The organism is Streptomyces sp. NPDC028991, assembly GCF_055564775.1.
This window is the reverse complement of sequence record NZ_JBVHVP010000012.1, coordinates 86387-144057: the sequence shown is the minus strand read 5'-3', so window position 1 is coordinate 144057 and position 57671 is coordinate 86387. Positions and strand designations below refer to the sequence as shown.

The following is a 57671-nucleotide window of genomic DNA, read 5'->3' as shown; positions in this document are numbered from 1 at the left end:
CCGACGTCCTGCCCCTCCCGCGCACCCGGCTGCGCTGGGCCGGTGAACGGCTCGGCGGGCGGCGTACCGTGCGCGTCCACCCGGTGGGCGGCGGCGGGCCCCTGGTCCTGCTGCTCGACGGCGACGACTGGCTGTACCTGCACCCCGCGACGACCGCCTTCGACTCGGCCGTCGCGGGCGGCGAGCTGCCGCCGGTCACGCTCGTCTTCCTTCCCGTCCGGGACAGGGAGGCGGAATTCGGGTGCCGGCCCGAGCTGTGGGAGGCGGTCCGGGACGAACTGCTGCCGCTGGTCGCGGAGTCCGGCGTGCCCGCCGACCGTGACCGGCTGGTGGTCGCCGGGCAGAGCCTCGGCGGGCTGAGCGCGCTCTACGCGGCACTGGAGTTCCCCGACCTGGTGTCCCGCGTCGCCTGCCAGTCCCCGTCGTTCTGGTGGACGCCCGACGCCCGGCACCTGGCGGACCCGTTGGGCGGCCCGGTCGGTGGTGCCGTCGCCGGGCTCCTGCGGCGGCGGCCCGACCTGTCCGGTCTGCGGGTCGCGTTCGACGTGGGTGAACACGAGACGCGGATGCTCCCCCACTGCGCCCTGGTGGAGACGCTGACCCAACAGGCCGGTGCGACCGTGCGGGTCTCACGGTCGCCGTCGGACCACGACCGGGCCGGTTGGCGGCACGCCCTGCTCAGGGATGTCGCCTGGGCTCTCGCCTGAGGCCTGTCCGGCGATTCCCGCCTGCCTCGCGACGCCATGCACACACTCTCGCCGCACCGGGCGCAGAACCGGGTACATCCAGTACGAGGCTCTGCGCCCGGCCCGCCGAGAGCAGGCACCTGACACCGCGAGGCGGCCCTCCGGGCGACGGCGGGGACTGTCGGACAGACCTGGGAGACCTCCGGATCACCGGGCCACGGCCCTGCAGTAGTCGGCGTCGGTGGCGAGCAGGTTGCGATGCGTGTCCTGCGCGGTGATCGCGCCGTCGTCCAGGACGAGGACCCGGTCGGCGGCGTCCAGGAGGGCGGGACTGCTGGTGATCACCACCGTGGTGCGGCCCCGGCGCAGTTTCGCGACGTTGCGCGCGATGAGTTGCTCCGTGACCGCGTCGACGGCGGTCGTCGGATCGCGCAGGACCAGGACGTCGGTGTCGGCGGCGAGCGCGCGGGCCAGGGACAGCCGTTGGCGCTGGCCGCCGGACAGGTTGGCGCCGCGGTCGCGGACGGGGTGGTCGAGCCCTTCGCGGTGCAGGGCGACGACGTCGGTCAGCATGGACGCCTCGACGGCCTCGGGGACCGTCCGGCTGGTGCCCGACGGGTCGATGTTCGTGCGGAGGGTGCCCGCGAAGATCTCCCCGTCGTACGGGTTCACCAGCATGAGTTCGCGGACCGCCTCGGTCGACAGCTCCACGAGGTCCCGGCCGCCGACCCGCACCGCGCCCTCGTACGCGTCGGGCGGGACGTTCAGGGCCAGGATCGAAGCGAGATCGGCCGCCGCGCGCGGCTGGTAGGCGGCGATGGCCACGAACTCGCCGGCGGCCACCCGGAACCCCACCTTGCGCAGGGCCCCGTGGCGCACGCGGTCGACCTCGAGGTCCCGGCCCGCGGCCGGGCGCTCCGCCCCGGGAGTCGTCACCGGGGGCGCGGTCAGGACCAGCGCCATGCGCTCGGCCGAAGCGCGCGCGATCATCACGTACTTGGGCATCTCGGAGAAGAGTTTGAGCGGTTCCATGATGAACTGCGCGAGTCCCACGGCCATCACGAGTTCGCCGATGTTGATCCGGCCGTCGAACGCCAGCCAGCCGGCCGTCAGCGTGACGGCGGCGGCGAGGACCGCGTTGAGAGCCAGCGCGGTGCCCGCGTACGCACCGTTCGCCCGGGCGACGGTGATCGACTGCTGCTTCGCCTCCGTGCTGACCCTCCGGTAGGACCGGAAGGCGGCGTGGTTGCCTCCGAAGCCGTGCAGCGGGCGCAGTCCGATGATCAGGTCGGCGACCTTCGCGCCCGCCCGTGCCACCCGGGCCTGCTGTTCACGGGTGCCGGAGCCGATCCGTCTGGACATCACGCTCAGGATCGTCAGGATCGCGACGGTTCCCACGATCACCAGCAGCCCGAGCCGGAGGTCGGCCAGGCCCAGTGCGACCGCCGCGATCACCACCGCGACCAGTGAGCTGATCAGCAGCGGCACCACCTCGATGATGTCGGCGGTCTGGTCGGCGTCCTCCGTGGCGATGGTCAGCACCTCACCCGACTTGAGGTCGACGTCCCTGGCCACCGGCTGGAGTCCGCAGGCCGCGACCCGTACCCGCCAGCGGTGCGCCTCGGTCGTGTTGGCCTTCTGCAGGACGCGCATCCCGAACCGCCACGACAGCGACACGGTGGTGATGATCACGGCCAGCGCGGCGATCGAGACGCCGAGCGAGCCGAGGCTCCGGTCCCGCATCGTGTGTTCGACGATCAGGCCGAGGGCGATCGGGAAGGCGGTCTCACCGGCCTGGTACAGACCCATGAGGACGGTGCCCCAGGCCATGGCGCCGATGTTGCGGCGCAGTGCGGTGCGGAGGATGTCGGACCCCGGGCGGGGCCGCTGCGTGTCAGGAGTCGTCATCGAGGTGGCGGGCAATCGCTTCCGGGGTGCGCAGGGTGAACAGGTCGCGGATGGTGATCACTGGACCGTACTCCCGGCGGAGCAGCCCGGTCAGCCGCACCGCCAGCATGGAGTGCCCCCCGAGGGACACGAAGTCGCTCACCGCGCTCACCTCGTCGTCGTCCAGGTCCAGTGCCTCGGCGAAGAACTCGCACACCACGGTCTCGGTCTCCGTCTCCGGGCCGCGCTCCCCCGCCGTGGTCAGCGCGCCCAGCGGCTTGGCCTCCGGCAACGCCCTGGTGTCGGCCTTCCCGTTCACGGTCAGCGGGATCGCGTCGACCTCGGCGTAGTGCGTCGGGCGCAGGAAGTCCGGCAGCGCGGCACCCACCTGGGCGGCGACCTCCGACAGGCCGGAGCCGTCCAGCACCAGGTAGGCGGCCAGCCGGTACGCCCCGTCGACCTGCGGGTCGGGCTGGGCGACCGCGGCGACGAACCGCACCGCCGGGTGCGCCGCGAAGGCGGCCTCGACCTCGCCCGGTTCGACCCGGTGCCCCCGGATCTTGACCTGCTGGTCGGTGCGGCCCAGGTACATGAGGTTCCCGTCCGGCCGCCGGACCACCAGGTCGCCGGTGCGGTACATGCGCTCGCCGGGTCCGGCGAACGGGCAGGCGACGAAGCGGTGCGCGGTCTGGGCGGGCTGCCCGAGGTAGCCCCGCGCGATGCCGACGCCCGACACGTACAGCTCTCCGGGCACGCCGTCCGGCAGCGGCCGCAGCCACGGATCCAGGACGTACACGTCCGTGTTGTCGATCGCGACCCCCACCACCGGGTCCTGGCACTCGAAGGTGCCGACGCCGAGGGTGTTGATGGTGTACTCGGTGGGTCCGTACAGGTTGTAGCCCACGGTTCCCTCGGTCTCGGCGAGCCGCCGCCACAGCGCCGGGGTGACGGCCTCGCCGCCCAGCAGCACCAGCGCGGGCCGGCGTGCCGGGTTGTCGAGCAGTCCCTCGGCCACCAGTTGCTGCGCGTAGGTCGGGGTCACGTTGATCACGTCGATCCCGTGCTCGAGGCAGTACTCGACCAGCCTGGGCGCGTCACGGCGCAGTTCCTCGTCGCAGATGTGCACCTCATGGCCGTCGGCGAGCCACAGCAGCTCCTCCCACGACATGTCGAACGCGAACGACACGGTGTGCGCGATCCGGAAGACCCGGTGGCCGTGCTCGGCCAGCACCGGTTCGAAGATCCGGCGCTGGTGGTTGATCAGCATGTTGGTGAGTCCGGCGTACTCGGTCACCACGCCCTTGGGCTTCCCGGTCGATCCGGAGGTGTAGATCGTGTAGGCGGGGTGCCGCAGCCGGTTCGGGTCGTGTGGCGCGAACGTCACGAACGGCTCGGCCGCGGGCAGCGGACGGTCCAGTTCGATCAGGTCGCCGGTCAGCCGGGGTGACACGGCGCTCACCGTGACGATCACGTCCGGTCCGGCGTCCGCGACGATCGCGGCGATCCGCTCGTCCGGGTGGTCCAGTTCCAGCGGCACGTACGCGGCGCCGACGCGCAGTACGGCGAACAGCGCCACGATCGAGTCGAGGGAGCGCGGGATGGCGAGGCCCACGGTCGCCTCGGGACCGATGCCGCGCCCGGCCAGCACACCCGCCACCGCGCGACTGCGGTCCCGGAGTTCGGCGAAGGTCATGGCCGTACCGTGGGCGACGAGCGCCACCCGCCCGGGCGCCCGGTCCGCCGCCAGGTCGAACCGGTCGACGACGGTGTCCGTGCCGACGTCGGTGCGTGGGGCGGACTCGGGTTCCGGCCCCGGGCCCCGGAGCGCGCCGACCGGGCCGGTGGACCGGGCCAGTTCGTCGAGTACGCGCAGATAGTCGTCGAGGAGACGACGGGCGCGGTCCGGGTCGTCGTCGCGGTGCTCCAGTTTGACGGTGAGCCGGTCGCCGGGCGTGACGACCCAGGTGAACGGATAGTGGGTGGAGTCGTCGGCCCGCACCGAGGTGATGCCGTGCCGGGCGTTCATCTCGGCGAAGGCGTCCAGGTCCAGGAAGTTCTGGAGCACGAACAGGTTGTCGAAGAGGGTGTCGTGTCCGCCGGCCCGCTGGATCTCGCCGAGGCCGAGGTGCTCGTGTTCCATGGCCTCGACCCTGGCGGCCTGAACGGCCCTCAGGTACTCGCGGACCGTCTCGTCCGGCCGTGCCCGCGTCCACATGGGCACCGTGTTGAGCAGTACGCCGACGATGTCGGAGAGCCCTTCGCCCTCCCGGCCGGAGACGGTCACGCCGAACACTGCGTCGGCGCGACCGGTGTGCGCGCCGAGGAGGAGGCCGAACGCGCCGGTCAGCAGCGAGTTCAGGGTGACGCCGTGCGCCTTGGCGGCTTCCCTGAGCAGGTCCGACCGCTCGGTGGAGAGCGTGTGTACGAGGGCGCGCGGCAGGTCGTCGGTCAGGGACGGTGCCGGTCCGGCGAGCAGCGTCGGTCCGGGGAGGCCTGCCAGGTGCTTTGCCCAGAAGCGCTCCGATGCGGCCGGGTCCCTGGCGGCGAGCGCTCGGGCGTGGTCCTGGAAGCTCGGTGCGGCCGGGACCGCTGCCGGCGGCTCACCCGCCAGGACGGCCTGATACGCGTCGAAGAGGTCCCGCAGCACGATCTCGCGGGACCAGCCGTCCCACAGCAGCAGGTGGTAGCTGAGGAGCAGTGCGTCGCGGTCGCCGGGCAGACGCACCACGGTCAACCGGACCAGGGGCGGCTCACCCGGGTCGAATCCCGTGTCCCGGTCCCGGGCCCGCAGCGCTTCGGCCTCCGCGTCCGTCGCCGGTTCCACGGTGCGGACGTCGACTCGGCGGCCCGCCGCGAGGACCTGGACGGGGTTCCCGTCGTCGTCGGTGGTGAAGCCGGCACCCACGACCGGGTGGCGCGCGATCACGTGTGCCATCGCCTCGGCCAGCGCCTCGGTGTCCAGGCGCCGGTCGAAGGTGAAGTAGCTCTGCGCGACGTAGTGTCCGGCCGGGCCCGTCATCTGGGCCTGGAAGTACAGGCCTCGCTGGAGCGGGGTGACCGGTGCGGTGCGCTCGGCCGTCGCGGCGGCGTCCGCGATGTGTTCCAGTGCGCGGTGCCAGTGCCCGGTGATCTCGTCGGGGATGCCCTCGGCGAGGGTGAAGGCCGCGTGCAGGCTGCCGGTGGCCGCGTCGGTCCACGCGTTGACCTCGACGGCGTACGGACTGCTCTGGTCACCGCCGGTGAGGTGCGGCGCCTGGGACTCGCCGCCCCGGCCGAGGTAGTTGAACAGTACCTGCGGGCGGGCGGTCAGCAGCGGCGCCGTCTGTGGGTTGAGGTACCTGAGTTGTCCGTAGGCGACGTGCGCGCGCTCGTCCGGCTGGCGTTCCGCGACCTCGCGCGCGGCCGCGAGCGGGTCGGTGTGCGCCGTGAGCCGTACCGGCGCGATGGAGGTGAACCAGCCGACCGTGCGGCTGTAGTCGTGGTGTTCGAGGGCCGGCACCCGGCCGTGCCGCTCCATCTCGATCGCGAGGTCGGTGGGCGACGGCTGGATGTGTGTCAGCGCGGACCGAAGCGCGCCGCACAGCAACTCGGTGAGACCGACGCCGAGTGCGGCGGGCGCGGTGCGGGTCACGCGATCGCTCAGGCCGGGCGCGAGCACGACCGTCGTCTCCCGCAAGCTTTCGGCCGCGGGCAGCGGCGCGGGCGCCTGGAGCGTGGCGATCCAGTGGCCCAGGTCGCCGACCGCGTGGGCGGACCCGGACGCCAGTGCTTCGGCGTACTCGGCATAGGACGTGGTCGGGGACGCCGGCGACGCTCCGCCCAGCGCGGTGGCCAGGTCGTCCAGCAGGATCAGCCAGGAGACCGAGTCGACGGCGAGGTGGTGCACGGTGACCACCAGTGTCCGGATCCGCTCCAGCCAGGTGAACGCGATGACGTCCCCGGACTCGGGATCGAGCCGTCCGGCGGCTTCGTCGGCCGCGGCCGTCGCGTCGGTGGCCTGCGTCCGGGCGACGGTGATCCGGCGCGCGGGTTCGGTGCGCAGCGACCACACGCCGTGCTCGACCCGCAGGCGCAGGCGGAGGGCCGGGTGCGTGGCCACGACGGTGTGCGCGGCGCGCTCGACGTCGGCGAAGCCGGTGCCCTCGGGGACCACCAGTGTCCTGGCCTGGGCGAACCGGGCGAGGGAACCGCCCAGGTCCCGCTGCCGCAGGACGATCGGCGTCGGCGGCAGCGGGCCGTCCGCGCGGCGGACGGGCGCGGGCACCGGGGGCAGTGGGCTGCTCGTCCCCAGGTGCTCGGCGAGGGCGCGGGGAGTCCTGAGCAGGAACACGTCCCGTGGCGCGATCGGCAGGCCGAGCGCCCTGGCCCGGTTGATCACGGTGATGGCGACGATGCTGTCGCCTCCGGCGGCGAAGAAGTCGGTGTCGGCGTCCACGCCGGTGCCGGGGAGCGAGTCCGCGAAGATGCCGGTCAGGGCGGCGAGCCCGGAATCGTCGCCGGCGTTGTCGTCCGCAGGTCCGCCGCGGCCGGTCGCACCCCGCGGCGCGGCCGCGGATCGATACGGCTCCGCCTCCCGCCGGGACTCGGCCGCTCGCTCCGTCAGCGTCCTGCGGTCCAGCTTGCCGTTGACCGTCAGCGGCAGGGCCTCGACCGGGAGGACCTCGCTCGGGACCATGTACGCGGGCAGCTTCCCGGACAGTCGCTCGGTGAAGTCGGCGGGCACCCGGCCCACGACGTGCGCCACCAGGTGCTCGCCGCCCTCCCTGACGGTGACGGCCGCGTCGACCACGCCGTCGAGTTCCCCGATCGCGGACTCCACCTCGCCGAGCTCGATGCGGAAGCCCTTGAGCTGCACCTGGTCGTCGGCACGGCCGGTGAACCGGAGCTCGCCGTCGAGCGTGCGGCGGGCCAGGTCCCCCGTGTGGTACATGCGGGAGCCGTCGCCGGCGAACGGGTTCGCCACGAAGCGGCCGGCGGTCAGCCCGGGCCGGCCCAGGTAGCCGAGCGACACCTGGTCGCCGGCGACGTAGATGGCGCCCACCCTGCCCGGCGGCACCGGCCTGAGCCGGTCGTCGAGCAGGTAGGTGACCAGACCGGGAAGCGGGCCGCCGATCGGGCCGGAGCCGCCGCCGGGGCCGAAGTCCTCGTCGGTCAGCACCCGGTGGGTGACGTGCACGGTGGTCTCGGTGATGCCGTACATGTTGACCAGCTCGGGCGACCGGGTGCCGTGCCGCTCGACCCAGCCGCGCAGCCGCCCGAGGTCCAGGGCCTCGCCGCCGAAGATGATCCGGCGCAGCGCGGGCAGCGGCTCGCCGGCCTGCCGGTCGGCCTCGGTGAACCGGTAGAACGCCGACGGGGTCTGGTTGAGCACGGTCACCCCGCGCTCGCGGACCAGCCGGTGGAAGTCGACCGGGGAGCGGGTCAGCCCGTAGTCCGGGACCAGCAGCTCGCCGCCGTGCGCCAGCGCCCCCCACAGTTCCCATACCGCGAAGTCGAAGGAGAAGGAGTGGAACTGGACCCACACGTCGTGCGGGCCGAAGGCCATGTCCGACCGCGTGTTCGCGAGCAGTGTCACCACGCTGGAGTGCGGGACGACGACACCCTTGGGCCTGCCGGTCGATCCTGATGTGTAGATCACGTAGGCGGGGTCGGTCCAACCGGCTCCGGGCCCCGGCTCGGTGGCCGCCGCGGGCGGCACCTCCCCCTGCACGAGCACGCGGGCGGGCACGCCTGCCCGGGCCAGCAGCCGGGTGAAGCGCTCGCGCTGCTCCGGGTGCACGAACACGACCTGCGGGGCGGCGTCGGCGAGTACGTACTCCAGTCGCTCGTCCGGGTACGCCAGGTCCAGCGGCACGTACGCGCCCCCCGCGCTGACGATCGCGACCAGGGCGACGACCTGCTCGACGGAGCGCGGGAGGGCCACGGCGACCCGCTTGCCGGGTCCGACACCGCACGCGCGCAGCGCCGCGGCCAGGGCGCTCTTCGCGTCCGCCAGTTCGCCGTAGGTCAGGGACCGGGTTCCGCCGTCGAGACCGCACTGGGTGACGGCGGTGGCGGCCGGGTCCCGGCGCGCGGCGGCGTCGAACAGGCCGTCCAGGGTCGTCGGGGGGACGGGTTCGGTACGCCGGGAGGCCCCCTCGGATGCCAGGGCGTCGACCAGGGCGTCCGGCCGGGTGAGCAGGCCGGTGAGGGTCCGGGTGAAGGTGTGCAGGATCGTGCGGGCACCCGCCTCCCGCAGGAGCTCGCCGTCGTGGATCAGGCTGAAGCGCGGACGGCCGCCGAGCGTACGCTCCACCACCAGTGTCAAGGGGTAGTGCGGGGCGCCCTCGTTCACGACGCCGGTGACGACCAGCGTGTCGCCGGGCCGCCGCAGGCCGCTCACGTCGGTCGCCACGTCGAACACCACCAGGGTGTCGAACAAGGTGACCGTGCCGGTCTGGCGGGCGATCCTCGCCAGCGAGACGTGCTGGTGCGGCAGGACCGCGCTCTGGTGTGCCCTGACCGAGGCGAGCAGGTCGCGCGCGGTGGTCGTGTCCGCCCACCGGGCACGCACGGGGATCGTGTTGATCAGCAGACCGACCATGTCCTCGATGCCGGGGACGTCCGCGTCGCGCCCGGACACCGTGGAGCCGAACACCACGTCCCTGCCGTGCAGGATGCCGCCCAGTGTCACCGCCCAGGCGCTGTGCACGGCCACGCTCAGCGGTACGCCGGCCGACCGGGCGGCGGCGTCGACGTCGGCCTCCACGGCGGTGTCGGCGAACCGGTCCGAAGGGGTGTGCCCCTCGGCTACCAGCGAGGGGCCGGGCAGTCCGGCGAGCTGCTCGCGCCAGACCCGGTCGCTCGTGTCGTCGTCGCGTCCGGCGAGCCGGCGTACGTGGTCGGGGAAACCGCCGAGCGCGTACACGGTCCCCGGCGCGTGGTACTCGGCCAGCATCGTGCGCAGCATGGGCGGCACCGACCAGCCGTCGGCGATGATGTGGTGCACGGTCTGCACCAGGACGTCGCGGCCCGGGCCCCCGCGGATGAGCGTGTACCGCATCAGCGGGCCGGTGGCCAGGTCGAACCCGGCGCGGCGGTCCCGCTCCGCGTGGTCGCGGATCTCGTCGTCGGTGATGCCGGGGCGGTCCAGCGTGGTGAAGGGCGCCTCGACCCCGCTCTCCAGCACGGAGACCACGCGGCCGTCGGCGAGGGCCACGAACCGCGCCGCCAGGTTCGGGTAGAGCGTGAGCAGCCGGGTGGCCGCCGCCGCGAGCCGAGCGGCGTCCACCTCGCCGTCCAGTGTCAGCAGTTGCTGTTCGACGTAGCTGCCCGCCGAGTCGTCGTCGTAGACGGAGTGGAAGTAGAGGCCTTCCTGCAGCGGAGTAAGCGGCAGGATGTCCCGCAGTGCGGGACCGTCCAGCGCGTCGACGTCGGCCTGGGTGAGCGGCACCGGCGCGAAGTCGCTGGGCGAGTGGCCGCCCCGCTCCAGCGCGGCCAGCCCGGCCAGGGCCTCCCCGTAGTAATCGCCGAGTGTCGCGATGTCCTCGTCGGTGAACATCCCTTCGGGCCAGGAGATGGCGGTGACCAGCTCGTACTCGCCGGTCGACGCGGGTTCGGCGATGGCGTTGAACTCCAGGGCGCGGGGCAGACGCATCCGCGGGTCGCGCTTCTCCCCCAGTTGCCCGGTGGCCCGCGCGAGTTGCCAGTCGCCCGACGCCCCGGCGTCGAAACGGCCCAGGTAGTTGAACAGCACCTGGGGTGCGGGCGCGTCGAACTCGGTGTGCGCCAGGTACCGCAGGGCGCCGTAGGAGATGCCGTTGTCCGGTACCCGGGAGAGGTCTTCCTTGACCGCCTTGAGCGCGGCGGTCAGGTATCCGGGTGCGGTGGGGTCGGGGGCCGCGCCGGGGTCCACGGTCACCGGGAACAGGGTGGTGAACCAGCCGACCGTTCGCGACAGTTCCGGCTCGAAGCCGGCGGAGGGGGCCACGAACCGTCCCTCTCGGCCGTGGCCCTCGAGTTCGACGTACGCGAACGTCTGGTCCTGGCCCAGGTCGCGGCGCCGGCGCGCGAGGGCGACGGCGAGCGCGGTCAGCAGCACGTCGTTGACGCCCGCGTGGAACTTCGCGGGTATCTCGCTCAGCAGCGCGGCCGTGATCCCCGCGCCGACGGAGACGGTCCGCACCCGCTCCCGCGCGACGGTGTCGGCCTCGGTCGGCGCGCGTCTGCCCACCGGTTCGTCCGCACCCGGCAGGGCGCGCCGGAAGTAGGCACTGTCCGCGTCGAACGCCGCGCGCTCCAGCAACTGCGTCCAGCGCCGGAACGACGTGCCCACCGGCGGCAGTTCGACCGGGTCGCCCGAGGCGGACTGCCGCCACGCGGTGGCCAGGTCGTCCATCAGGATCCGCCAGGACACGCCGTCGATCACGACGTGGTGGGCCACCAGCACCAACTGCCGCGCCTCGCGGCGCCAGACGGCGCGCAGCATCACGCCGTGCTCCGGGTCCAGCCCCTCGGTGGCCGCCGCGACGCACTCGTCGAGCGGCCGGTCGCTCTGCTGCCACCGCGCGCTCGTCCGGTGCGACCGGTTCGCATGGTTCGTTTCGTCCGCCTCCGGGATGTCGAAGCCCCAGCGGTCGCCGCGCACCAGTCTGGCCCGCAGCATGGCGTGCCGCCCGACCAAGGCGGCGAGGATCTCGTCGAGGGCGTCGGCGGTCAGGGCCGACGGGGTGTTGAGCACCACCGACTGCACGAAGCCGTCGATCGCGTCCGTGGTCTCTCCGAGCCACTGCACGACGGGGGATCCCACGACGGGGCCGGTCGGTACGTCACGGTGGTCCACGGTGGCGGCGTCCTCACGGCTCGCCACCGCCGCCAGCGCCCCCACGGTGCCGTGGGTGAAGATCTGCCGGGCCGTGACGTGGAGCCCCGCGTCGCGCAGCGCGCTCAGCAGCGAGATCGCCAGAATGCTGTCCCCGCCGAGCTGGAAGAAGTCCTGGTCGACACCGACTTCGTCCAGTTGCAGCAGCGCCGCGACCGCCGCGCACACCGCGCGCTCGTTCTCGGTGGCGGGCGGGACGACCGCGGCCGTCCCGCCCGTGGGCTCGGGCAGCGCGTGCCGGTCCAGCTTGCCGTTCGCGGTGAGCGGGAACTCCTTCATCACGACGATGCGGGCGGGCACCATGTACTCCACCATGTGCTCGCCGGCCCACGCCTTCACGTCGGCCGCCCGCAGGCCGTCGTTCCCCGCGGCCGGGATCACGTACCCCACCAGATAGGTGCCGCCGGCCGCGTTCTTCTTCGCGACGACGCAGGTGTGCCGGACCGCGGGGTGTTCGGCGAGGCCGGCCTCGACGTCCTCGATCTCCAGCCGCATGCCGCGGATCTTGATCTGGTTGTCGGCCCGGCCGAGGAAGTCCAGCGAGCCGTCGGGGGCGAAGCGCGCGAGGTCACCGGTCCGGTACAGCCGGGATCCGTCGTTCGCGAAGGGGTTCGCGACGAAACGGGACGCCGTCAGACCGGGCGCTCCCACGTATCCGCGCCCCAGGAGGAACCCTCCCACGTACAACTCGCCGCCGACGCCCACCGGTACCGGCCGCAGCTCGTCGTCGAGCACGTACAACCGGGTATTGGGGTTGGCCTTGCCGATCGAGGTCGACAGGCGTTCGGCCGCGCCCCGGTAGACGACGTGGGAGACGCCGATCGTCGTCTCGGCGGGTCCGTAGCCGTGGTACAGGGGGATGTCGAGCCGGGTGCGGAACCGCTCGTACAGTTCGGGAGTGAGCACTTCGCCGCCGCACCAGACGTGCCGCAGGCTGTCGAGCCGCCCGGAGTCGCCCGTCATCTCCAGCAGCACGTCCAGCATGGAGGACACCAGGTAGGTGAAGGTGACGCGCTGCTCGGCGATCACGCTCAGCAGGTGGTGCGGATCGCGTTCGCCGCCGGGCCGCAGGACCACCAGCCGGGCACCGGACACCAGCGGCAGGAAGATCTCGTTGATGGAGATGTCGAAGGACAGCGGTGCCTTGAACAGGGACGCGTCGTCGTGGCCGAAGCCCAGGATCTCGTGGACCTGCCACAGCAGGCGCTCGCTGATCGCTTCGTGCCGGATCATCGCGCCCTTGGGCCGCCCGGTCGAACCGGACGTGAAGATCACGTAGGCCAGGGCGTCGCCCAGGACGGTGACCGAGGTTCCCTCGGCCGGGTGGGAGGCGTACCGCCAGTCGTCGAGGTCCACGGCCACGGCCTCGGGTTCGCCGGCGGCGTGCTCGCCCGACGCGTTGAGCTGCGCCACGACCCGGGCGTCCTCGATGACGACGGCCCGGCGCGCGGTGGGCCAGTGCGGATCGAGCGGCACGAAGGCGCAACCCGCCTGGAGCACGCCGAGGAGGCCGATCACCATGGCGGCGGAGCGCTCCAGGGAGATGCCGACGACCTGCTCGGCGGTGAGTCCGCGTTCGATCAGGTGGTGGGCCAACTGACCGGCCAGCTCGGCCGTCTCACGGTAGGTCAGCGTCCGCCGCTCGTCGACGACGGCCACGGCGTCCGGCCGGGTCCGCACCTGTTCGTGGAACATCTCCACCAGCGTCGGGCGGACCCGGTCCGCGTCGGTGTCGTTCCACTCGGCCAGCTCCGCCAGCCGTGCCTTCCCACTGGACGGCCGTATGGTGCCGACGGGCCGGTCCGGGAAGTCGGCCAGGTCGTCGAGGGCGAGCTGGGCGTCGTCCGGTGCGACGCCTTCCGGGAGGGAGATGCTCCGTACGTCCGTTCCGACCTGCCAACGGCCGGGTGCCGAACCGCCGTTGGCGACCCAGCCGAGGACGTCGGCGAACAGGGTGGCGGGGGTGAGGTCGATGCCGTCGGGGCTCCGGCCCGTCGCCCAGTACGACAGCCCGATGGCGCAGGCCTCGGCGATGGTCCTGTCGGAGAAGTCGCCGGTGCGGCGGCGGATGCCGGTCAGGTGCCCGGGAGAAAGCCGTACGAGACGAGCGGTCGGTTCCATCATCGAAGACTCAACGCCCCTTCCAAGGAATGCAGGCAGGCTAACCTAACTTAGGCATGCCTAACTACCTTCTCGCCAGGCTCGCCACAGCCGTGCGTACCGGCCGCCCAGAGCCACCAACTCCTCGTGCGTGCCTTCCTCCACGACACGCCCCGCGTCCAGTACGGCGATCCGGTCCGCCGCCATCGCCTGGGTCAGCCGGTGCGCCACGAACAGCGTGGTCCGGCCCGAGCAGGCGGCCCGCACGGCCCGTTCCAGCTCGGCGGCGCCCTCGCTGCCCGCCTCCGCGGTCGACTCGTCCAGCACCACCACCGGCGACCGGCTCAACACCAGCCGGGCCAGGGCGATCTGGGCGACCCTGGTGACGTCGAGGCGCTCGCCGCCCTCGCCGACCAGGGTGTGCAGCCCGTCGGGCAGCGCGTCGACCCACGCCTCGGCGCCGACCGTGCGCAGGGCGGCCAGGAGTTCGGCGTCGGTCGCCTCCGGAGCGGCCAGCCGCAGGTCGTCGGCGAGCGGTCCGGAGAACACGTGCGTCTCCTGCGTCAGGATGCTCACCAGGGCCCGGGCTCCCGCCTCGTCCAGTCCGGCCAGATCGGTCGGCCCCACGCGCACCGAACCGGCCTGCGGCGTCCCGATACCCGCGATCAGCGCGGCCAGGGTCGTCTTTCCCGCCCCCGTCGCCCCCACCAGGGCGAGCGAGCCGCCCGCCGGAATCGTCAGGTCGACCTCCCTGAGGACCGGCTCGTCGGCGCCGGGATAGGCGAACGTCAGCCCCCGGACCGTCACCGGGTACGGCACGGTGTCCGCCGCCGCCACCGACGTGTCCCCCACCAGCCGGTCCGCCGAGTCCTCTCCCAGCACCCCGACCAGCCGGGTGAGGCTCGCACCCGACTTCTGCGCCTCGTCGAAGGTGAACATGATGGCGCCCAGCGGGGTGAACAGCCGGTGGAACAGCAGCGGGGCCGCCGACACCTCGCCCAGGCTGGCGGCGTCGGCCTCCAGGAGGGCGTACCCGACCACGATGATCAAGGTCAGCCCGATGAACTCGGCGCGGTTCTCCCTGCCGACGAACCGGCCGAAGAACCGGAACACCTCGATACCGAGATCGCGCACCCGCCACGACTCGGTGGTCACCTTCTCCCGGAAGGCGCCCTCGAGTCGGTACGCCCGGACGGTGTCGATCCCGTTCAGGCCACTGATCAGCGCCTGCGCGCGGTCCGCCTGCGCCACCCGCTGCTTCCGGTACAGCGGGGCGGACCGGGGGAGGTACCACCGCAGGGCCAGCGCGTACGCGGGCAGCGCGCCGGCGCCGGCCAGCCCCAGCCGCCAGTCCAGGCCGAACATGCCCGCCGTGGCGATGACGACCAGGACCCCCGCCGAGAACACCGTGGGGACGGCCGTCCGGATGCCGTTGGAGATCACGGCGACATCGTCACCGACCCTGGACAGCACGTCTCCCCGGCCGACCTGCTCGATCCGCGTACTGGGCATGCCCAGCACCGCCCGGACGGCGCCTTCCCGCAGTCGCGCGAGAAGGTCGGCGCCCAGCCGCCCGATGAGGTAGGTCGACACCGCGGTGGCCACCGCGCCGAGCAGTGCGGCGGCCGCCATCAGGACCCCGACCGTGACCAGGACCGATCGTGACTCGCCGCCGACCACCCCGTCGACCACCCGGCCGAGGAGGAGCACCGGGAGCACCTGGAGCGCCGCACCGGCCACCGTGGTGAGCATGGTGGTGACCGTCAGCCACGGCACCTCGCGGCAGTGCGCCGCGACCCACCGGGTGGCCTCACGTCCGGTCGCCGTGTGCAGGATCGCCGGGGCGACGCGTGTGTCGGTGCCGCTCACACCTACCCGACCGACTCGACGAGCTCGTCGATCGCGTACGGCATGGACAGCAGGGTGCCCTGGGAGATGGCCGCGCCGACCGCCGGGCCCTCACTGTCCAGCAGGTACGACACCTTGCCGTTCTTGACGGCGTCCAGGTTGGTGAACAGCTTGAACTTCTTCAGCGCGTCCTGGTCCGCCTTGTCGTTGATGACGAAGACGCGGTCGACGTCGACCAGGTCGACGCGCTCGGGTGAGAGCGTCGTGTAGAAGTCGCCGTCCGCGACCTTGTCGATCTCGGTCTGGTACGTGAAGCCGAGGCCCGTCACCAGCCGTCCGCGCACGTCGGTGGAGGTGAAGGGCGCCACCGAGTTCTTGTACCAGGACAACACCACGGCGGTCTGGCCCGCGAACTCGGGGTGCGCCTTCTTGGCCGCGTCGAGCTTGCCCTGGATGTCGGCCACCATCTTCTCGCCCTCCTCGGCCTTGCCGAGCGCCTTGGCGATGTGGAGCGCGTTGTCCTGCCACGGAGCGCTGAACGGCTCCTTCTCGGCCTTGGTGCGGCCCACCGTGGGAGCGATCTTGGAGAGCTTGTCGTAGGCGGCCTGGTCGATCTCGGAGTAGACCGCGATGATCAGGTCCGGCCGCAGGGCGGCGATCTTCTCGAAGTTGGGGCCGGAGTCGCCGTTCTTCATGACGACCTCGGGCTTGGTGTCGCCCCACTTGTCCTTCACCCAGGGCCACTGGGTGTTGATGTCGGGACTCTGGCCCGCCGGGTTCGGGTACTGGTCGACCATGCCGACCGGCTTGATGCCGAAGGCCAGGATGGTCTGGTCGTCGGTGTAGCCGACGGAGACGACCCGCTTGGGGGCCTCGGTGACCTTCGTGGTCCCGAACGCGTGCTCCACGGTGACCGGGAAGGCCCCGGAGGCGGCGGCCGGGGCGTCGTCGCCCGCCTTGTCCGCCGAGTCGTTCGAGTCGGAACCGCATCCCGCGAGGAGGCCGGCGCCGAGGGCGGCGGCGGACAGTACCGCCGCCAACCGCCGCCAGGTCCTGATACGCGTCGTTCTGTGGAGGAGCATCCGGAGATCCCTTGCTGTCGCACTGTCCACTGCGGCCCCGTCCAAGGGCAGCACACCTTACCGCGCTCGAGTGAGGTTAGCCTACCCTCACCACTACAACTCTGTTACCGCTTGGCCGAGTTCGGCGTGGGTCCGTCCGATCGGGACGATGAGGGGGCGATCACCCACCGGATCGTCGATCACCTTGGCGCGCAGACCGAAGGCCTCGTGCAGCAGCTCGGCGGATATCACGTCGCGCGGGTGCCCCTGCGCCAGGACCGCCCCCTCCCGCATCACGACGAGGTTGTCGCTGTAGCGCGTGGCCAGATTGAGGTCGTGGAGCACCATGACCACCGTGCACCCCGACTCGTGCAGGTCGTCCACCAGATCGAGCACGTCGATCGCGTGCGCCAGGTCCAGGTACGTGGTCGGCTCGTCCAGCAGCAGCAGGTCGGTGCCCTGGGCCAGGGTCATCGAGATCCAGACGCGCTGACGCTGGCCGCCGGACAGCGAGTCGACCGGGCGGTCGGCGAGGTCCGAGACCCCGGTCATGGCCAGCGCGCGCTCGACGACGGCGGCGTCGTCCGACGACCACTGCCGCAGCCAGCTCTGGTGCGGATGACGGCCCCTGGCGACCAGGTCGGACACCGTCAGCCCGTCCGGGGCGACCGGAGCCTGGGGCAGCAGGCCGAGCTTCTTCGCCACGTCCCTGGTCCTGAGCGTGACGATGTCCTCGCCGTCCAGCACGACCGTGCCCCTGGTCGGCTTGAGCAACCTCGACAGCGTCCGCAACAGGGTCGACTTCCCACAGCCGTTGGGCCCGATGATCGTGGTGATCACCCCGGGCGGGATGGCCACGTCGAGCTCGTCGATGACGGTCCGGGCGCCGTACCCGACCGTGACACCCCTGGCCGCCAGCCGTGAGACGTCATGGGTCCCGGACCCGACCGCGCTGATGGACTGAACGACCACGAGGCCCCCTTGTTTAGGCTTGCCTTACTTTGTACCAGCTATCTGCGGTTCGCCCGTACCAGCAGATAGACGAGGAAGGGGCCGCCGATCGCGGCGGTGACCACGCCGACCGGGAGAGAGACCGGCAGGGCCGTGCGGGCCACCAGGTCGCAGCCGATCAGCAACAGCGCTCCCACCATGCCGGAGGCCGCCAACGGCGGTGTCGGGCACCTCGCCAGACGCATCGCCACCTGCGGTGCCACCAGCGCGACGAACGGGACCGGACCCGCCGCGCTCACCGCCACGCCGGCCAGCAGCACCGCGCACAGCAGCAGCACCGCCCGCACCGTCGAGTACCGGACGCCGAGGCCCGCGGCGACCTCGTCGCCGAAGTGCATCGGCTTGAACTGGAAAGCGACACAGGAGACGACGGCCAGGAGGACGAGCGTCCCCCAGAGGGCCACCCGGACCTCGTCCCAGGACCGGTTGTCCAGCGAGCCGACCAGCCACGCCTGGGCCCGGGCCACATCCCTGATGTCGGCCGTGACCAGCAGCCAGGTCGTGATCGCCTGCATCACGGCGCTCACCGAGATGCCGATGAGGATGAGCCGGAAGCCGTCGATCCCGCGCCGCCACGCCAGGAAGTACACCAGCAGACCGGTGCCGAGACCGCCCGCGAGCGCCGCGGCGGACAGTCCCACGGAGTCGACGATCGCCGCGGAGGTGCCACCCGAAACGGTCACCAGGAAAACGGCGACCGCGCTCGCGCCGCCGGTGATGCCGAGAATGTCCGGACTGGCCAGCGGATTGCGCGCGATGGACTGCGTGAGCGCGCCGGACACCCCCAGCGCGACACCCACGACGAGACCGGCGAGGGCACGTGGCATCCGCAGGTCCATGATCACGAACTCGTCGACCCGCTCGCCCCCGCCGAGGATCGTGGCGACCACCCGGGGCAGGCCGATGGGAAAGTCCCCGACGCCGATGGACAGACAGAACACCAGGAAGGCCGCCGCCGCCAGCAGCAGCGTGACGCAGGCGGTCCAGGGCCGCCACACGAAGGACACGCGCCCGAACCGCACACCCGGCGTCAAGGACGGCCTGACGTCGGCCCCGTTCACCTTCACATCCGCCCCGTTCACGCGTTCTTGAACTTTCCGCGCCACACCAGGGCCGCGAAGAAGGGAGCGCCCAGCAGAGCGACGAGGACACCCGCGTCCAACTCCCCCGGCCGCACCACCAAGCGGCCCACGATGTCGCAGACCAGCAGGACGACGGCGCCCAGCAGACCCGCGTAGGGCACCAGCCAGCGGTAGTCCGGCCCGGTCAGGTACCTGGCCACGTGGGCCACCATGAGGCCGATGAACGCGATGGGGCCGCACGCCGCCGTCGCCGCGCCCGCCAGCAGGGTGACGGCGACGATGCCGACGGTCCGGCTCAGCGCGATGTTCACACCCAGCCCCCGTGCCACGTCGTCCCCGAGGTTGAGCAGGTTGATGGCCGGCAGCGTGGTCAGTGCCAGCACCAGCCCGACCGCGATGAACGCGGTCACCGGCCAGATGACGTCGAACCCGACACCGGCCACCGAGCCCGCGTTCCAGAACCGCAGGGCGTTCAGCGACGCCTTGTCCGTCAGCGCGACCGCCGTGGTCATCGCCGCGAGGAACACGGTGACGCCCTGTCCGGCCAGGGCGAGCGTCAACGGGTTGCCGGCGCCCCGGCCGATGCTCGACAGCCCGAACACGACGACACCCGCGACCGCCGCGCCCAGGAAGGCGAACCAGACGTACTGGAACGGACTGGTGAAGCCGAACAGGGCGATCCCCGACACCACGGCGAACGAGGCACCGGAGTTCACCCCCAGCAGGCCCGTGTCGGCGATCGGATTGCGCGTGTACCCCTGGATCAGTGCCCCGCCGATCCCCAGGGCGACGCCCGCCACGACCGCCAGCACCGTGCGGGGCACCCGCACGGTGCGCACGATGAGCCTGATCTCCGTGAGCCGCTGATCGGAGTCGGGCGCCGCGGACAGCCCGTGCCACACCTCGGCGGGACTCAGCGCGCGCGCACCCACGGCCAGCGACGCCGCCGTCGCGACCACGAGGATCACCGCGAGTACCCCCAAACCGGCAACCCGCCTCCGGCGGGCCTCTGTCGTACCCCTGGGCAGGGGGCGCTCAACCGCAGTCGTGGCCATGGCGCCGTACATTAGCGGGCGGTGGTGCCGGCTCCGTCGGCAACCGTCCGGGCCTCGTCGGAGGCGGACTTGAGGCCCCGGGCGAGCAGTGATTCCAGGATCTCCCCGACCCTGATGGCGGTGTTGGACAGCAGGGACGACGTGATGCCGTGGGTGTGCTCCGTACCGCCCTGCAGGTAGATGCCGCAGCGCAGGCCGGGGTCGGTCGCGACGCGGTAGTCACGCTCGACGCGGACCAGGCCCTCCTCGTCCCTGAGGCAGCGGTCCGCGACCTCGCCGAGCAGGCCGAGGGGATCGGCCGGGCTGTAGCCGGTGGCGAAGACCACGACGTCCGCGTCCAGGAAGGTCTCCTCGCCGGTGACGAGGGAGGTGACGGTGGCTCGGACGTTGTCGGGCGTCTCCTTGACCTCGGTGAGCCGGGACACGTTGAGGAAGCGCAGCCGCTCGGTACCGAGGACCTTCTCCCGGTACATCTGCCGGTAGAGGTCGTCGATCAGGTCGATGTCCACCACGGAGTAGTTGGTGTTGCCGTGGTAGTCCATCAGCCGGCGTTTGACGCTGCCGGGCGCGGCGAAGTAGTCGTCGACCGCCGCGGGGTCGAAGATCCGGTTGGCGAACCCGCTGTCGTCGGCGGGACTGTAGCCGTACCGGGTGAAGACCGCGCAGACCTCGGCCTCGGGGAAGCGGCGGTGCAGGTAGGCGACGTTCTCGGCGGCGCTCTGCCCGGCGCCGACGACCACGAACCGAGAGGGCGAGGTGCCTTCCAGCCCGTCGACCTTCGCCAGCAGTTCGGAGTTGTGCCAGACCCGTTCGCCGCGCTCCACGCCGTCCGGAAGCAGGGGACGCAGCCCGGTTCCGATGACGAGGTTGCGCGCCCGGTGGACCTGGGTCCCCCCTCCCGAACGGACCGTCACCTCCAGGTGATCCACCGTTCCGTCCCGGACGACGGACGCGACGCCGACGACCTGGTGCCCGTAGGAGACCATGTCGTCGACCTTGCCCGCGGCCCACTCGAAGTAGTCGTGGAACTCCACCCGCAGCGGGAAGAGGTTCTTGTGGTTGATGAAGTCGATCAGCCGTCCCTTGCTCTGCAGGTAGCAGAGGAAGCTGAACTCGCTGGCCGGGTTCCGGAGTGTTACCAGGTCCTTGAGGAAGGACACCTGCATGGTGGCGTCGTCGATCAGCATCCCGCGGTGCCAGCCGAAGTGCGGCTGCTGCTCGAAGAAGCGGGCGCTGATCGCCTCCTGCCGGCCGGCGCGTGCGTTGTGTTCGCCGATCGCGATCGCCATGGCGACATTGGAGGGTCCGAAGCCGATGCCAATGAGGTCGTGGACCGGTGTTGCGTCATCAGGAAGAACCTGTGACATGTCACTCCCATCGTGCGGGACAGTCGCCTGTCGGGCGTGGGGATTGCCGGAATGGGGCATGCCGACGGAGCGGCCGCCGGGAACTTAGGGGAGCCTAAGCTAATGCCGCGAAGCTGTCGATAGGGCGACGCGGCACGACGCGTTCGCCAACCAGGGTGTTGCGCAAGGCTGTTGCACACTAAGGTAAGCCTTGCTTTAGTTGCTGGGCCGTCCCCTGCCTTGAGGAGGAACCCCCATGCGGGTCGTCATGTTCGGTTACCAGACCTGGGGGCACCGGACCCTGCAAGCCCTCCTGGACTCCGAACACGACGTGGTGCTGGTCGTGACGCACCCCAAGAGCGAGCACGCGTACGAGAAGATCTGGAGCGACTCCGTCGCGGACCTCGCCGAAGAGCACGGCGTGCCGGTCCTGATCCGCAACCGCCCGGACGACGACGAGCTGTTCGAGCGCCTCAAGGAAGCCGACCCGGACGTCATCGTGGCCAACAACTGGCGGACGTGGATCCCCCCGCGCATCTTCGGCCTCCCGCACCGCGGCACGCTCAACGTCCACGACTCGCTGCTGCCGAAGTACGCCGGATTCTCACCGCTGATCTGGGCCCTGATCAACGGTGAGACCGAAGTGGGCGTCACCGCGCACATGATGAACGACGAACTCGACGCCGGCGACATCGTCCGGCAGGAGGCGGTGCCGGTCGGACCGACGGACACCGCCACCGACCTCTTCCACAAGACGGTGGACCTCATCGCCCCGGTGACCATCGGCGCCCTCGGCCTCATCGCCGCGGGCCAGACGGAGTTCACCAAGCAGGACCGGTCCCGGGCGAGCTTCTTCCACAAGCGCTCCGCCGAGGACATCCGCATCGACTGGAGCTGGCCGGCACGGGATCTGGAGCGCCTGGTCCGCGCCCAGTCCGACCCGTACCCCAGCGCCTTCACCTTCCACAAGGGAAAGCGGCTCGAGGTCCTCGCCGCCGTCGTTTCGCAGGGCCGCTACGGCGGTACGCCCGGCCGCGTCTTCTACCGCGAGGGCGACGGCGTGGTGATCGTCGCCGGAGCCGACGCGCGCACCGGCCGCAACCGGGGCCTCTCCATCACGCGCGTACGGACCGAGGACGGACGGGAGCTGTCCGCGGCGGAGTACTTCACCTCCATGGGCGGCTATCTGACCAGCCACCCCTCCCCGGACGGGTGAGCCGGGGCGAACACCGGTGAGGGCCCGGCCGGCAGACGCGGCAGGGCCCTCACTCACATGCTCTTCCGCCGCCTACGGGGCGGCCGGTTCAACCGTTCAGCCACCGCTCTTGCGCCGGAACGACCGCTGGCTCGCGGCCGGACCGTGTGCGCCGCGGATCTTCGACGCGTCGGTGTGCCCGGCGAGGGCCGCGGCCTCCGCCTGCCTGCCGCGCTTGCGCTCCAGAGCCTCCCGGAACTTGCCCTTCAGGTCGTACTGACCGTTCTCGTCGGGCGTCACGGCAGGGCTCTCGACGTCGGTCGGCTCCGAACCTGCTTGCGATGAAGACTCTGCAGCCATGGTGACCTCCTGGGTTCGGACAACAGGACCACAGCTTGTCATGCCGACCACCGTCCGGGGTACCGCCCGTCCCCGGAGGACGCACGGCGGCGGCCGGGCGCGCCGCGACCCCGGCGTGGACGCGGTCGCCGCGGGGATCGGCGCTCGGCACCACCGCGCCGCGGCTCCGCCCTCGTCAGCGCGGGCGGGTCCGGCTCGGGCGGGGCCGGGGGACTGTCGCGTCGCAGGCGGGGCGCGTGGAATCGCCTGTGCCTCGGCGCCCTGCCTAAGGTGGGCAGTCCGACGGAACCGGAGTTCTTGCCGGACGCAGGAAGGCGGGGCGGCATGGCGCGCAGTGTCGATTCGATCCGGCGAGCCGTCCTGGGCTCCCTCGGCGCCGTACTGGTCGTGATCGGCGCAGCCCTGCTGGTGCTGCCGGGACCGGGTCTGCTGCTGGTGTTCGCCGGGGTGGTGCTGCTGTCGCGTGCCATCCCGGCACTGGACCGGTTCGTCGCTCCGCTGCGCGGACAGGCGATGCGCGCGGCCGAGGAGAGTGTCTCCTCGCCTTGGCGTATCGCCGGCTCGGTCCTGGCCGGCCTCTTCCTCGTCGGCGCGGGCGTGGTGTGGGGGCTCGTCCCCCGGGTGCCGTACTCCGGCTGGACGACCGGGGCGAGTCTGATCGTTTCCGGCTGCGTTCTGTTCGCCCTGCTCGTCTGGAGTCACCGCCGCGTCCAAGCCGCGCGTGACGGCCGTTGACGAAACGGGACAGCGTTCCGGAGGACGGCACCGAAGTGGCACGCCGATCTCTACGTCCTGTCCCCCGGGCCCAGGGACCCTGGTGCCCCTGTTCGACGCGGAGCACGGACTCGGCGGGGTCGCCGGCCGCGGCGTCGCGGAGACCGCGGACGAGAGCCCCGAGCGGGTGGCCGCGGTCCATCGGCTCACCTGGGCCTGCCTGCGCAGCGCGCTGTACCCCGGGCACCCCGCCTGGCGGGCGGCGCGTGACGAACTGACGACCGGGCCCGACCCCTTCGGACGGGTCCAGGCCAGGTAGGCGGGCCCGGCGCGGACCAGGCACCAGGCACCAGGCACCAGGGGTCGGCGTGGCCGCCGCGGGGGCCGCGTCCTCACGCCTCCGGTACGACGCGGGGCGCTGTCCGGCGCGAGGTCCCCGGGAGGCCCGGGGCCCCGGGCCTCCCGGAGCCCGCTGGTAAACTGGGTCCACGCTTCGAGGCGCCCGGGTCCGTACCGAGGGGTACGGACCCGGCCGTGTTCCGGGCGCCTGATCAGGAAGGTCCCCCATGAACGCGAAGCCCTCGCCGGCCACCGGAGATTCCCGGGCCGGCAGGTCCCAGCCGACGACGGCGCCACCGGAGCCGGCGGACCAGCCGCCGGTCACGTCCTTCGACGCGCTCGGGCTGCCGCCGGTACTGCTGAAGACGCTGACCGGCCTGGGGGTGACGGAACCCTTCCCGATCCAGGCGGCGACCCTGCCCGACGCGCTGGCCGGCCGCGACGTCCTCGGCCGTGCGCGGACCGGCTCCGGCAAGACGCTGGCCTTCGGGCTCGCCCTGCTCGTCAGGACCGCGGGCGCGCGGGCGAAGCCGAAGCGGCCGCTCGCTCTGGTCATGGTGTCGACGCGGGAACTCGCACAGCAGGTGAGCGAGGCCCTGGCACCGTACGCGCAGGCGCTGAACGTGCGAATGGCGACGGTGGTCGGCGGGCTGGCGATCAACCGGCAGGCGGCGCTGCTGCGCAGCGGGGCCGAGGTGGTCGTCGCGACGCCGGGGCGGCTGGCCGACCTGGTGTCGCGGCGTGACTGCCACCTCGACGACGTGCGGATCACGGTGCTGGACGAGGCGGACCAGATGTGCGACCTGGGCTTCCTGCCGCAGGTCACGGGCATCCTGGACCAAGTGCCCCCCGACGGGCAGCGGCTGCTGTTCTCGGCCACGCTCGACCGCGACGTCGACCAGCTGGTGCGGAGCCATCTGCACGATCCGGTGGTCGCGTCGGTCGACCCGGCCTCGGGCTCGGTCACCACGATGGAACACCACGTACTGACCATCCACCCCGCCGACAAGTACGCGACCGCGACCGAGATCGCCGCACGTGACGGCCGGGTGCTGATGTTCCTGGACACCAAGGCCGGGGTGGACCGGTTCACCCGGCACCTGCGGGCCAGCGGCGTGCGGGCCGCCGCCCTGCACAGCGGGAAGTCGCAGCCGCAGCGCACGCATACGCTCGCCCAGTTCGTGGAGGGCCGGGTCGGCGTGCTGGTGGCCACCAACGTCGCGGCGCGGGGCCTCCACGTCGACGCGCTCGACCTCGTCGTCAACGTCGATCCGCCGGCCGACGCCAAGGACTACCTGCATCGCGGCGGGCGCACGGCGCGCGCCGGGCAGTCCGGGAGCGTGGTCACCCTGGTCACTCCCGACCAGCGGCGCGAGGTGAACCGGATGATGTCCGACGCGGGAATCCGGCCGACCGTCACCGCGGTGCGCTCCGGGGAACAGCAGCTGACCACCATCACCGGCGCGAAGCGCCCGCCCACCGGGCCGCGGACCGGTGGCGGCAACGCCCCCTTCCGAGGCCTCGGCGTCCGTTCGGGCCGACCCGCGAAGGAGTCCCGCAAGACCGCCGAGGCCCGCAAGGCCGCGGAAGCCCGCGCGGCGGCCCGGGTGCGCAGGGGCCGCTGACCCGGGTCGGGCCCGGCCGGGGCGGGTGAGCGCCCCTGGGTAGGGTGGGCGGGAAGCACCCGTGGGAGGCCCGCTGAGAAGGCCCCCTGTGAGTCGGACGAGGAGCGGAATTGAGCGAGCCGGCGGCCATCGCCCTGCAACTGGAGATCGCCCGGGAACTGGAGGTCGCGGAGACCTTCGATGCCGAACGGGAGATCGAACGCCGAGTGGCCTTCCTTGCCGAGCGGCTGACCTCCACCGGTCTGCGCTCTCTCGTGCTCGGCATCAGCGGCGGTGTCGACTCGACCACCGCGGGCCGGCTGTGCCAGCTCGCCGTCGAGCGGGCGCGGGCCGAGGGGCACGAGGCGAGTTTCCACGCGATGCGGCTGCCTCACGGGGTCCAGGCCGACGAGCGCGACGCCCAGCTCGCGCTCTCCTTCATCAAGGCCGACCACGTGCTGACGGTGGACATCAAGCCGGCCAGCGACGCCGCGCTCGAGGCACTGGTCGCCGGCGGTGTGACCTTCCGCGACGCCCGGCACCAGGACTTCGTACAGGGGAACGTCAAGGCCAGGCAGCGCATGATCGCCCAGTACGCCGTGGCCGGCGCGCACGACGGCCTGGTCGTGGGCACCGACCACGCCGCCGAGGCGGTCTCCGGCTTCTTCACCAAGTTCGGGGACGGTGCCGCCGACCTGGTCCCGCTGACCGGTCTCACCAAGCGCCGCGTGCGCGCCGTCGCGGACATGCTGGGCGCGCCCGCCGAACTGGTGCGGAAGGTCCCGACGGCCGACCTGGAGACCCTCGACCCCGGCAAGGCCGACGAGGACGCCCTCGGAGTCACGTACGAGGACATCGACGACTTCCTGGAGGGCAAGCCGGTGGACGAGCAGGCCTTCAAGAAGATCGTCACCCGGTACCGGCTGACCGACCACAAGCGCCGGCTGCCCATTGGTCCGTTCCCCTCGAACTGACCGACCGCGCCTTCACCGTGATCGCCCCGGCCCTGGACCACACCGGCTGACGACGAGAGGCCGGGCAGACGGCCGCACTTTTGGTGCGACTTGTCGCTTATCACCCTAGTCTGTCGAGCGAGAGGCTTGGACAGTCGATGCCGGTTAAGCCGGCGGAAGGTGAGCTTCCATGGCTGAACGGCTCAAAAGGTCCGGCTTGATCGGTGAACTGTCGGCCGAATTCGCCGGCACGATGGTCCTCATCCTCTTCGGCTGCGGCGTGGTGGCCCAAGTGGTCGCGGGCGGGGCCCTCACGGATCCCGCAGGCGGCCTCGGGGACCACGACAGCATCTCCTGGGCGTGGGGTCTCGGTGTCACGCTGGGCGTCTACGTGGCGGCGAGGCTGAGCGGCGCCCACATCAACCCCGCGGTGACCCTCGCCCTCGCCGTGTTCAAGGGGTTCCCGTGGCGCAAGGTGGTTCCGTACGCGCTGGCCCAGACGGCCGGCGCCTTCGTGGCCGCCCTGCTGGTCCGCTGGAACTACACCGAAGCGCTGGCGAAGGCCGACCCCGGCCACACCATCAAGACGCAGTTCGTGTTCTCCACGCTCCCCGCCAACGGGAACACCGCTCTCCCGGTCCACGAGTGGGGCGCCTTTCGCGACCAGGTCATCGGCACCGCCATCCTCCTACTGCTGATCATGGCCCTCACGGACCTGCTGAACACGCCGCCGGGCGCGAACCTGGCACCCTTCGTCATCGGCCTGGTCGTGGTCGCGATCGGCATGGCGTTCGGCACCAACGCGGGCTACGCCATCAACCCCGCCCGCGACTTCGGCCCCCGGCTCGCCAGCTTCCTCACCGGTTACGGCGGAGCCTGGCGAGATCAGTACGGAAACCTCTACTTCTGGGTACCGATCATCGGCCCGCTGATCGGTGGCGTAGTGGGCGCGGGCCTGTACAAGGTTCTGATCGGCCGGTTCCTGCCCAAGGCGGAGCCCGAGCCACCGGGGCGCGTACCGGCGCCCGAGGACTGACACCGGCCGGAGAGGCGGCACAGCATGGCGGACTTCATCGGCGCGGTGGACCAGGGAACCACCAGTACCCGATTCATGATCTTCGACCACGGCGGAAACGAGGTGGCGAAGCACCAGTTGGAGCACGCCCAGATCCTCCCCCGCTCCGGATGGGTGGAGCACGACCCGGTGGAGATCTGGGAGCGCACCAACTCGGTGATGCAGAACGCGCTGCGTTACGGCGGACTGTCGGGGACCGACCTGGCGGCCATCGGCATCACCAACCAGCGGGAGACCACGGTGGTCTGGGACCCCCGCAACGGCCGCCCCTACTACAACGCCATCGTGTGGCAGGACACCCGCACCGACGCCATCGCGGCGGGCCTCGAACGTTCGGGCCGGGGCGACGTCATCCGCCGCAAGGCCGGACTGCCGCCGGCGACCTACTTCTCCGCCGGGAAGATCCAGTGGATCCTGGAGAACGTCGACGGGGTGCGCGAAGCGGCGGAAGCCGGTCACGCCCTCTTCGGCAACACGGACGCCTGGGTCCTGTGGAACCTCACCGGCGGCCCCGACGGCGGCATCCACGCCACCGACGTGACCAACGCGAGCCGGACCATGCTGATGGACCTGGAAACGCTCGACTGGGACGACGAACTGCTGGGCTTCTTCGGCATCCCCCGGTCGATGCTGCCGTCCATCAACCCCTCGTCGCACGCGGAGGCCTACGGTGCGGCCCGGACCTCCCGGCCGCTGCGGGCCGCCGTTCCCATCGGCGGCGTACTCGGCGACCAGCAGGCGGCCACCGTCGGACAGGTCTGCTTCGCGCCCGGCGAGGCAAAGAACACCTACGGCACCGGCAACTTCCTGGTACTCAACACCGGCACGGAACTGGTCAGGTCCCAGCACGGCCTCCTCACCACCGTGGCCTACCAGTTCGGCGACAGCCCGGTGGTCTACGCGCTGGAGGGCTCCATCGCGGTGACGGGGTCCGCGGTGCAGTGGCTGCGCGACCAGATGAAGATCATCAAGACGGCGGCCGAGAGCGAGGACCTCGCCCGCACCGTCGAGGACAACGGCGGCATGTACTTCGTACCCGCCTTCTCGGGCCTGTTCGCCCCCTACTGGCGTTCCGACGCCCGCGGCGCCATCGTCGGCCTGGCCCGGTACAACGACAACGCGCACCTGGCACGGGCGACCCTGGAAGCCATCTGCTACCAGAGCCGCGACGTCGTGGAAGCCATGGAACAGGACTCCGGGGTCCATCTCGACGTGCTCAAGGTCGACGGGGGTGTCACCGCCAACGACCTCTGCATGCAGATCCAGGCCGACGTCCTCGGCGTACCGGTGAGCCGCCCCGTCGTCGCGGAGACCACCGCACTCGGCGCGGCCTACGCGGCGGGACTGGCCACGGGGTTCTGGCGGGACACCGATGAACTGCGCACTCACTGGCACGAGTCCAGGCGCTGGGAACCCCAGTGGTCCGAGGACCGGCGCGCGCAAGGGTACGCGGGGTGGAAGTCGGCGGTGGAGCGCACCCTGGACTGGGTCAAGGTCCCCTGAACCGGCTTCGCCCAGGAGGGAGGACTCGAGCGCGGAGGGCAGCAGGCGTCGCCATAAGGTGATCCACATGTCTGCCAGATTGAGTTCCGCGAGGACCCGCGACGCGCTCCGCACCACCGCGCGCACCTCTGCCGAACTGCTGCTCATATTCGTCATGCTCGCAGTGGTCTTGTGGCTCCTCGGCCGCATGTGGTCGGTCGTGTGGCCGCTGATAGTCGGTCTGCTCCTGACCACGCTGACCTGGCCCGCGGCCCGCTTCCTGCGACGGCACGGGTGGCGTCCCGCCCTGGCCGCGGCGGTGGTGACCGTGGCGTTCCTCCTGGCCGTCACGGGCATCGTGGCGCTGATCGCGGTGCCGATGTCCTCCCAGACCGACGAGTTGACCGACGGCGTGGTGGAAGGCATCGAGCGGCTGCGCGACTGGGCCGCGGGGCCGCCGCTGAACATCGGCGACGACCAGATCACCGGCGCGCTCGACTCCGCGATGGCACGCGTCCAGGACAGCGTCGGCAGCGTGGTCACCACCGTGGCCACAGGTCTGAGCACCGTGGTCAACGGTCTGATCACCGCGGTCCTGGGCGTCTTCCTGATGTTCTTCTTCCTCAAGGACGGGCCCCGGTTCCTGCCTTGGCTCACCCGCCAGCTGCCCGGCCGGCTCGCGGCCGACGTGCCGGCCGTCGCCCTGCGCAGTTGGGAGACGCTGGGGTCCTTCGTCCGCGCACAGGCGCTCGTGGGTCTGCTCGACGCCGTCTTCATCGGCATCGGACTGTGGATCCTGGGTGTGCCACTGGTACTGCCCCTGGCGGTGCTGACGTTCGTGTCCGCGTTCGTGCCCATCGTGGGTGCCCTGTTCGCGGGCTTCGTCGCGGTGCTCATCGCTCTGGTGTCGAACGGTCTCACGGACGCGCTGATCGTACTGGCGATCATCGTCGTGGTGCAGCAGCTGGAGGGCAACGTGTTCCAGCCCATCATCCAGAGCCGCGGGCTCGGTCTACACGCGGCGGTGATTCTGCTGGCGGTGACACTCGGCGGCAGCCTCGCCGGAATCGTGGGCAGTCTGCTCGCCGTACCGGTCGCCGCGCTGATCGCGGTGGTCTGGAACTACGTCCGCGAGCAGCTCGCCGACCCACCGGAGGAGCCCGCCACCGCCGACGCCTGAGGGGCGGGACGGCCCGCCCCGCCGGACGGCGCCGCGTCCGCACCGTGCGCCTTCCGGTAGGCGGTCGGGGCCGGCCCCACCTCCCGTCGGGAAGGGGCCAGGCCGCTAACCGGCGTCCAGCGGCCGTTCGAAGAACGTCTCGAGCACCACCGTCGCCTGGGTGCCGCTGACCCCGTCGATCGCGTAGAGGCGGCGCAGCACGTCCTGGAGCCGCTCGGTCGTGGCCGTGCGCACCTTGACCAGGACGGCGGCGCTGCCCGCGATGACGTGCGCCTCCTGGATCTCCGGCAGGGCGGCGAAGTCCTCGGCCCGGTCGCCCATCCACGCCGTGGAGTCGACCAGCACGAAGGCGAGGACCCCGCGGTCGATCGCCTCGGGGTCGACGTCGACCGTGGTGGCCCTGATGACGCCCTGTTCGCGCAGCTTGCGGACGCGCTCGTGGGCGGCGCCCGCCGACAGGCCGACCTCCCTGCCCAGCGCGGCGTACGGCCGGGTCGCGTCCCGCTGGAGCAATGCGAGCAGGCGACGGTCGATCTCATCCACTGACTTCATGGAATGACCGTATCTGATTCGGTTATCTGCATGCTACGTTGAATGTCATCCTGATCACTACCTGCTGAGAGGACACCATGTCCACCGACGGCCCGTACGAGATCCTGGACGACCGCTTCCGCACCGGACGCTGCGCCAACGGTGACAGCAGGCTGGAGGTCCTGCACGACGGCTGCCGCTGGGCCGAGGGCCCGCTGTACGTCCCCGCCTGGCGCCAGCTCGTCTGGAGCGACATTCCCAACGACCGCATCCTGCGCTGGGACGAGGCCACCGGCACCGTCGGCGTCTTCCGCACCCGGGCCGGCCACAGCAACGGCAACACCCTCGACCGGCAGGGCCGCCTGGTCACCTGCGAACAGGGCAACCGCCGCGTCACCCGCACCGAACCCGACGGGACCGTCACCGTCCTCGCCGATCGCTACGACGGCAAACGGCTCAACAGCCCCAACGACTCGGTCGTGCGCTCCGACGGCACGATCTGGTTCTCCGACCCGGACTTCGGCATCACCAGCGATTACGAGGGCCATCGCGCCGAGTCCGAGATCGGCGCCCGCAACGTGTACCGGATCGACCCGGCGTCGGGGGACGTGCGGCTGGCCGCCGACGGCTTCGACGGGCCCAACGGCGTCATCCTGTCCCCGGACGAGAAGCGGCTGTTCGTCTCCGATTCCCGGGCCGCCCGGATCCACGTGTTCGACGTCCGCGAGGACGGCGCGCTGGCCGGCGGGAAGGTCTTCGCCGAGGCCGGGGGCGAGGTGCACTTCGACAACATCCGCTTCGACGACGAGGGCCGCCTGTGGGCCGCCGCGCTGGACGACGGTGTCCACTGCTACGACCCCGACGGCACCCTCATCGGCCGGCTGCGGGTGCCCGAGCCCGTCTCCAACATCGCCTTCGGCGGCCCGAAGAACAACCGCCTGTTCATCACGGCAACCACATCCCTGTACTCACTGGTGATGTCGGTGACGGGCGCGCCGCGTCTCCAGAGCCCGTCCGGTCCGGACGGTGCTCCGTGGCACCCTCGTCGCGGGTGAGCCGGTGGGTGCCCCATGCGAACCGTTCCAGCGGCGGAACCGGACGGGACGGTGCCACCGGACACCCCTGCCGCGAACGGGGCGAGCCCCGAAAGCCGTGCCCGGACAGCTCACGGCAGGTGACGGAAGGCGACCACGGGCGGCCGAGCCGGCTGCGAAGCGGTGAACCGGTGTACAGGAAAAGGCCGTTGCGACGTAGGTTGTGATGAAGCACCCATGCCTCGGCTGAAAGACGGACCGTACCCATGAGCGACCCTGTGACCACACCCGGCACCGCGGCCCACCAGAAGATCGACACCTCGGTGCCGCATTCGGCCCGGATCTGGAACTACTGGCTGGGCGGGAAGGACAACTACCCGGTCGACGAGGAGGCCGGCGACGCGTACACCACCGTGTTCCCCGGCATCGTGACCATCGCCCGCAGCAGCCGCGCCTTCCTGCGCCGCAACATCACGTACCTGGTCGCCGAGGCGGGTGTCCGGCAGTTCCTCGACATCGGGACCGGTCTGCCGACCGCCGACAACACCCATGAGGTCGCCCAGCGCATCGCCCCCGAGACCCGGATCGTCTACGTCGACAACGATCCGATGGTCCTCGCCCACGCCCGCGCGCTGCTCTACTCCACCCCCGAGGGCGCGACCGCCTACATCGACTCCGACGTGCTCGACCCCGACAGCGTCCTGAGGGACGCCGCCAAGACGCTGGACTTCGACCGGCCCGTCGCCCTGATCCTCAGCAACATCCTGGGGCACGTGGCGGACTACGACCAGGCACGCTCCATCGTCACCCGGCTGATGGACGCGCTTCCGTCCGGCAGCTATCTCTCCGTCAACGACGGCTCGCGAGGGATCGATCCGGAATTCGACCGGGCCCAGGACGCCTACAACGAGAGCGGCGCCGCTCCCTACATCCTGCGCACCGTCGATCAGATCACGGCGTACTTCGACGGCCTGGAGCTCGTGGACCCCGGGGTCGTCCCGGTCACCCGCTGGCGTCCGGAAGCCGGCTCCGCCGCCCCCGAGCTCATCGGCGAACACGGGGGCCTCGCCCGCAAGCCGTGACGCCAGGACCGCGGACGGCATCGCCGAATCCGGCCGACGGGGCACTCACCGCCCGGAGGGTCGACGTAGTCGACGGGCGGCTCCCGGTGACGCCGTCCGTGGCCGCCCACGACAGGCCGGGGGCGGTGCGCCGCTCTCACCGGCGCCCGGCCGACCCGGCCGGAACCCGACCGGAACCCGACCGGAACTTGACCGGAACCCGACCGAAGGAGCGGTGCCCATGCCCGGATGGCCGTTGCCCGAGACGTTCCCCAGCAGCTCCGGGGACGTCCGCTGGAACCGGCTCGGCGGAGCGGACCGGCCACCGCTGGTCCTGCTGCACGGCACGCCGTTCTCCTCGTACGTGTGGCGTGCGGTGGCCCGCTCGCTGGCGCGTGACCATCAGGTGTTCGTCTGGGACATGCCCGGCTACGGGATGTCGGAGAAGTACGCGGGCCAGGACGTGTCGCTGGCCGCCCAGGGCCGGGTCTTCACCGAACTGCTGGGCCACTGGGGCCTGCCGGAGCCTCTCGTGGTCGCCCACGACTTCGGCGGCGCCGTCGCGCTGCGCGCCCACCTGCTGCACGGCGTCGGCTACCGGGCCCTCGCCCTGGTCGATCCGGTCGCGGTGGCGCCGTGGGGGTCACCGTTCTTCCGGCTGGTCGGTGACCACGCGGAGGTGTTCGAGGAACTGCCGCCCGCGCTCCACCGGGCTCTGGTCCGTGAGTACATCACGTCCGCCAGCGGTCCGGGGCTGCATCCCGCGGTGCTGGACCGGCTCGTCGAGCCCTGGCTGGGCGAGTCGGGTCAGCCAGCCTTCTACCGGCAGATCGCCCAGGCCGACCAGCGTCACACCGACGAGATCCAGGACCGGTACTCCGGTATCGCCGTCCCCACGCTCATCTGCTGGGGCGAGGACGATACGTGGATCCCCGTGGCGAAGGGCCGTGAACTCGCCGCCGCCGTCCCGGGCGCCCGGTGGGAGCCGATCGCCCACGCGGGCCATCTCGTCCAGGAGGACGCGCCCTCCGAACTGACCGCCGCGCTGCTCGCCTTCCTGCGGCCCGTTCCCTGACGGCCGCGGCGCGCGCACGTCACCACGGACACCGGGGCACGGTGCCCGGGAACCGATCGGCTCCCGGGCACCGTGCCCCGTTCGGCGGTCCCCCGGTCAGGCGGGGGTGATGTTCTCCGCCTGCGGGCCCTTCTGGCCCTGGGTGATGTCGAAGGTGACGGCCTGGCCTTCCTGCAGCTCGCGGTAGCCCTGGGCGTTGATGTTGGAGTAGTGCGCGAAGACGTCGGGACCGCCGCCGTCCTGCGCGATGAAGCCGAAGCCCTTTTCAGAGTTGAACCACTTGACGGTTCCGCTGGCCATGCCTTTGCCTTTCAGCCGATATCGGATCCGCACCGTGCGAACCCGGAGGTGGTCGTCCTGGTCCTCCGGCATTGCACAGCAAACCGCCCGCACTCCGGCGCGGGCGGTCTGGGCGAACCACGACATCTGCTGCTGACGCTACACGGCATGTCCGAGCCTCACCAGTGAGTAAGGGGTGTGAGCGGCAACGATGTTGCCGGCCGTGGCCGTGACGGCGTGCCGGAGCGACGTCACATCCCGGTCGTCCTCACTTCCCTGCGCCATACGGGGGAGACGGCGAGGCGGCCGCACCACCCGGTTCCGCAAGTGGTCTAGCTATGAGTAGTCCACACACGGAGTCGGAGATCGATATGACCGTCAGGAAAGCGCTGGCCCTGGTGATCGGCGCTGTCATGTGCACCGGCGTGACGGCGACCGGCTGCGCCCAGCACCAGTCGGGCGCCTCCTCGCAGGAATCGCGGCCGCCCGGCAGATCCGCGTCGGCCCCGGCATCCCCCCGGCCCGCTCCCCCGCGCTCCTTTCCCCGCCCCCTTCCCGGGCTCGGACCGGCGATGCGCGCCCGGGTCCCCGACGCCTCCCGGCAGGCGCTGGTGGTGTCGGGCGCGACGGAGAGTTCGTACGAGGCCCAGGCGGTGCTCTACGAGCGGTACCCCGCACAGGGCTGGCGTGCCGTCGCCGGTCCCTGGCCCGCCCACAACGGCCTGCGCGGCTGGACCGACGACCACGAGGCGGGCGACCTGCACACACCCATCGGCGTCTTCCGCCTCAGTGACGCCGGGGGCCGGCTGCCCGACCCGGGGAGCCGGCTCCCCTACGACCAGGATCCGGAGTTCGCCGTGTCGGGCACCGGGCACCTCGGCGAGCCGCTGGAGGGTTCCTTCGACTACGTGATCGCCATCGACTACAACCGGGTGCCCGGCACCACCCCCCTGGACAAGACCCGCCCGCTGGGCGAGGACAAGGGCGGCGGCGTCTGGATCCACGTGGACCACGACGGGCCGACCAACGCCTGCGTGTCCCTGAGCGAGGAGCACATGCGCGCGCTGCTCAACGCCCTGGACCCGGACAAGGAGCCGGTCGTCGTCATGGGCCCCGAGCCGGTCCTGACCCGGTAACACGCCCCCGGCGGGCGTCCACTCGCCTTAGACACCCGGTGCGAAACGGCAACGGAGCACTGCGTCCCCCGGCCGAGCCGGGGCGTACCGGTTCGTGCCACGCGGGCTTGACTGGGCGGGCCGCGCTCGGCCTACTGGAGGCACGACTGGGCGGATTCGGGGGACTGGTCCAGTGTCGGCCCGTTATGTCAGCCCCCGGCCGGGACGCAGGTCAGGAGTCCGACAGTGCGGCGTCGACGGGCAGCGGCGGCAGTTCTGCTGACATGGGCACTGCTGTGCGTCGTGGCCCTCCGGCCACCGGGATTCGCTGAGCCGGATCCGGACCGGGACACGGCGGGGGTGTCGGTGACGGTGACGGTGACGGTCGAGGAGGCCGGGGATCCGGGCCCGTGCGAAGAGGGTCCGGCGCTCCGGCATGTCGCCGTCCGGTCGCCGAGGGCCGCGGCGGCGGCCGGGGCCGACGGCGTCGCGGCCGCCTGCGTCCCGGCGCCGGGACGCGCCGCGTGGCAGGGCGGCGCGGACCTTCGCCCGCGAGGACCTACGGGCGGACCGGGAGCGCACGGCGGCGCCCGAGCCGCACCGGGACCGCAGTCGATTCGCTGCTGAGCAACCGCGGTACGACAAGGCCTGCGCCGCGCGGCCTGAGTACTGCCCCGCCGCACCGCGGTGTCCAGCAGGCCTTCGTGTGTCCGGAATTCCGATGACGCAGGAGGCGGGCGAATGTCCGGAAAACGCATAGACGTGGTCGCGCCGGGTGAGCTCGGCGCGGACGACCGGAAGATCTGGCGGCAGATCAGGGCCGCTTCCGGAGCCCCGGCGAATCCGTTCCTTGATCCGGCGTTCACCGGGGCCGTAGGCCTGGTGAGGCCGCAGGCCGCGGTCGCGGTGCTGCGGGAGGACGGCTTCCCGGTCGGGTATTTTCCGCACGAGCGGGGCCTCGCGGGGCGCGGGCGGGCCATCGGACTCGGGGTGTCGGACAGCCAGGGCATCGTGCTGCGCGGGGGCGTACGCCTCGATGCCCGTGCGCTGCTGCGGGCCTGCGCCCTGTCGTCCTGGGAGTTCGACAATCTGGAGACCGGCCAGGATCTGTTCCTGCCCCACGCGACCGAGGCACTGGCCTCCCCCGCGGTCGACCTCGGTGACGGATTCGGGCCGTACGAGGGAAGCCTGCGCAGGAATTCGCCCGGCTTCCTCAAACAGACGCTCGCCAAGGAGCGCAGACTCGTCCGTCGGGTCGGCGAGGTGCGCTTCGTGTACGACGACCCGGACCCCGGGGCGTTGCGCGCGCTCATGCGGTGGAAGTCCGCCCAGTACCGGCGGACGGGCCGGCGGGACCGGTTCGCGCAGGCGTGGATCACCCGGCTCGTGGAACTGCTCGCCCGGAGCGACGACCCGGAGTGCCGAGGAGTGCTGTCCGTGCTCTACGCCGCCGGCCGGCCCGTGGCCGCCCACTTCGGCCTGCGCTCCGCCACGGTCCTGTCCTGGTGGTTCCCGGCGTACGACCGCGCGTACGGCAAGTACTCACCCGGGGTCCTGCTGTTACTGCGGATGCTGGAGGCGGCTGCCGCCGACGGGATCGAGCTGGTCGACCTGGGCAGCGGGCCGGCGCGCTACAAGGAGTCGTTCAAGACGCGTGATCTGAGGGTGCACGCCGGCGCCGTGGTACGCCCGGGGCCGGGCGGCGTCCTGTACCGGCTGGGCCGGGAACCGGTACGAGCCGCCCGCCGATTCGTACGCGACCGACCGGGGCTGGCCCGCACCGCCGCCCGGACCCTGGAGGAGCTGGGCCGGGTGCGCGACCGCTGACACCGCATCGTCCGGCGTACGCCGGACGTCCCGCCGCGGCCGCTCACGGTGGAGCGGCGGACCCGTGCCGTCCGTGCGCGGTCAGCCGACGGGCGGCATGTCGGTGGGCGTCGAGTCGAGTCCGGGCCTGCGCTCACGCCAGTCACCACGGGTGAAGTCGGGGATCTCGACGGGGCGGCCGCCCTTGGCCAGCGACGTGACGCTCAGCGGGACGGGCGAGCACCAGGCGGCCGAGTCGTACACGTCGATGTCCGGCACCAGCCCCGCTCGCATCAGCTGGACGGTGCGCCACTGCAGGACGTAGTCCATGCCGCCATGGCCGCCGTTGTTGGCGGCGTCGTCGCCGACCTTCTGCCACAGCCAGTGGTCGTACTCCTTGCGGTACCCCTCGAAATCGCGCCAGGAGTGGCCGCTGTGGTCCGGTTCGACGTAGATCCGGGCGCCGGTCGGGGAGGGCCCCGTGTAGTCCTCCACGATTCCCCGGCTGCCGGCGAGGGTGTTGATCCGGCTGTACGGGCGGGGCGAGCTCACGTCGTGCTCCGCCCGGATCGTCCTGCCCTTCGCGGTTTCGATCATGCAGGTGACCAGGTCACCGTTGATGTAGGTCTCCTTCCAGGACGGGTGGTCCCTCGGCACGAAGCGCGCACGGTAGTCGGCCAGTCCCCTCGGGGCGGTCGCGGTGGCGCGCAGCGTGGTCATGCGGTCGCCGCGGTTGACGTCCATGGCCGCCGCGATCGGGGCCAGCCCGTGCATGGGGTAGAAGGACGCGGTGCTGCGGGTGTGCCACAGGCGCCGCCAGGAGTCGGTGTAGTAGGTGTCGGAGAAGAGGAGTTCACGCAGGTCGTGCAGGTAGCCGCCGTGGCCGTTGGTGATGTCGCCGAAAAGGCCGTCGTGCGCGCCCTTGAGCATGGCCAGTTCGTTGCGGCCGTAGTTGCAGTTCTCGGACAGGAGCAGGTGCCTGCGGGTGCGCTCGGAGGTGTCGACGAGGTCCCACAGCTGACGCAGTTCCGTCGCGATGGGGAGCTCCACCAGGGCGTGCTTGCCGCTGAGCAGCGCCGCCCGGCCGTGTTCGTGGTGGAACTCCCACGGTGTCGCGATGTACACCAGGTCGATGTCGTCCCGCCGGAGCATCCGGGCGTAGGAGTCGGCGGAGCCGCCGTACTCGGCGGGGCGGGGGCTGCCCTTGCTCTCCAGGCGGTCCGCGGCACGTTTCGCACGGTCGGCGCGGATGTCGCAGACGGCGGCCACGGTGCAGCCGGGCACGGCCGCCCAGCCGGCGATCATGCCTCCACCGCGGTTGCCGAGGCCGATGACTCCGACACGGACGGTTCTGCGGGCGTCGAAGGGCACGCCGATCATCGACTTCTGGCCGGGCCTGCGGCGGGGCGCCTGCCCGGCCGCCGCCGACGCGGACGGGGCCGACGCGGTCATCCCGGCCGCGACGGCGCCGGTGGCGACGGCCGAGCCCAGGAGCAGTCGGCGTGAGACAGCGGGCGTTTCGGACATGACGGCAACACTCCTCGTGGGCGGTCGGCATCACGGGCGGGGCGCGGTCGGGCGCGGTCGGGCGTTGTCGAGCACGGCGGAGCGTGGTCGAACGGACGAGCAGTCGACCGGTCGAGCTGTCGAACACTTTCGGGGCAAGACTCTGCGTGCTCGACCGTTGCATGTCAATATGTGCTCGATACAAAGCCGTTCCGAGCATTTCCGCGCACCGAGGGTCCGTCACATACCGTCCTGCACGACTCCGCGCGTCGAGAGCGTGACGGGGTCCCCGTTCGTGAAGTCACCCGGCGGGATGCCCGGGTGGTGCCCCTCGCTCGAGGGCGGGGCCTGGTCGCGCGGCCCCAGGGTGAGCCGGGACACGATGCGGTAGCGGTCACCGCGGTAGAGGGAGTGCACGTACTCGACCGCACGGCCGCACGTGTCGGTGGTCAGGCGTTCGAAGAGCAGCGCCGGGGACAGCTCCGGCACGTCGAGCAGGTCGGCCTCCGCACGGGTCACCACGGTGGGCTCGATCGACTGCACGGCCTCACGGACCCGGACGGAGTGCCGCTCACCCAGATGGTCGTACAGGTCGCCCTGCTCCAGTTCCTCACTGGTCAGGTCCGAGACGAGGTCGGCCGGGACGTGCAGGTACTCAATGGCCATGGGCGAGCCGTCGACCAGCCGCAGCCGGGCCACGTAGTGGATCCGCGCCGCCGGCGACATACGCAGCTTGCGGCCCACGCGGGCGCCCGCGGGCAGGGTACGGACCTCCAGGATCCTGCTGGTCCAGGCGCCCGCGGCCTGCGGGAGGCTGAAGGCCTGCCGGTCCGATACCAGTTCCTGGGTGATCTTCTCGGCGGCGACGAACATGCCCCGGCCGTGCTCGCGCACCAACAGCCCGGCGACCACCAGTTCGTCGACCGCGGCACGCAAGGTGGGGCGGGACACGCCGAGTTCGGCACACAGGGCGCGCTCGGAGGGAATCGCGTCCCCCGGGCTCCGTTCCTCGATGAGCTCCAGGATCGCGTCGCGCACCCGCTCGCGTTTGAGCACCGCACCGGAGGCGGCGGCGTCGATCTCCATGCACTACTCCCATAACTGGTCCGCTGGTCAACCGAGTTTACCTGTCCACATGGATCGAGAACCAGCCACCCACGTTCCCACTCGGCTCAAATGCCGCTCCTGCGTGAGGGGTTGACGCCCTCATTGGTCCATGCCACCTTCAACCAACGCCGACTGGTAAACCCTTGGCGCCCTTACTGGTCAAGTGCAGGTGTTGTCGTCCCTCGCAGGTCTCCCAGCCCCAGCTCTCCCAGCCCCAGCTCTTCCAGCCCCAGCTCTTCCACCCTCAGATCTCCCAGCCCAGCCCTCACAGATCCAGCTCCCAGAGGTGAACCGTGAAGTACCGCTCGCTCGCCCTGTTCTCCACGCTGGTGCTCAGCGCCGGGCTCGCCGCCTGCTCCTCGTCCGGCGACGCGTCGGACGGCGCCGGCGGCAGGACCGCCCTCGACGTGTGGCTCATGCGCGACAGCGTCTCGGCCGACTTCCAGAAGCAGTTCGAGACGGGCTTCGAGAAGTCCCATCCCGACATCGACCTGAAGATACAGATCCAGGAGTGGGAGGGCATCGGTGAGAAGGTCACCGCGGCGCTGGCCAGCAATGACGCTCCCGACGTCATCGAGGTCGGCAACACCCAGGTCGCCCAGTACGCCCAGAGCGGCGGCCTCACCGACTTCTCGGACCGGGTGGACGAGCTCGGCGGAGGAGACTGGCTCAAGGGGCTCGCCGAACCCGGGGCGTACGACGGCAAGCAGTACGGCATCCCGTACTACGCCGCCAACCGCGTCGTGATCCACCGCACCGACCTGTTCGAGGAAGCGGGTGTGGACGCCACCGGGATCAAGACGCGGGACCAGTGGATCGCCGCCACCGGCAAGCTCGACAAGGGCGGCGTCCAGGGCATCTATCTGCCCGGGCAGAACTGGTACGTCCTCTCCGGCTTCGTCTGGGACGAGGGCGGCGACCTCGCGGTCGAGTCCGGCGGCGAGTGGAAGGGCGGCCTCGACAGTCCCGAGGCGCTGCGGGCCATGGACTTCTACCAGCGCCTCCAAGCCCTCGGCAAGGGCCCCAAGGATTCGGACGAGGCCCAGCCGCCGCAGGCGGAGGTCATGGCGAAGGGCCAGGTCGCCCAGATCATCGCCGTCCCCGGCGGCGCCAAGGTCATCGAGGAGAAGAACCCCGGACTCAAGGGGAAGCTCGGCTTCTTCCCCATCCCCGGCAAGACCGCCGACCGGCCGGGTGCCGTCTTCACCGGCGGTTCCGACCTGGTCGTCCCGGCCGTCGCCGCACACCAGGAGGAGGCCTTCACCTTCATCCGGGAACTGACCGGGGACGCCTGGCAGAAGAAGCTCGCGGTCGCCATGAGCTACGTTCCGAACAAGACGACCCTCGCGGGCGCCGTCGCGGCCGACCCCGGCACCGCCGCCATGGCGGCCGGCGCCGCGAACGGACACGCCACCCCCAACACGCCCCAGTGGGCGGCGGTCGAGGCCAAGAACCCGATCAAGGAGTACATGACGGCCGTGCTCACCGGCAAGGACGCGAAGTCCGAGGCGGTCAAGGCATCCCGGACCATCACCGACACGCTGGGCAGCGACTCCTGACCGCAGCCCGCCCGACATCCACAAGCGCAGGAGGCGCCGTGTCGACCGTCCGTGAACGGAGCGTGCCGCGCAAGGCCGGCCGCCCGCCGCGTGCCCCGCGTGCCGCCCCCGGGCGCCCGGGCGGGCGCGGCGGGGCCGGCCCGGGAACCCTGTGGCCGTACCTGCTGATCGCACCCGCCGTACTGGGCATGCTGTACCTGCTGATCTATCCGCTGGTCCGGGCCGTGCTCATCTCCTTCCAGGACTTCCGGCTGCGCCAGCTGATCCTCGGCGACGCCGACTTCGTCGGGCTGCGCAACTACCGGACCCTGCTGGGCGACCCGCGGTTCTGGGAGGTGGTGCGCCGGACCTTCGTGTTCATGGCGGTCAGCGTGGTGGCGATCATGGTCCTGTCCACCCTGGTCGCACTGATGGCCGAGCGGCTCGGCAGGACGGCCAGGACCGTGGTCCTCAGCTCCCTGGTGCTGGTGTGGGCCGTGCCCGTGGTGGCGGCGACCACCGTCTTCCAGTGGCTGTTCCACTCCGAGTTCGGCATCGTCAACGAGACCCTCACCGGCCTCGGCCTCACCTCGTACGAGGGCCACCCCTGGTTCGCGCACGGCGGCACCGCGTTCGCCATCGTCGTGGTCCTGATCGTCTGGCAGTCCGTGCCGTTCGCCGCGATCACGCTCTACTCGGCCCTGGTCACGGTGCCGGCCGAGCTGTACGAGTCGGCGCGGATGGACGGAGCGGGCGGTGCGCGCATCTTCCGCGCCGTGACGTTCCCGCTGATCAGGCCCATCTTCATGCTGGTCCTGTCCCTCGAAGTGATCTGGACGTTCAAGGCGTTCGTGCAGATCTGGGTGATGACCCGCGGCGGGCCGGGCGAGGCCACCACCATCCTGCCGGTGTATGCCGTGCAGACCGCGCTGGCAGGCCAGCGGTACGACCTGGGCTCCGCCGCCTCGATGCTCACGGTCCTCTTGATGAGCGGCGTCCTCGTCCTCTACTTCCGTCAACTGTTCCGTCAGGAGGGTGAGCAGCCGTGAGCACCACGCGTTCCCCGGCACGGCGAGTCCTGCGCCGCCTCCCGCTCAACGGCGCCGCCGCGCTCACCGTGGTGATCTGCCTGTTTCCCGTGTACTGGATGGTCACGACGGCGTTCAAACCGTCCACGGACATCCAGTCGTACGATCCCCGCCTGTTTCCCGGCGCCTGGACGCTCGACCACTTCCAACGGGCGGTAGGCGCCGACGGTTTCGCGCTGTTCTGGCGCAACAGCATCCTGGTCACGCTCAGCGCGGTGGTGCTCGCCCTGCTGGTCGCCCTCGGCGCCGCCTACGCCGTGGCCCGCATGCGGTGGCGCGGGCGGCGGCAGTTCATGCTGGCGGTGTTCATCGCGCAGATGGCGCCCTGGGAGTCGCTGATCATCCCGATCTACATCATCTCCCGCGACACCGGCATGCTCGACCGGCTCCCGACGCTCACCCTGATCTACTTCATGATCACGCTGCCGTTCACGGTGGTCGTGCTGCGCGGCTTCATCGCCAAGATCCCCCCGGAACTGGAGGAGGCCGCCCAGGTCGACGGCTGCACCCGGGCCGGGGCCTTCCGCAAGGTCGCCTTCCCGCTGCTGGCGCCCGGTCTCATGGCCACCTCGCTGTTCGGCTTCATCACCGCGTGGAACGAGTTCACCTACGCCAACTTCCTCATCATCAAGCAGCAGGACAGCCGCACGCTCCCGGTCTGGCTCTCCTCGTTCCAGTCGACCTTCGGCACCGACTGGGGGGCCACGATGGCGGCCTCCACTCTCTTCGCCCTGCCCGCCCTGGTCATCTTCCTCGCCCTGCAGCGCCATGTGACGGCCGGGCTCGCCTCGGGAGGCGTCAAGGGCTGACCGCGTACGCCGTTCCCCGCCCTCGGCCCTTCCCCCCTCGCCGTGCACCGCCGACCACCGGAGCCGCCCCGTGGACCTGCCACGCCCCGAACTGGCCCTCGTCCCCCGCCCCCGCCGCCTGTCGACGCGCTCCGGCCGGTTCCGGCTGGACGGCGCGACCCGGCTGCGGGTCACCCCGGGAGCCGAAGCGGCCGCGACCCTGCTGCGCGGGGTCCTCGCCCCGGCCACCGGGCTGCGCCTGGAGGCAGCCGACGACGGCGCCTTCGTCCTCGCGCTCGACCCCGCCCTCACCGGCCTCGGCGAGGAGGGATACGGCCTGACCGTGAGCCCCGAGGGAGCCCTGCTGCGCGCCGCCCGCCCGGCCGGACTGCTGCGCGGAGTACAGACGGTGCGGCAACTCCTGCCCTACGAGGCCCTGTCCGGGCGGCCGGTGCGCGGTGTGCCGTGGGACCTGCCCGCCGTGGAGGTCACCGACGTCCCCCGCCACACCTGGCGCGGCTCCATGCTCGACGTGGCCCGGCACTTCCAGCCGGTGTCCTACCTGCGGCGCTACGTCGACCTGCTGGCCCTGCACAAGCTGAACGTCTTCCACCTCCATCTCACCGACGACCAGGGCTGGCGGATGCCGGTGGCCGCCTACCCGCGGCTCACCGAGGTCGGTGGCCGGCGGGCGGAGTCGATGGCCGGCCCCGCCGGCAGCGACCGCTTCGACGGAGTGCCGCACAGCGGTTCGTACACCCGGGCGGAGCTGCGGGAACTGGTCGCGTACGCGGCCGAGCGCGGGGTGACCGTGCTCCCGGAGACCGGCGTACCCGGTCATGTCCGCGCCGCCCTGGCCGCCCACCCCGAGCTGGGCACCGACCCGGCGCGCCGCCTGGACGTGTGGACGCGCTGGGGCGTGTGCGAGAACGTCCTCGGCACCGACGACCACGTCCTGGACTTCTTCCGCGCCGTCCTGGACGAGGTGATGGACGTCTTCCCCTCGCCGTACGTGCACATCGGCGGCGACGAATGCCCCACCGCGGAATGGGAGCGGAGCCCGGCGGCGCGGGCCCGCGCCGCCCGTGAGGGGCTGCCGGGGCCCCGCGCGCTGCACCCCTGGTTCATCGCCCGCATGGCCGAGCACCTAGTGCGCGCGGGCCGCCGGCCGGTCGTCTGGGCCGAGAACGGCGTCACCCTCCCGCTGGACTGCACGGTGATGAGCTGGCGCGAACCCGGGCACGGCCACGCGGCGGCGGAGCGCGGCCACCAGGTCGTGCACACCGACCACCGGACCACCTACTTCGACTACGCGCGCGGACCCGGCCCGCAGGAACCGCCCGCCCAGCCCGGCGCGGTCGTCGACCTGCGCGCGGTGTACGGCGTCGACCTCGCACCACCGACGCCCGACCCGCTGGTCGCCTCCCGAGTGCTCGGCGCGCAAGGCCAGTTGTGGACCGAGTTCGTCGCTACGCCCGAGCACATCGAGTACCTCACGTACCCCCGGCTGTGCGCGCTCGCCGAACGGGTCTGGGACGGCACGTCGGACTGGCGGGACTTCACCGCCCGACTGGCCGGTCACCGGGCCCGTCTGGACGCGCTGGACGTCCCCCACGCCGATCCGCCGGCCACCGTACCCGCACCGCCGCGGGTGGGTGGCGTCCGCTGAGCGCCCGGTGCCGGCCGGTTCACCGTCGCATCCCCCGCTCCACGCACCACCCACCCACGCTTCCGGGCAGCCGGGAGCCATGCCGAAAGGATCCCCGATGAGAACCCGACCCCCCGTCAGCCGCGCCCGCCTGGCACTCGCCCTGGCGGCCCTCCTGGGCGGCGGTGCCCTCACCGCGCTCCCCGCTCAGGCCGCACCCGAAGCAGGCGGTCTCGCCGTCCAGTACCGCACCAGCGCGAGCGGTGCCACCGCCGACCAGACGGAACCCTGGCTCAAGGTCCGCAACACCGGCGCCAACTCCGTGCAGCTCAGCCAGGTGAAGGTCCGCTACTACTTCAAGGCGGACGCACCGAGCGCCTCCTACCGATTCGCCTGCTCCTGGGCGGTGCGGGGCTGTTCCGCCGTCACCGGCACGTTCGGCACGCTGAGCAACCCCACCGCGACGGCCGACCGCTACCTGGAGATCGGTTTCACCCCGGCGGCCGGGACCCTGGCGCCCGGCGCGGACACCGGTGACATGCAGCTCCGTTTCCACCAGGCCAACTGGCAGACGGTCCGGCAGAGCGACGACTACTCCTTCGACGGCGCCCGGACCGCGTACGCCGACTGGGACAAGGTCACCGCCCAGCTCGCCGGCGCCACCGTGTGGGGCGCGGCTCCCGAGGGCAACGACCCCACCGACCCGACCGATCCCCCCGACCCGACGGACCCGCCCGGCGGCGGACAGACCCTGTTCGACGACTTCGACTACAGCTCGCACACGGACCCCGACATCTCCGCGCACGGCTGGAACGTGCGCGCCAACTCCGGCGGGCCCGGTGTCCCCGGCGCCACCTGGGACCCGTCCAAGGTCACCTTCGTCTCCGCCGGCGGCAACTCGGTGATGAACCTGGAGACGTCCACGGCGGGCACCGGCGCGTCCACCACGCACACCGAAGTCCTCACCAAGGCCATGAAGTTCAGGAACGGCACCTACGCGGCGCGGGTGAAGTTCTCCGACGCCCCCCGGTCGGGGCCGGACGGGGACCACCTGGTGCAGACGTTCTTCACCATCAACGACCTCAAGGCCCCGATGGCCGACGACTACGCCGAGTACGACTTCGAGTACCTGCCGAACGGAGGGTGGGGCGAGCCGTCGAACATCCTGTACACGACCTCCTGGGAGACCTACAACCCCGATCCCTGGCAGGCCGTCAACCAGCACTCGGAGCAGCGCCGGAGCTACGCCGGCTGGCACGACCTGGTCGTCACGATCGACGACAGCGCCATCACGTACTACGTGGACGGGCAGCACTTCGGCACGCATGACGCGCGCTACCTGCCCGAGCGGCCGATGTCGATCAACTTCAACCAGTGGCTGATCGACCTCAACGGCCAGACGTCCACGACCCCGCGCGCCTACGACCAGCAGGTCGACTACGTCCTGCACGTCAAGGACCAGGTGCTGAGCCCGGCTCAGGTCGCCGCGAAGGTCACCGGATACCGCGCCGCCGGAACGGACTTCGTGGACGAGGTTCCCGCGTCCTGACCCCAGGCGGGGACGGTCAGAACAGCCGCTCCTGGGCGGACGAGGGCCGTCCCCGCCGGTTGCGGCGCGGAGTGCTCGGTGCGGGCGCCGTGTCCCCGAACAGCGGGGCCGTGCCGTATTCGTCCGGCTCGGCCGGGACGGTCGTGGGTCCCGTGGCCACGTTGAGGACCAGCGGGGCGTCCCGGTCGAAGTCGCCCGGCGTCATCGCCACCCACTCACGGTCCTGCCGCTCATCCACGCACCGACACCTCTCTCGCGCCGCCCGCCGCGACCACGCGACGCTACCAGCCCCGCGAAAGCCCGGTGATCACGGCTCCCGCCCGGCTCGCTTCCCTCGTTCCCGGACGGCCGGGGGACGACGCATCGTGATCGGCCAGGACCGCCACGTGCCACCCGCGCACCCACCGCGTCGTCCGGGCCGCGGGACGGGCCCGCCGCGGCGGCTCGGTGGTCGATCGAGGCGTGACCCCGTCCTGGCTGGTTCCGTCGCCGGCCGGGGCGGTGCGCACTGGTGCGGCCCCGCGTACGGGGGAGAACGCGGGGCCGCACGAGCAAGCTATCGGAGTACTCCCCCGCCTGCCAGCCCCGGCCGCCCCCTGTGCCGCCCGGAGGCGTCACCCGGCCGGCGGACACCCATGGCGCCCCGAACAGGGCGCACGCGCATGGCGCGCTGCGAGGCCGACCGTGCGGGGCACACACTGAGGACATGGTCTACCTCGATCCGCCGGCGGCGGTGTCACGGCGTTTTCCCGAGGCTCCGGTGAGCGCCGCGTCGGCTCGGCGGTTCGTGCGGGCCGCGCTGGACGACGTCACCCCGGACGTGGTGGACACCGTCGAACTCCTGGTCAGCGAGCTGGTCACCAACGCGGTGCTGCACGCGCGCACCGAGGTCGAGGTGGCGGTGTCACGCCCCGGCGGCCGGGTGCGCGTGCGGGTCGGTGACCGCCGGCCCGGCCGTGCGCCCGTACCGCGGCACTGGCCGCCGTACGCCGGTACGGGACAGGGTCTGGCCCTGCTGGAGAAGCTGGCCTCGCGACACGGGGTGGAGGCCGACGACGAGCGCAAGACGGTCTGGTTCGAGATGTGGCCCGAAGCCCCGCCACCGTCGTCGCCGGGGTGGGAATCCGCCGAGCCTGGGTGCCCCTCCGAACGGACGGTGACGCTCGTCGACGTACCGGGCGCCCTGGACTCGGCGTGTCGGCAGCACCGGCACGCGGTACTGCGCGAACTGGCCCTCGCAGCGTCCGCCGGAGAGCTCCTCGGCGTGTCGCCCGAGGAGCTGGCCGCCGCCGGGGACATCAACAACCTGATCAGCGCCCGCGTGACGACCGCGCTCCGGGAACCGCTCACCGAGCCGGACCTGCGCACCCTGCTCCTGCCGCTGCCGGCCGACGCCGTGCCCTCGGTGCTCACCCTGCGCCGCGTCCTGGGCCTGGCCGAGGACGCGGCCGGGGAGGAACGGCTGCTCACGCTGCCGGAGCTGCCGCGCGGGCGAGCCTTCCAGGAATGGCTCTTCGACCAGATCGCGGGACAGCTCTCCGGGAGCCACCCCACCGCGTGGACGGTGGTGCCCCGCGAGCCGGAGACCGGCGCGGCCGAGGTCGTACCGTGGGACGCCGGTCAGGTACGGGGCAGCAGGGTCCCGACCATCGCGGCCGACGAGAGCAACCGGATCATCGCGGCGAACGGACCGGCTGCGGGCCTGCTGGGCTGGGCACCGGACGACCTCGTCGGGCGCAAGCTCACCACACTCATCCCCGAGCACCTGCGCCGGCGGCACACGGCGGCGTTCACCTCGATGCTGCTCACCGGTCGCACCCGCATCGTGGGCCGCTCCGTGCCCCTTCCGGCTCTGCACCGGGACGGCGGGGTGATTCCGGTCAGGCTGTACATCCAGACCCAGGAGACGGCCGACGGCCGTACGGTCTTCGTCGCCCAGCTCAGTCCGCGGGCCACCACGCCCCTCGACGTGCCGAGGACTCCCGGCGGAAGCACGCAGTCGGCGGACCCGGAGCCGGGCAGGGGCCGGCCACCGGCCACCCCGGACCGCGGCGGGAGTCCGAGCGGTGGCGCACACCGCATGTCGGCGCTGGACCGGCTGTCCCTCGTGGCCGATCTGGGAGCGGAGCTCAACAACACCCTGGACCTGGACGACGGGCTGCGGCGCGCCGGCCGGCTGCTGACGCGGCGGCTGGCCGACTGGTGCGTGGTCGACCTGTTCGCCGAGCACGCCCAGGTGGACCGGGTCTGTGTCGTGCACCGCGATCCGAGAGACCGTCGCCCAGACGTGTACGAGGGCCGGCTGCCGGTGGTCTCCGAGGAATCGCGCGGACCGCTGGCCCGTGTGCTGCGCGGTGCGGGGCCCCTGCTGCTCACCGACGCCCCGCCACCGGGCCAGGCCGAAAGCGCGCTGGACCGGAACTATCTCGAACTGTTCCGGGGGCTCGGGGCGGGCAGTGCCGTCGTCGCTCCGCTGCGGGCCCGCCGCAAGATCTTCGGCGCGCTGACCCTGGCCCGTGCGCCCGGCGGGCGGCCGTTCACCGAGGAGGACCTCGCCCTGGTCGACGACCTGGTCCACGGCCTGGCGCTGGGAGTGGACAACGCCCGTCTGTACCAGGACACCCGTTCCATCGCCGAACGGCTCCAGCGCTCCCTGCTGCCGGTGCTGCCGCAGGTCGAGGGTCTTCAGCTCGCCGCCCGCTACGCCGCCTCCTCGGCCACCGCGCAGGTCGGCGGTGACTGGTACGACAGCTTCGTCCTGCCCAAGGGGGACACCGCCGTCGTCATCGGTGACGTCACCGGACACAACCTCGACGCGGCCATCGCCATGAGTCAGCTCCGCAGCATGCTGCGCGGTGTCGCCGTGGACCGCCAGGAGCCGCCCGCGGAGGTGCTGCACCGCCTGGACCTGGCGAATCACAGTCTCCATCAGGAGGCCACCGCCACCTGTGTCTACGGGGTGGTCAAGGGCCCCGCCCGAGGCCCGTGGGAACTGAAGCACTCCTCCGCCGGCCACCTCCCGCCCCTGCTGACCACCCGGGAGGGTGAGACCCGCTACCTCGATGACGGGGCGGGGCTGCTCCTCGGTATGGACCCCGACTCGCCCCGGTCCACCGCCCTCCACGCGCTGCCGGCCCACTCGACGCTGCTGCTGTACACCGACGGTCTCGTCGAACGCCGGGACGAACCCCTCGACGACGCCCTGGACCGGCTGCGCCGGCACGCCGCCGACCTCGCGCGCGAGCCCCTCGACACGTTCTGCGACGAGCTGCTGATCGGCCTGGGGGCCGACAGCGTGGACGACATCGCCATGCTCGCCGTCCGCCCCGCACCGCTTTCGTGAGGGGCCGGTCGGCCGGTTCGTTCAGTGCGCGGCCGGCGCCCGGCGGTCGACGGGGAACAGATAGCCGTCCTCGCGCATCCAGACGAGGTCTCCGGTGTCCACCCGGCCGTCGCGGAAGGTCGGCGCGGAGAGCCCCGGTGCCCGCCAGTAGCGGCGCACGCGGTCGGGGCCGCGCACGATGATCTCGCCGGCCTCGCGGGGCGGGAGGGTGTTTCCGTGCTCGTCGACGACCCTCACCTCGGTGTCGCAGGCGGCCCGGCCGCAGGACTGGCGGAGTCCGGACTGCCTGGCAGTCCGGCCACGTACTTCGCGTGCCTGCCGCGGTCAACGGGTCGGGACATTACCTTTGTGCGGGATACCGCGCCCGGCGGGCGGCGGCGCTCTGCCCGTTCGGGCAGCCCCTTCTGCCTCGTGGTCTCCTGACGTCTCCGCAACGGAGCGTTACGTTCGGCTCGTGAGCATCAGGTCCCGGCGAGCGCCAGGGTGAACGACGAGCGGCTGACCACGGCGGAGGCGGCCGAGGACACGGCCGGACTACAGCCGAAACGGCCGGAACGCCGGCGGTCGGCACAGCCCGATCAGCCGGAAGCGCCCGGCCGGCCGGAACAGCCGGGCCGGACGGAGGGGGCCGGCAAGCGGAAGCGCCGCGGCCCGGGCCCCGTCACGCTACTGCTGCTACCGGGGCTGGTGACCGTCACCGGCGTGGCCGCGTTCCTCGCGCTGACGGGCGGCCTGCCGTCCCCGTGGCCCGAGGACTCCGACGCGGACCAGGCCGCGGCGGTCGACATCGACCCCTCCTACATCCCGTGGCTGCGCAAGGCGGCCTCGGCCTGCACGCTCCTCGAACCCTCCGTACTCGCGGCCCAGATCGACCAGCTCTCCGGCTGGAGCGACGACACGGACGAGCTCTCCGGCCAGAAGGGCATCGCGGCCTTCACCGACACCGAGTGGCGGACCTGGGGCAGGGACGACGACGGCAACGGGCGCTCCTCGCCGCGTGATCCGGCGGACGCCATCATGGCGCTCGGCCGGCAGGACTGCTCCCTGGCCGAGAAGGTGACCGAACTGCGCACCGAAGGCCGGGTCAACGGGGATTTGGTGGACCTGACCCTCTCCGCGTACTCCTCGGGGACGGACGCCGTGACCAAGGCGGGGCGCGTGCCCCCGACGGCCGAGACCTACCTCGCCGAGGTCGAGGCCCTGCTCCCGCGTTACGAGGCACTCGACCGAGCCGGCTCCGGCGGCGCGGGCGGGACGGCCGGCGCTCTCCTGACCGCTCCGGTGAGCCCGCTCACCATCACCTCGCCCTACGGATCGCGGGAGCACCCGCTGACCGGGGTGACCAAACTGCACACCGGCGTGGACTTCGCCGCGCCCCAGGGCGCGCGGGTCGTCGCCGCGCGGCGGGGCCGCGTCGTGTTCGCCGCGCCGACCACCGCGTACGGCAACCGCGTGGTGATCGACCACGGGACCATCGAGGGCAAACGGCTGGAGACCACCTACAGTCACCTGTCGTCCCTGGAGGCCGCCGCGGGACAGACCGTGGAGGCCGGCACCCCGGTCGGACGGGTCGGCTCCACCGGGTTGTCCACCGGCCCCCACCTGCACTTCGAAGTCGTCCTCGACGGGTACTACACCGATCCGCGGCCCTGGCTCGTCGCCGACGGCTAGGAGCGGCGGCGCAGGTCCGCATCTGTGGGTCATACGGCCGGACGGCCATGGTGCCGCCGCCACGCGCCGCGCAGACTGGTCACGCCCGCCGGAGACGCCGGCGGACCGAGGAGCAGGCGGTTGACGATGACGAACACCCCTTCCAGGACCGGTGACCCGTACGCGGCCGGCGACCCGTACGCGACCGGTGCCTTCCCCGCGACCGGAGTGCGCGTCCCGGACACGAAGCTGGCCCGGGAGGCGACCGAACTGGTGCGGGAGAGCACGAGCGAGCTGATCTACCACCACTCGCGCCGGGTGTACTTCTTCGGCGCCCTCCAGGCGCACAACCGGGATCTGAGCTTCGATCCCGAGCTGCTGTACGTCGGCGCCATGTTCCACGACCTGGGTCTGAACGAGGCCTTCCACGGCAGCGGCCGACGCTTCGAAGTGGACGGCGCCGACGAGGCGCGCCGCTTCCTGCGCGCGCACGACGTGCCCGAGGACGGCATCCGGCGGGTGTGGACCGCGATCGCCCTGCACACCACCCCCGGCGTCCCCGAGTTCATGGAGCCGGAGGTGGCGCTGGTGACCGCGGGTGTGGAGTACGACGTGCTCGGCATCGGCTACCACGACGTCTCCGAGGACGCCCGGGCCGCGGTCGTCGCCCTGCATCCGCGTCCCGGCTTCAAGCGCCGCGTCCTGGAGGCGTTCGCCGACGGTGTGCGGTCCAAGCCCGAGACCACTTTCGGCAACGTCAAGGCGGACGTGCTCGCGCACTGCGTGCCGGGCTTCGAACGCGGGGACTTCGTCCGCACCATCCTCGGATCCCCGTGGGCGGAGTAGGCACGGCCGTGTCCGCGCGGCGTGTGGTGGCGGTGACGGCCTTCGACGGGGTGCAGCTGCTCGACGTCACCGGTCCCGCCGAGGTCTTCACCACGGCCAACCTCTTCGGCGCACGGTACGACGTGCGGGTGGTCTCCCCGTCCGGCACCGACGTGCGGACCTCCTCCGGCGTCCGGGTGGGCGTGGACGGCGGGCCGGCCGGGCTGCCCGGCCGGCTGGACACCCTGGTGGTCACGGGGAGGCGGGAGTGGCGGCAGGCCGTCGCCGAGCCGGATCTGATGGCGCTCGTGACCGGCCTGGCCGGCCGGTCGCGCCGCATCACCTCCGTGTGCTCCGGGGCGTTCGTACTGGCGCGTGCCGGGCTGCTCGACGGCCGGCGGGCCGCGACGCACTGGCGGCTCGCCGGGCAGTTGGCCGCCGCCTTCCCGCGGGTGACGGTCGAGCCGGACCCGGTCTTCGTCCGCGACGGCCCGGTCACGACGTCCGCGGGCGTCACCGCGGGCATCGACCTGGCGCTGGCCCTGGTCGAGGACGATCACGGCGGGGACCTGGCCCGTGAGGTGGCCCGCGAACTCGTCGTCTTCATGGCCCGCCCGGGCGGGCAGTCGCAGTTCAGCGCCCGCCTGACGCCGCGCGAGGCACGACACCCGGTGGTGCGCGCCGTCATGGACGCCGTGACCGCCGACCCGTCCGCCCCGCACAGCCTGGCCTCCCTGGCCCGCGGCGCCGGGGTCAGCGCCCGGCACCTCCGGCGGCTCTTCCGCGCCGAGACGGGGACGACCACCGGTCAGTACCTGGAGGCCGTGCGGCTGGAGAGCGCGCAGGCCCTCCTCGAAGGGGGCAACGAGGACATCGAGGCGGTGGCGGGCCGGTCGGGCTTCGGCTCCGCGGAGACGATGCGCCGCGTCTTCCGGAGCGCTCTGGGCGTCACGCCCACGACGTACCGGGCACGGTTTCGCACCACGGCGGGGTACCCGGTACGGCGTGCGGACTGAGCGGGCTCACTGCCGGCCGCCGAAGAAGACCTGCACCTCCCGGATCAGTCCGTCCCGGACAGTGATCGCCTCGACGTTGCGGTACCTGTCGCCGGTCGTGAGTGCGTACTCGTAGTAGGCGAAGACGAGCTCCCCGTCCGCCGGGGTGACGTGCACCAACCGCTGCTCCGCCAGCCGGCCGGCGGTCGGGAAGCAGCGCTCGAAGAACGCCGCTTTGTCGATGTGGTCGTCCTGCGGGCTGGTGAAGGAGAAGTCGTCGGCGTAGAGAGCGGTCGCCGCGTCCCGGTCCTGCGCCCGGTAGTACCGGAACGCCGCTTCCACGATGCTCGTCGGGCTCTCGGACATGCGATCTCCCTGTGGGCCGGTGCCGCGGCTGCTGCCCCTATCGTGGCATTACGCACCGCGATTCGCGTTTGATCCGCCGGATCGCGTCGAAGGACACAGCATGACCCAGTCGAAGCGCGAGACAGAGCGAAAGTACGAGCCCTCCTCCCCCGGCGCCGACGATCTGCCGGACCTCACCGGCGTCGGTCCCGTCACCTCGGTGACCGAGGCCGGGCCCGAGGAGCTGGACGCGGTCTACCACGACACCGCGGATCTGCGGCTGGCCGGCACGTCGGTCACCCTGCGCCGCCGGACGGGCGGCTCGGACGCCGGGTGGCATCTGAAGCTGCCGCTCACCGGGGACAGCCGCGAGGAGGTGCGGGCCGCCCTGTCGGACGACGTACCGGAGGCGCTGCGCGAGCTCGTCCTGTCCCGCACGCGGGGCGCGGAGCTGCGTCCCGTGGTACGGATCAGGTCCACCCGTTCCGTGCGGCACCTCCGCGACGCCGAAGGCACGGTGCTCGCCGAGCTGAGTCTCGACGCGGTGCGCGCCGAATCGCTGCTGACCGGAGATGGCCGTGCCGAGTGGAGCGAGCTGGAGGTCGAACTCGCCGACGGGGCGCCCGCCGGACTGCTGGACACCGTGGAGCGGAAACTGCGCAAGAAGGGGATCGCCCGGTCGGACAGCCCCTCCAAACTCGCCCGGGCGCTGCGGGACACCGGTGCGTCGTCGGCGGCGGGGGCGTCCCGCCGGGCCTCCGCCGAGGTGGTGCCCGGGTCTCCGGGCGCCTACGTGCTGGCGTATGTGCGCGAGCAGGCCGGCATCCTGGTGGCGCTGGATCCCGCGGTCCGCCGGGACCGGCCCGACGGGGTGCACAAGATGCGTGTCACCTGCCGGCGCCTGCGTAGCTGCCTGCGCTCGTACCGGTCGGTGCTCGACCGGCGGGCCACCGATCCGCTGCGCGCCGAACTCCAGTGGCTGGCGGGTGAGCTGGGCGTCGAGCGGGACCAGGAGGTGCTGCGCGAACGGCTCGGCGGCGCGCTCGACGAGCTGCCCGGCGACCTGCTGCTCGGCCCGGTCGCCGCCCGGCTGCGGGTGTGGGACGTGTCACACGGCGACGAGAGCCGGACGCGTACCCGGGAGGCGGTGGCCTCGGCCCGCTACCTGCGCCTCCTGGACGCGCTGGACGATCTGGTCCGGCGGCCGCCGCTGCGCGCCAGGGCGGCGGACAAGCCGGCCCGAGTCATGGCCAAGGCGGTCCTCAAGGAGTACGACCGCCTCGCCGGGCGTATGGAGCACGCGCTGGAGCAGCCTCCCGGGCCGTCCCGGGACGCGGCGCTGCACCAGGCACGCAAGGCCGCCAAGAAGGTCCGCTACGCGGCCGAGGTGGCGCGCCCGGCACTCGGCAAGCCCGTCACCCGCCTCGGCAAGCGCGCCAAGGCGGTGCAGAAACTGCTCGGCGAGCACCAGGACGCCGTCGTCGCCCAGGACACCCTGCGGGAGCTGGCGGTGGCGGCCCACGGTGCGGGGGAGACCGCGTTCACGTGGGGCCTGCTCCACGGTCAGGAACGGGCGGGCGCCCGCGCACGGCGGGAGGAACTCCCGTCGGTGTGGCGGGCGGCGTCGGATCCCGCGCTGCGGGCGGCGCTCAAGCACTGAGCCGCACCGCGGCCCGCGCCGTCGCGCGCGCCACCCCGGGTGCCCGGGCGGCGCGTGCGGGGGTCAGTCCCCCCGGCCCGGGTGGGTCCCCGGCCCGTCACCGTGTCCGGCCAGCGGTGTCGGCGAGAGGTCGACGGGTTCCTCACCGGCTTCGAGCAGCGTGTCCGCGGCGCCCACGATCAGCGGGTCGGGACTGCCCACGGCCTCGTCGTCCTTCGCCGGATAGTCGCAGCGGTCCAGCAGGCTGCGGATGGCCTCCAGCCGGCCCCGGCGCTTGTCGTTGTTCTTGACCACCGTCCAGGGCGCGTGCGACGTGTCGGTGGCCCGGAACATGTCGACCTTGGCCGCGGTGTAGTCGTCCCAGCGGTCCAGGGAGGAGAGGTCCGTCGGCGAGAGTTTCCAGCGGCGCACCGGGTCGACCTGCCGGATCGCGAAACGGGTCCGCTGCTCGGCCCGGGAGACGGAGAACCAGAACTTCACCAGCAGGATGCCGTCGTCGGTGAGCAGGCGTTCGAACAGCGGAGCCTGCTGGAGGAACTGGCGGTACTCGGATTCCGTGCAGAAGCCCATCACGCGCTCGACGCCCGCCCGGTTGTACCAGGAGCGGTCGAAGAAGACGATCTCACCGCGGGCGGGCAGGTGTGCCACGTAGCGCTGGAAGTACCACTGTCCCGCCTCCCTCTCGGTCGGCTTGTCCAGCGCGACCACCCGGGCGCCGCGCGGGTTCAGGCGCTCGGTGAAGCGCTGGATGGTGCCGCCCTTGCCCGCCGCGTCGCGGCCCTCGCACAGGACGACGATCCGCTGTCCGGTCTCCTTGGCCCAGCGCTGCATCTTGAGCAGCTCGATCTGCAGGACCCGCTTCTGCCGCTCGTAGTCGGACCTGCGGACCTTGCGGTCGTACGGATGGTTCTCCCGCCAGGTGTCGATGGGCCTCCCCTCCGCGTTGAGCAGGATCGGCTTCTCCGGCCTGCGCTCGTCGATCCGCAGACCTTCGAGGAGAGCCTCCTCGGGGGCGTCGCCACCGGCGGCATGCGCCTTCGCCATCCCCGGCCCCTCACCCTCCGGCGTCAAATGACCACTCCCGTCTCCCTGCTCACGCCGCGCGCGCCCGGCCCCGCACGGCGCGCACGGGCCCGGCCGGGGTCCGGGTGGCCGTGACCCGGTAGGTGGTCCTGGCCGGGTCGGCCAGCGGCTCGCCCAGTGCGATCCGGCCGGCGGCGTGCAGTTTGTCACACTCGGCGGTGGGCAGCGCCGCGTAGCAGCCGCCCCTGCCCGTGGCCGAGTCCAGCGGCCGCCAGTAGCTGTATCTGCGCCGTCCGCCCTCGCGCACGGTGGCGAACACGGGGGTGCGGACGTCGGTGACGATGCGCAGGACGTCGGCCTCGGCAGGGCTGAGCGGCCCGCACGGGCGGGGCCCGCGTCGAACGGGCGCGCGGGTCTCGGCGTTCTGCGCGTGGACGACGGTAAGCGGCATCGGCTGTGGCCTTTCGGGACGGGGGACTCGAGACCGCGTACCCGCTCCGGCCGGTGTTGATCTCGCTTGCCCGCATTCTTGTGCACGGCACTGACAATGCCGTTCCGGCGCCGCCGGAACACGGCGGTTCAGTCCTGTGGTACGCCCACGCGCCGCAACGGGTGGGGGTCGAGACGGGCGAAACCCTTCTGACGTTCGTAGGGGATGCAGGGGCAGGGAGCCGTCGTGGCGCTCGCGGCGTCGAGCCTGGCCACCTGGTCCTCGGTCAGTGTCCAGCCGACGGCACCGAGGTTCCGCCGCAACCGCTCCTCGTTGCGGGCGCCGATGATCGTGGCCCGCCGTGGGAGCCCTGCGCCCGCCGTCGACGGCACCGGCGCACCCACGCCGGGGGCGGTCACCGTGCCGTCCGAGCCCGCCCGCCCCCGCCCCCGCGACCGACCGGCCGGCCGCCGGTCCGCGCGTCCGGAGCCGCACTCCCGCACCCGCGGGCCCGCACCGGGCAGCCGCCCGGAATCCGCCATTGCCGCCGGCGTGCAGGGCCAGTGGCCAGGCCGGGCGGACCCCGGGCCGGACTCTCGCGTTGGCATGCACGAACACCGGCCACCGCCGGTTGTGACGATGCCGTCACGCTATCTTCACGAGACGCACACTTCCGGCCGAGTCCCGTTCTCCGTGCTCCCGGCGGTGCAGACGGTGCGCCGGGGCCGTGCCTAGTCTCCCGGGCCATGCGATCCACACGAACGAGACGCTTCGGTCTCGCCACGATCATCGCCCTCGCCCTCGCCCTGTTCGGCCTGGCGCCCTCCGCGAGCGCCGCCGACCCGGCCCCGGCCGAGCTGACGTTCAGCACCGACGCGGCCACCACCCAGCCGGGCGGCACGGTGAACCTGTCGATGACGATCAAGAACAACAAGACGTACGACATCTGGTTCGTCTACCAGACGATCAACCCCACCTGGCTGACCACCCAGCGGCCCGATCTCAAGTACGGCTTCACCGCTTGCAGCCTGGCCTCGGAAGCCGGCGCCGTCCCCTGCGCCGGTACCGGACCCGCCGACCTCGGCACCAACTACGGCGCCACCATCCCGCCCGGCCAGAGCCGCACCGTCACCCTGACCCTGCAGGTCGCCGCCGACTCCGGCTGCAACGGAAACATCGGCTTCTACTCCTACTTCTACGCCGAGTTCAGCGACAGCACGAGCGTCAACGGCGGCCCGGTCTACACCCCGGAGACCCGCGTCCTGTGCGCCTGACCGCACGCCCCCCAGGGCACCGAGCACACCGAGCACCGTGAGCGCCGGTGGGGGGGGGGGGGGGGGGGGGTTGTGTTACAATCCCGGGTAGGGCCAGGTGTAGGGGACAACCACCCCCACGCCCCCTAAAAAGGGAGGGTTTCCCCACCTCACGCCCGATCTC

Annotated in this window: 42 protein-coding genes and 2 pseudogenes (1 of these 44 cut by a window edge); 25 read left to right on the top strand and 19 right to left on the bottom strand. The window is 72.0% G+C overall.

The features are described 5' to 3' along the window. Positions 1-707: the 3' portion of an alpha/beta hydrolase-fold protein gene (locus ACZ4V1_RS23255; protein WP_468339124.1), read on the top strand. It extends 385 nt beyond the left edge of the window; only the last 707 of its 1092 coding nucleotides appear in the window; the start codon falls outside the window, past its left edge; the stop codon is at positions 705-707. Between the two features lie 186 nt (positions 708-893). Here ACZ4V1_RS23255 and ACZ4V1_RS23250 read toward each other — a convergent pair whose 3' ends face one another. The 8 genes from ACZ4V1_RS23250 to ACZ4V1_RS23215 form a co-directional block, all read right to left on the bottom strand. After that, positions 894-2594, bottom strand: a complete 1701-nt coding sequence (locus ACZ4V1_RS23250; protein ID WP_468339122.1) for an ABC transporter ATP-binding protein — start codon at positions 2592-2594, stop codon at positions 894-896. Further along, the gene (locus ACZ4V1_RS23245; RefSeq protein ID WP_468339120.1) at positions 2581-13557 is read right to left on the bottom strand and encodes a non-ribosomal peptide synthetase; all 10977 of its coding nucleotides are present in this window, start codon (positions 13555-13557) and stop codon (positions 2581-2583) included. Before ACZ4V1_RS23245 ends, ACZ4V1_RS23250 begins: the two co-directional genes overlap by 14 nt. Positions 13558-13614: 57 nt before the next feature. Next, positions 13615-15402: an ABC transporter ATP-binding protein gene (locus ACZ4V1_RS23240; RefSeq protein WP_468339118.1), complete on the bottom strand. Its 1788-nt coding sequence runs from the start codon at positions 15400-15402 to the stop codon at positions 13615-13617. 2 nt (positions 15403-15404) lie between these two features. Next, positions 15405-16463, bottom strand: coding sequence for an iron-siderophore ABC transporter substrate-binding protein (locus ACZ4V1_RS23235; protein ID WP_468339116.1), 1059 nt, complete (start codon positions 16461-16463; stop codon positions 15405-15407). 93 nt (positions 16464-16556) lie between these two features. Continuing rightward, positions 16557-17414 (bottom strand): ABC transporter ATP-binding protein, encoded by an 858-nt coding sequence (locus tag ACZ4V1_RS23230; RefSeq protein ID WP_468339114.1) that lies wholly within the window; start codon positions 17412-17414, stop codon positions 16557-16559. 38 nt (positions 17415-17452) lie between these two features. Continuing rightward, positions 17453-18514 (bottom strand): FecCD family ABC transporter permease, encoded by a 1062-nt coding sequence (locus ACZ4V1_RS23225; protein WP_468339270.1) that lies wholly within the window; start codon positions 18512-18514, stop codon positions 17453-17455. Between the two features lie 17 nt (positions 18515-18531). Further along, complete coding sequence (locus ACZ4V1_RS23220; protein WP_468339112.1) at positions 18532-19590, bottom strand: FecCD family ABC transporter permease; 1059 nt, start codon at positions 19588-19590, stop codon at positions 18532-18534. A gap of 11 nt (positions 19591-19601) precedes the next feature. Beyond that, a complete protein-coding gene (locus ACZ4V1_RS23215; RefSeq protein ID WP_468339110.1) occupies positions 19602-20957 on the bottom strand; it encodes a lysine N(6)-hydroxylase/L-ornithine N(5)-oxygenase family protein in 1356 nt (451 codons plus the stop codon). A gap of 235 nt (positions 20958-21192) precedes the next feature. Between ACZ4V1_RS23215 and ACZ4V1_RS23210 the strand changes: the two genes are divergently transcribed. After that, the gene (locus ACZ4V1_RS23210; protein ID WP_468339108.1) at positions 21193-22152 is read left to right on the top strand and encodes a methionyl-tRNA formyltransferase; all 960 of its coding nucleotides are present in this window, start codon (positions 21193-21195) and stop codon (positions 22150-22152) included. Between the two features lie 96 nt (positions 22153-22248). Here the strand turns inward: ACZ4V1_RS23210 and ACZ4V1_RS23205 are convergent, their stop codons facing one another. Then, positions 22249-22491: a DUF5302 domain-containing protein gene (locus tag ACZ4V1_RS23205; RefSeq protein WP_468339106.1), complete on the bottom strand. Its 243-nt coding sequence runs from the start codon at positions 22489-22491 to the stop codon at positions 22249-22251. Between the two features lie 324 nt (positions 22492-22815). On the opposite strand from ACZ4V1_RS23205, the gene ACZ4V1_RS23200 reads away from it, so the two are divergent. The 7 genes and pseudogenes from ACZ4V1_RS23200 to ACZ4V1_RS23170 all read left to right on the top strand — a co-directional run bounded on the left by ACZ4V1_RS23200 (position 22816) and on the right by ACZ4V1_RS23170 (position 29838). Next, positions 22816-23226: a PGPGW domain-containing protein gene (locus ACZ4V1_RS23200; RefSeq protein WP_468339104.1), complete on the top strand. Its 411-nt coding sequence runs from the start codon at positions 22816-22818 to the stop codon at positions 23224-23226. Between the two features lie 30 nt (positions 23227-23256). Beyond that, positions 23257-23524 (top strand): annotated as a pseudogene (locus ACZ4V1_RS23195) (chlorophyllase); the annotation flags it as partial. 247 nt (positions 23525-23771) lie between these two features. Next, positions 23772-25169 carry a DEAD/DEAH box helicase gene (locus tag ACZ4V1_RS23190; RefSeq protein ID WP_468339102.1) on the top strand — a complete coding sequence of 466 codons (1398 nt, stop codon included), beginning with the start codon at positions 23772-23774 and terminating at the stop codon, positions 25167-25169. Positions 25170-25279: 110 nt separating this feature from the next. Next, entirely contained in the window at positions 25280-26122 is an 843-nt protein-coding gene (nadE, locus tag ACZ4V1_RS23185; RefSeq protein ID WP_468339100.1) for an ammonia-dependent NAD(+) synthetase, read from the top strand. A 169-nt stretch (positions 26123-26291) separates the two neighbouring features. Next, entirely contained in the window at positions 26292-27137 is an 846-nt protein-coding gene (locus ACZ4V1_RS23180) for an MIP/aquaporin family protein (protein WP_468339098.1), read from the top strand. Positions 27138-27161: 24 nt separating this feature from the next. Next, on the top strand, positions 27162-28679 hold the full coding sequence (gene glpK, locus ACZ4V1_RS23175; protein ID WP_468339096.1) for a glycerol kinase GlpK: 1518 nt from the start codon (positions 27162-27164) through the stop codon (positions 28677-28679). 67 nt (positions 28680-28746) lie between these two features. Next, on the top strand, positions 28747-29838 hold the full coding sequence (locus ACZ4V1_RS23170; protein WP_468339094.1) for an AI-2E family transporter: 1092 nt from the start codon (positions 28747-28749) through the stop codon (positions 29836-29838). 105 nt (positions 29839-29943) lie between these two features. Here the strand turns inward: ACZ4V1_RS23170 and ACZ4V1_RS23165 are convergent, their stop codons facing one another. Beyond that, the gene (locus ACZ4V1_RS23165) at positions 29944-30381 is read right to left on the bottom strand and encodes an Lrp/AsnC family transcriptional regulator (protein ID WP_468339268.1); all 438 of its coding nucleotides are present in this window, start codon (positions 30379-30381) and stop codon (positions 29944-29946) included. Positions 30382-30467: 86 nt separating this feature from the next. Here ACZ4V1_RS23165 and ACZ4V1_RS23160 point away from each other — a divergent pair, with 86 nt between their 5' ends. The 3 genes from ACZ4V1_RS23160 to ACZ4V1_RS23150 all read left to right on the top strand — a co-directional run bounded on the left by ACZ4V1_RS23160 (position 30468) and on the right by ACZ4V1_RS23150 (position 33539). Further along, entirely contained in the window at positions 30468-31424 is a 957-nt protein-coding gene (locus ACZ4V1_RS23160; RefSeq protein ID WP_468339092.1) for an SMP-30/gluconolactonase/LRE family protein, read from the top strand. A 245-nt stretch (positions 31425-31669) separates the two neighbouring features. After that, positions 31670-32485 carry an SAM-dependent methyltransferase gene (locus ACZ4V1_RS23155; RefSeq protein ID WP_468339090.1) on the top strand — a complete coding sequence of 272 codons (816 nt, stop codon included), beginning with the start codon at positions 31670-31672 and terminating at the stop codon, positions 32483-32485. Positions 32486-32705: 220 nt separating this feature from the next. After that, complete coding sequence (locus ACZ4V1_RS23150; protein WP_468339088.1) at positions 32706-33539, top strand: alpha/beta fold hydrolase; 834 nt, start codon at positions 32706-32708, stop codon at positions 33537-33539. A 96-nt stretch (positions 33540-33635) separates the two neighbouring features. Here ACZ4V1_RS23150 and ACZ4V1_RS23145 read toward each other — a convergent pair whose 3' ends face one another. Further along, positions 33636-33839 (bottom strand): cold-shock protein, encoded by a 204-nt coding sequence (locus ACZ4V1_RS23145; RefSeq protein ID WP_003978336.1) that lies wholly within the window; start codon positions 33837-33839, stop codon positions 33636-33638. Positions 33840-34189: 350 nt separating this feature from the next. Here ACZ4V1_RS23145 and ACZ4V1_RS23140 point away from each other — a divergent pair, with 350 nt between their 5' ends. Continuing rightward, positions 34190-34954 (top strand): L,D-transpeptidase family protein, encoded by a 765-nt coding sequence (locus ACZ4V1_RS23140; protein ID WP_468339086.1) that lies wholly within the window; start codon positions 34190-34192, stop codon positions 34952-34954. Between the two features lie 720 nt (positions 34955-35674). Beyond that, positions 35675-36760: a GNAT family N-acetyltransferase gene (locus ACZ4V1_RS23135; protein WP_468339084.1), complete on the top strand. Its 1086-nt coding sequence runs from the start codon at positions 35675-35677 to the stop codon at positions 36758-36760. Positions 36761-36841: 81 nt separating this feature from the next. Here ACZ4V1_RS23135 and ACZ4V1_RS23130 read toward each other — a convergent pair whose 3' ends face one another. After that, positions 36842-38266, bottom strand: a complete 1425-nt coding sequence (locus tag ACZ4V1_RS23130) for a Gfo/Idh/MocA family protein (protein WP_468339082.1) — start codon at positions 38264-38266, stop codon at positions 36842-36844. Positions 38267-38485: 219 nt separating this feature from the next. Then, positions 38486-39331: a GntR family transcriptional regulator gene (locus ACZ4V1_RS23125; RefSeq protein ID WP_468339080.1), complete on the bottom strand. Its 846-nt coding sequence runs from the start codon at positions 39329-39331 to the stop codon at positions 38486-38488. Positions 39332-39645: 314 nt separating this feature from the next. Here ACZ4V1_RS23125 and ACZ4V1_RS23120 point away from each other — a divergent pair, with 314 nt between their 5' ends. From ACZ4V1_RS23120 to ACZ4V1_RS23100, 5 genes are all read left to right on the top strand, one after another. Beyond that, positions 39646-40911, top strand: coding sequence for an extracellular solute-binding protein (locus ACZ4V1_RS23120; protein ID WP_468339078.1), 1266 nt, complete (start codon positions 39646-39648; stop codon positions 40909-40911). Between the two features lie 38 nt (positions 40912-40949). Further along, entirely contained in the window at positions 40950-41939 is a 990-nt protein-coding gene (locus tag ACZ4V1_RS23115) for a carbohydrate ABC transporter permease (protein ID WP_468339076.1), read from the top strand. Beyond that, entirely contained in the window at positions 41936-42787 is an 852-nt protein-coding gene (locus ACZ4V1_RS23110) for a carbohydrate ABC transporter permease (RefSeq protein WP_468339074.1), read from the top strand. Before ACZ4V1_RS23115 ends, ACZ4V1_RS23110 begins: the two co-directional genes overlap by 4 nt. 70 nt (positions 42788-42857) lie before the next feature. After that, positions 42858-44435 (top strand): beta-N-acetylhexosaminidase, encoded by a 1578-nt coding sequence (locus ACZ4V1_RS23105; protein ID WP_468339072.1) that lies wholly within the window; start codon positions 42858-42860, stop codon positions 44433-44435. A gap of 97 nt (positions 44436-44532) precedes the next feature. Then, on the top strand, positions 44533-45963 hold the full coding sequence (locus ACZ4V1_RS23100; RefSeq protein ID WP_468339070.1) for a cellulose binding domain-containing protein: 1431 nt from the start codon (positions 44533-44535) through the stop codon (positions 45961-45963). A 16-nt stretch (positions 45964-45979) separates the two neighbouring features. Here the strand turns inward: ACZ4V1_RS23100 and ACZ4V1_RS23095 are convergent, their stop codons facing one another. After that, positions 45980-46201, bottom strand: coding sequence for a hypothetical protein (locus tag ACZ4V1_RS23095; RefSeq protein ID WP_468339068.1), 222 nt, complete (start codon positions 46199-46201; stop codon positions 45980-45982). A gap of 468 nt (positions 46202-46669) precedes the next feature. Between ACZ4V1_RS23095 and ACZ4V1_RS23090 the strand changes: the two genes are divergently transcribed. After that, the gene (locus tag ACZ4V1_RS23090; protein WP_468339066.1) at positions 46670-49306 is read left to right on the top strand and encodes a SpoIIE family protein phosphatase; all 2637 of its coding nucleotides are present in this window, start codon (positions 46670-46672) and stop codon (positions 49304-49306) included. A 21-nt stretch (positions 49307-49327) separates the two neighbouring features. Here ACZ4V1_RS23090 and ACZ4V1_RS23085 read toward each other — a convergent pair. Then, positions 49328-49570: pseudogene (locus ACZ4V1_RS23085) on the bottom strand (AMP-binding protein); the annotation flags it as partial. 219 nt (positions 49571-49789) lie between these two features. Here ACZ4V1_RS23085 and ACZ4V1_RS23080 point away from each other — a divergent pair. The 3 genes from ACZ4V1_RS23080 to ACZ4V1_RS23070 all read left to right on the top strand — a co-directional run bounded on the left by ACZ4V1_RS23080 (position 49790) and on the right by ACZ4V1_RS23070 (position 52797). Continuing rightward, entirely contained in the window at positions 49790-50977 is a 1188-nt protein-coding gene (locus ACZ4V1_RS23080) for a M23 family metallopeptidase (protein WP_468339064.1), read from the top strand. Positions 50978-51103: 126 nt separating this feature from the next. After that, the gene (locus ACZ4V1_RS23075; protein ID WP_468339062.1) at positions 51104-51802 is read left to right on the top strand and encodes an HD domain-containing protein; all 699 of its coding nucleotides are present in this window, start codon (positions 51104-51106) and stop codon (positions 51800-51802) included. A gap of 8 nt (positions 51803-51810) precedes the next feature. Next, positions 51811-52797 carry a GlxA family transcriptional regulator gene (locus ACZ4V1_RS23070; RefSeq protein WP_468339060.1) on the top strand — a complete coding sequence of 329 codons (987 nt, stop codon included), beginning with the start codon at positions 51811-51813 and terminating at the stop codon, positions 52795-52797. A gap of 6 nt (positions 52798-52803) precedes the next feature. Here ACZ4V1_RS23070 and ACZ4V1_RS23065 read toward each other — a convergent pair whose 3' ends face one another. Beyond that, the gene (locus ACZ4V1_RS23065; RefSeq protein WP_468339058.1) at positions 52804-53142 is read right to left on the bottom strand and encodes a nuclear transport factor 2 family protein; all 339 of its coding nucleotides are present in this window, start codon (positions 53140-53142) and stop codon (positions 52804-52806) included. Positions 53143-53242: 100 nt separating this feature from the next. On the opposite strand from ACZ4V1_RS23065, the gene ACZ4V1_RS23060 reads away from it, so the two are divergent. After that, entirely contained in the window at positions 53243-54781 is a 1539-nt protein-coding gene (locus ACZ4V1_RS23060; protein ID WP_468339056.1) for a CYTH and CHAD domain-containing protein, read from the top strand. A 63-nt stretch (positions 54782-54844) separates the two neighbouring features. On the opposite strand, the gene ppk2 is transcribed toward ACZ4V1_RS23060, so the two are convergent. The 3 genes from ppk2 to ACZ4V1_RS23045 form a co-directional block, all read right to left on the bottom strand. Continuing rightward, positions 54845-55825 (bottom strand): polyphosphate kinase 2, encoded by a 981-nt coding sequence (gene ppk2 / locus ACZ4V1_RS23055; RefSeq protein ID WP_468339054.1) that lies wholly within the window; start codon positions 55823-55825, stop codon positions 54845-54847. Between the two features lie 49 nt (positions 55826-55874). Then, positions 55875-56255, bottom strand: a complete 381-nt coding sequence (locus tag ACZ4V1_RS23050; RefSeq protein WP_468339052.1) for a hypothetical protein — start codon at positions 56253-56255, stop codon at positions 55875-55877. A 128-nt stretch (positions 56256-56383) separates the two neighbouring features. Beyond that, positions 56384-56776: a hypothetical protein gene (locus tag ACZ4V1_RS23045; RefSeq protein WP_468339050.1), complete on the bottom strand. Its 393-nt coding sequence runs from the start codon at positions 56774-56776 to the stop codon at positions 56384-56386. Between the two features lie 204 nt (positions 56777-56980). Between ACZ4V1_RS23045 and ACZ4V1_RS23040 the strand changes: the two genes are divergently transcribed. Next, on the top strand, positions 56981-57508 hold the full coding sequence (locus ACZ4V1_RS23040; RefSeq protein ID WP_468339048.1) for a hypothetical protein: 528 nt from the start codon (positions 56981-56983) through the stop codon (positions 57506-57508). Positions 57509-57671: the final 163 nt, after the last annotated feature.

What these genes read in the sequence shown, in the direction of transcription:
- ppk2 (WP_468339054.1), bottom strand. Translation starts at nt 55,825, where the DNA reads ATGGCGAAGGCGCATGCCGCCGGTGGCGACGCCCCCGAGGAGGCTCTC.
- ACZ4V1_RS23180 (WP_468339098.1), top strand. Translation starts at nt 26,292, where the DNA reads ATGGCTGAACGGCTCAAAAGGTCCGGCTTGATCGGTGAACTGTCGGCC.
- ACZ4V1_RS23075 (WP_468339062.1), top strand. Translation starts at nt 51,104, where the DNA reads ATGACGAACACCCCTTCCAGGACCGGTGACCCGTACGCGGCCGGCGAC.
- ACZ4V1_RS23190 (WP_468339102.1), top strand. Translation starts at nt 23,772, where the DNA reads ATGAACGCGAAGCCCTCGCCGGCCACCGGAGATTCCCGGGCCGGCAGG.
- ACZ4V1_RS23125 (WP_468339080.1), bottom strand. Translation starts at nt 39,331, where the DNA reads ATGGAGATCGACGCCGCCGCCTCCGGTGCGGTGCTCAAACGCGAGCGG.
- ACZ4V1_RS23040 (WP_468339048.1), top strand. Translation starts at nt 56,981, where the DNA reads ATGCGATCCACACGAACGAGACGCTTCGGTCTCGCCACGATCATCGCC.
- glpK (WP_468339096.1), top strand. Translation starts at nt 27,162, where the DNA reads ATGGCGGACTTCATCGGCGCGGTGGACCAGGGAACCACCAGTACCCGA.
- ACZ4V1_RS23050 (WP_468339052.1), bottom strand. Translation starts at nt 56,255, where the DNA reads ATGCCGCTTACCGTCGTCCACGCGCAGAACGCCGAGACCCGCGCGCCC.
- ACZ4V1_RS23065 (WP_468339058.1), bottom strand. Translation starts at nt 53,142, where the DNA reads ATGTCCGAGAGCCCGACGAGCATCGTGGAAGCGGCGTTCCGGTACTAC.
- ACZ4V1_RS23090 (WP_468339066.1), top strand. Translation starts at nt 46,670, where the DNA reads ATGGTCTACCTCGATCCGCCGGCGGCGGTGTCACGGCGTTTTCCCGAG.
- ACZ4V1_RS23160 (WP_468339092.1), top strand. Translation starts at nt 30,468, where the DNA reads ATGTCCACCGACGGCCCGTACGAGATCCTGGACGACCGCTTCCGCACC.
- ACZ4V1_RS23250 (WP_468339122.1), bottom strand. Translation starts at nt 2,594, where the DNA reads ATGACGACTCCTGACACGCAGCGGCCCCGCCCGGGGTCCGACATCCTC.
- ACZ4V1_RS23150 (WP_468339088.1), top strand. Translation starts at nt 32,706, where the DNA reads ATGCCCGGATGGCCGTTGCCCGAGACGTTCCCCAGCAGCTCCGGGGAC.
- ACZ4V1_RS23130 (WP_468339082.1), bottom strand. Translation starts at nt 38,266, where the DNA reads ATGTCCGAAACGCCCGCTGTCTCACGCCGACTGCTCCTGGGCTCGGCC.
- ACZ4V1_RS23220 (WP_468339112.1), bottom strand. Translation starts at nt 19,590, where the DNA reads ATGGCCACGACTGCGGTTGAGCGCCCCCTGCCCAGGGGTACGACAGAG.
- ACZ4V1_RS23245 (WP_468339120.1), bottom strand. Translation starts at nt 13,557, where the DNA reads ATGATGGAACCGACCGCTCGTCTCGTACGGCTTTCTCCCGGGCACCTG.
- ACZ4V1_RS23210 (WP_468339108.1), top strand. Translation starts at nt 21,193, where the DNA reads ATGCGGGTCGTCATGTTCGGTTACCAGACCTGGGGGCACCGGACCCTG.
- ACZ4V1_RS23135 (WP_468339084.1), top strand. Translation starts at nt 35,675, where the DNA reads ATGTCCGGAAAACGCATAGACGTGGTCGCGCCGGGTGAGCTCGGCGCG.
- ACZ4V1_RS23215 (WP_468339110.1), bottom strand. Translation starts at nt 20,957, where the DNA reads ATGTCACAGGTTCTTCCTGATGACGCAACACCGGTCCACGACCTCATT.
- ACZ4V1_RS23140 (WP_468339086.1), top strand. Translation starts at nt 34,190, where the DNA reads ATGACCGTCAGGAAAGCGCTGGCCCTGGTGATCGGCGCTGTCATGTGC.
- ACZ4V1_RS23155 (WP_468339090.1), top strand. Translation starts at nt 31,670, where the DNA reads ATGAGCGACCCTGTGACCACACCCGGCACCGCGGCCCACCAGAAGATC.
- ACZ4V1_RS23145 (WP_003978336.1), bottom strand. Translation starts at nt 33,839, where the DNA reads ATGGCCAGCGGAACCGTCAAGTGGTTCAACTCTGAAAAGGGCTTCGGC.
- ACZ4V1_RS23235 (WP_468339116.1), bottom strand. Translation starts at nt 16,463, where the DNA reads ATGCTCCTCCACAGAACGACGCGTATCAGGACCTGGCGGCGGTTGGCG.
- ACZ4V1_RS23205 (WP_468339106.1), bottom strand. Translation starts at nt 22,491, where the DNA reads ATGGCTGCAGAGTCTTCATCGCAAGCAGGTTCGGAGCCGACCGACGTC.
- ACZ4V1_RS23100 (WP_468339070.1), top strand. Translation starts at nt 44,533, where the DNA reads ATGAGAACCCGACCCCCCGTCAGCCGCGCCCGCCTGGCACTCGCCCTG.
- ACZ4V1_RS23170 (WP_468339094.1), top strand. Translation starts at nt 28,747, where the DNA reads ATGTCTGCCAGATTGAGTTCCGCGAGGACCCGCGACGCGCTCCGCACC.
- ACZ4V1_RS23060 (WP_468339056.1), top strand. Translation starts at nt 53,243, where the DNA reads ATGACCCAGTCGAAGCGCGAGACAGAGCGAAAGTACGAGCCCTCCTCC.
- ACZ4V1_RS23045 (WP_468339050.1), bottom strand. Translation starts at nt 56,776, where the DNA reads ATGGCGGATTCCGGGCGGCTGCCCGGTGCGGGCCCGCGGGTGCGGGAG.
- ACZ4V1_RS23200 (WP_468339104.1), top strand. Translation starts at nt 22,816, where the DNA reads ATGGCGCGCAGTGTCGATTCGATCCGGCGAGCCGTCCTGGGCTCCCTC.